Raw genomic sequence first — 56,709 nt, forward strand, 5'->3', positions numbered from 1 at the left:
CAGCCCCAGCCTCGGCCTCGGCCTCGGCCTCAGCAGGCTCCGCCTCGCCCTCGGCCACGAAGGGCTCCGGCAGCGGCGCGCCCGTCTCGCGGGCGGTGCGCTCCGCCTCGCGGCGCTCCCGTCGCGACGGCCAGTCCTCCTCGCCGCGCGGAGCACCGAAGATGTCCGCAGCACTGCGGAGACCGTGGAACGGAGCGTCCGAGCCGGACGCACGCCGAGCCTCCAGGCCGTCGTCCCCGTCTGCCGGGCCGGCGGTGCCGTCGGGTTCGCGTGCGTCGTCCGGACGCTCCTCGGTCACGCGGTCAGCCCCAGATCAGCCAACCCGATGGCCGCGAAGTACGGGTAGCCGGCCGCCTCGATCGTCTCCTTGGCACCGGTGTCCCGGTCGACGACGACCGCGACGGCGGCGACGATCGCGCCCTCGCGCTCGAGCGCCTCGGCCGCCTTGAGCGGCGAGCCGCCGGTGGTGGAGGTGTCCTCGAGCACGACGACGCGCTTGCCCTTGAGGTCCGGCCCCTCGACCTGCTTACCGCGGCCGTGGTCCTTCGGCTCCTTGCGGACGACGAAGGCGTCGTAGGTCAGGCCCTGGGCGGCGGCCTGGTGCAGGACGGCGCTGGCGATGGGGTCGGCGCCCATGGTGAGGCCGCCGACGGCGGAGACGTCCGGCACCTGCTGCACGAGCTCGGTCATGACCTGCCCGATCAGCGGCGCGACGCGGTGGTCCAGGCTGACCTTCCGCAGGTCGATGTAGTACGTCGCCTTCTTCCCGCTGGTCAGGGTGAAGTCGCCGTGGAACACCGCTTCGGAGGAGATGTACTGGATCAACTGTTCGCGCGCGTCGGTCACAGCGCACAAGGGTAGTCGGTCGGACCCGCAACGCGCTCCCCCAGCCTGTGGGCCGCGGGGTGCTGGCACCGAGGCGGCCTCGGTACGCTCCGGGGCATGTCCCGAGCACCGCGCCGCCCCGCCGTGGAGCCGGCTCCGTCCGGCGACCGGCGGCCCGGCGAGGTGGCCGTCACGATCGGACGGGAGGCCCTGGGCGGCCTGGTCGCGCTGGCCCTGGCCGTCATCGCCCTGCGCCACGTCATCGCGACGGAGCGGGTCGCGTTGCTCTGGTACGACGGCGACTCGGTGCTGCTGCCGCTCGTCCAGCGCTCGCTGCAGGCCGGCCAGCCGTTCGAGTGGGCCATGTCGCCCGCGCTGTTCTTCTTCCCCGAGCTGCCCGTGTACCTGTTCTGCTCGCTCGTGACCGCCACGCCGCAGCAGGCCCTGGCGGTGAACGGGGTACTCGTGCTCCTCGCCGTCTACGCCCTGGTGCGGGCCGCCGCGAACGAGCTGATGCCGTCAGCCGGGCGCCCCGCCCGGATCGCGGTGTCGGCCGGGGCGCTCGGTCTGGTCACGCTGCTGGTGCTGACCGAGTCGTCGGCGACGGCAACCTCGCTCGAGCTGGCGTCCCTGCTGCTCACCACGACCTACTACTACGGTGCTGTGCTGGCGATGCTCGGCACCGCGGTGCTCGTGCTGCGGGCGGTGCGCCTCGGCCGGGCGTCGGTGCCCCTGCTCGTGGTGCTCGGACTCGTCGCCGCGTGCACGACCGCGTCGAACCCGCTGTACGTGCCGTGGTCCGCCGCCCCCGTCGTCGTCACCCTCGGGCTCCTCGTGCTGGCGCGGCGGGTGCCGTGGCGTCCGGCCGCGCTGCTCGCCGGTGCCGTCACGGTGGGATCGGTCGTCGGGTACCTGGTGCGGATCCCGCTGCGGCCGTTCGTCTCCCTCGACCCGGCGACGTACGTGCAGCCGTCGCGGGCCGGGGAGACCCTGCGGTTCTTCGCGGCGCTGACCGACGACCGGGCGGGCACGGCACCGGACGATCTCGGGCTCCTGCTGCTGTTCGCCGGGGTGCTCGTCACCGTCGGCGGCACGGTCTGGGCCTGGCGGGTCCGCACCGCACGCACCGTGCTGGTCGCGACCCTGCTGCCCCTGGTGACCGTCGTCGCCGTGTCCGTCGGGGTCGTCGTCGCCGGGTCCGAGACCCCGCGCTACCTGCAGCCGATCGTGACCGCACCGCTGCTCGCGCTCGTCGCCGTGGCCGAGCTCACCCGCACCGCGGTCCGCCGCACCCGCGTGCACCGCCCGCGCCGCGGGGTCCGCGCCGGGGTGGCGGTCGCGATGGCCGCCGTGCTCGCGACCGGGATCGCCGTGGCCCCCGGTACCGCCCACGCCGTGGCGACCGCGCGGTACCCGGCGGCGGCGTGCCTGGACCGCTGGGCCGACGGACGCCAGGTCACCGGCGTCGGGCAGTTCTGGACCGTCCGGCCCCTCGCCACCTACGCGTCGAGGAACGTCGGGCTGCTGCAGGTCCGGGACACCTTCGAGACGTACCCCTGGCTCGTCGACCTCGGGGCCTACCGTGACGCCGACCCGAGCTTCGTGGTGGTCGGTTCGCACGACCTCTGGACCACCGCGGTCGAGGACTCGCTCGGACCCCCGGCGACGATCACCCACTGCACCGGGTTCGACGTCTACGACTACGCCGGCACCGCGGGGCAGGCCATCCTGCGGCGCGACGTCGTCGGGAGCGCCGACGTCATCCGACGCGACCGCGGCTTCTGATGCACTGCTGAAGTTGTCCACAGCGGCGCGTTGCCGTCCGATGCTCGCTGTACGGATGTATAGGCTCGTGCTCGATGTCTCGCCCCACCAGCCCCCGCGCCCACCGTGTCCCCGTGCGCCTGCGCCTCGCCGTCACCGGCCTGGCGCTCGCGGGCCTCGTCGGCACGGTCATCGCCGACGCTCCGGCCGCCCAGGCGGTGACCTACCCCACGTGGGACGAAGTGGAGTCCGCCCGCGGCAAGGAATCCGCGAAGCAGGGGCAGATCACCGAGATCCGGGGCATCATCAGCGAACTGAACGCCAAGGTCGACGCGGCCGAGGCCAAGGCCAAGAAGCTCGGTGACGTGTTCTACAAGGCGCAGCGCAAGGCCCAGACCGCGGCCGAGAAGGAACAGCAGCTCCGCGCCGACGCGAAGGAGCACGCGAAGGTCGCCGACCAGAGCGCCGCGCAGGCCGGGCAGTTCGCCGCGCAGATGTCCCGCTCCGGGGGTGCCGACGTCACCACCTCGGTGATCACCCAGGGCGAAGACGCCAGTGATCTGCTGTACAACCTCGGTGCGCTGAGCAAGCTCTCCGAGCAGGCCGAGCGTGTCCAGGCCGCCGCGAGCGCCGACGCCGCCGTCGCCAGCTCGCTCGAGGCGCAGGCCGACCGTGCCGCCGAAGCGCTGGGCGACCTCGCTGCCGAGGCCGAAGACCGTATGCAGGAAGCCCAGGCGGCATCCGACGCCGTGCAGGCCGCCTACGACGAGCAGCAGTCCAACAAGGCCCGACTCGACGCCCAGCTCGCAACCCTGACCTCCGGCCGCGTCCGGACCGAAGCCGAGTTCGCCAAGGGTGAGCGCATCCGCAAGGCGGCGGAGGAGAAGGCTGCGCGCGAAGCGGCACAGCGCGCGGCCGCAGCGGCGGCGGCAGCCGCGGCAGCCGCGAACTCCGGCGGGGGCTCGTCGTCGGGTGGCGGCTCGACCGGGAGCAGCGGCTCGGGCGGCGGCGGTTCCGTCGGCGCGGGCTCCGGGACCGGCTGGGTCCGCCCGGCCAGCGGCTACGTCATCAGCCCCTACGGGTACCGCGTGCACCCGATCACCGGCGTCGTCACCATGCACGAGGGCACCGACCTGGCGAGCGGCTGCTCCACGCCCATCGTCGCGGCCTCGGCCGGCACCGTCGACTACGTCGGCTGGTACGGCGGGTACGGCAACTACGTCCGGATCAGCCACGGCAACGGCGTGCAGACCGCCTACGGGCACATCGTCAACGGTGGCTTCCGGGTCACCCAGGGCCAGCGAGTCGCGGCGGGACAGCTCATCGCGCTCGTCGGCTCCACCGGGGCGTCGACCGGCTGCCACAGCCACGTCGAGGTGCACATCAACGGCGCCACCACCGACCCGGTGCCCTTCATGGGTGCACGCGGAGTTGCCTTCTAGCCAGCCCACTCACCAGACCGCCGTCCACTCGCAGTGGGCGGCGGTTTGTTGTTTCCCACAAGCGCATCGTTGTCATTTCGTACTGCACCGCTGAAATGCTACGTTTCCCCCATCGACCAGTTCGGATGGTGGGGGGACGATGGGGATCGAGTTCGACGACGCAGCCGCGTCGCGGTTGGCCGACTGCGCAGCCGAGGTGGCGCTCTCGCTGCGTGCCAGCGCCCAACAACGACGGAACAACGCCGAGGCCGCACTGCACGACTTCGACGGCGCCTACTCGCGGCTGTTCGAGGCCGCTCGGGTGACGGAGTCACGAGACCGAACCCGGTTGGCGACGGCGCTCGATTCCCTGGTCGAACAGGTTCGGACCGCGCAGCGGCAGGCGGACACCGAACGCGAGCGGTTGGCGGACGTCGCCGCGTGGCGGCAGCGCGAAGCCGACCGTGACCTGGTGCGCGCCGGTGGCGGGCTCCCGCTGCAACCCGTGCTCGACTGGAGCAGCTCGGTGTTCGACCCTGAACCATCGGGCAGGCCGCAGCGACCTTCTCCGGTGTCCGCGGTGTTCAGCGCGCGCTCCCGGCAGCGCACCGGTGGCCGGTCCGAAGGAAGGAGCGGGGCAGATCCCGCTCGGCTGCGGAAGTTCGCTGCGGTGGCCCGGGTGCAGGACTCCTCGACGGAGCAAGATCTCGTGCGTGTGCGCAACGCGTGGACTGTGTTCCGCAACCGTTGCAGCTGGGTCCCGGTCGACGGGGCGTCATTGTCAGGTGGTTTCGCCGACTACCTTGCCGAGAACGCCGACGACGCGTCGTGGATCGATCGGATCGCGAGCGCGTTCAGCGCCGCTGGCGGCGGTTCCCTCGCGAACGCTGCGCTCGACGTCGCCGGTACCTCCAGACTGCCACCCGGGCTGCAGCGGCTGCTCGATCCGTCCCTGACCCCGGCTGAGGTCGCAGCGGCCTGGGCCGCGCTCGGCTTCACCGACGCCGACGTCCGGGCGTTGCCCCTGGCCACGCAGCTGCAGTTCGCAGGACTCGACGGGGTTCCGGCAGCGCAGCGCGACGTCGCGTCCAGGGCCGTCCTCTCGGCCGCGGTACGAGACCCGGAGCGGCTGTACCGGCTGATGGGGCTGCCGTACACCTACGGTGCGGTGAGCCTGGACGAGTTCCGGAAGCAGGTGATGGCGCTTCGAGACGGCCTCCGTGACGCCGACGACCTCGCGCGCAGAATCCAGAGCCCGTCGAAGGCCGTGGCGCAGCTCGTGGGTTTCGGCGTGTCGGACGGCGCGCTCGTCGCCGCAGTCGTCCTCGGCGACCTGGACACCGCGTCGAACGTGACGGTCAACGTCCCCGGCGCGACAACTGGCGTCGAGAGCATGGACGAAAAGGTCCGGGCCGCCAACAGCCTCCTGACCGCCGCGGGCAGAAAGGGAACCGGCGAAGATTCCTTCGCGATCGTGTCCTGGATCGGGTACCGCGCACCGGGTGCCGTCGAGGTCCCCAGCCAGGCGCGTGCGACCGCTGGCGGGGCGAACCTCGCCTCGTTCCTCGACGGCATCCACGACAGCCGGGGCAGCGCGCCGCGGTCGCTGACCGTCCTCGGGCACTCCTACGGGTCCACCACCGCGGCCGAAGCGCTCGCGCAGACTCGGTACCGGGTCGACTCGCTCGTCACGTACGGCTCCGTCGGGTTCACCGACACCACGACTCCCGAGCACCTCAACGTGGACCATGTGTACGCGACTGAGGGGTCCGCTGACCACACAGCGATCCTCGGCCGGATCGGACGCACCGATCCACGCGACCTTCCGGACGTCGACACGTTCGGCGCTGAGGATTCTGCAGGCGGCAGGGCCGTCACCGGGCACGACATGTTCCCGGACAGCGGCGTCGGATACCTGTCCCGCGATGCCACCGCACAACAGACCATCGCGAGGATCATCGCGACGGGGAAGCCATGATGAAGACCATGCGACCGATACTCCGTGCCATCACGACTGCGGCCCTGACGCTGGGGCTGCTTTCGGGATGCGCGGCAGGAGGAACCCAGATGCCCACCGACGCAGCCGGCCTCACCCAGCACGAGGTCGCCGAGATGTCCCTGCACCAAGAGTTCGACGCCTACCGCTACCACTACGAACACATGCAGCAACTCCTGCGGGACGCACAACTCCAGGTCCACGACGGCGAATGGGAATGGGACAGTGGCGACGACATCCCACAGATCGGCGGCGACGGCGTTGCCCCGTTACCGGGTTCGGACACGAAGAACAGCTACGACATGCGGAGCGGGCGGCTCTGGTCCCCGCCTGGCACCACCGGCCAACAGCGGGACCTCCAACCGATGATCGACTACTTCACCGAGCAGGGCTGGGACATCGAGCAACGCACGGTCACCGGCGACCACGAGGTCTGGGCCACCACCGGCGACGGCTGGCAGATCATCTACTCGGCGCAGACGAACGGCCGGTACACGCTCGAGGTCTACAGCGAACCCTTCTGGACCAACGACGCACACAAGCTCCGGCGAGCGGTGGCAGGACGCTCCCAGGCCGACTTCCCTGATCGGTCTCTCCCCGGCATCTACCCGGACTTCCCTCAATGGGACGACCCCATCATCAACCCGCCGAAAATCTGACCCGATGCTCCGTGCCATCACGACTGCGGCCCTGACCCTGGGACTGCTGACCGGGTGCGCAGCAGGAGGAACCGAGATGCCCACCGACGCAGCTGGCCAGACCCAGGACGAAGTCGCGGAGATGTCTCTCCACCAGGAGTACGACGCGTACCGCGACCACTACGAACACATGCAGCGGCTCCTGGAAGCCGCGCAACTCCAGGTCCACGAAGGCGAATGGGAGTGGAGTGGCGGCGACCGTGTTCCATTGATCGGCGGTGACGGCGTCGCAGCTCTGCCCGGGTCCGACACGAAGAACAGTTACGACATGCGCAGTGGACGGCTCTGGTCCCCGCCCGGCGCGACCGGCCAGGAGCGCGACCTGCAACCGATGATCGACTACTTCACGGACCAGGGGTGGGCCATCGAGCAACGCCGCATCACCGGCGACCACGAGGTCTGGGGGTTCACCGGGGACGGCTGGCAGCTCATCTACACAGCGCAGACGAACGGGAGGTACTCACTCGAGATCTACAGCGAACCTTTCTGGACCAACGATGCAGATGCACTCTCCGAGGCAGTCGGAGGACGAAACGATGCGGCCTACCCCGATCGCTCCCTCCCGGGCGTCTACCCCGCGTTCCCGTCCTGGGAATCTCCGATCGTCAGCCCACCCAAGATCTGATGCTCCGCACCATCACGACGGCAGCTCTGGCCCTTGGACTGCTGGCGGGATGCGCGGTCGGGGGAGACCGGATGCCTTCCGACGCAGCAGGCCTGACCCAGCACGAGGTCGCCGAGATGTCCCTGCACCAAGAGTTCGACGCGTACCGCGACCACTACGACCACATGCAGCGACTCCTGCGGGACGCACAACTCCAGGTCCACGACGGCGAATGGGAATGGGACAGTGGCGACGACATCCCACAGATCGGCGGCGACGGCGTTGCCCCGTTACCGGGTTCGGACACGAAGAACAGCTACGACATGCGGAGCGGGCGGCTCTGGTCCCCGCCTGGCACCACCGGCCAACAGCGGGACCTCCAACCGATGATCGACTACTTCACCGAGCAGGGCTGGGACATCGAGCAACGCACGGTCACCGGCGACCATGAGGTCTGGGCCACCACCGGCGACGGCTGGCAGATCATCTACTCGGCGCAGACGAACGGCCGGTACACGCTCGAGGTCTACAGCGAACCCTTCTGGACCAACGACGCACACAAGCTCCGGCGAGCGGTGGCAGGACGCTCCCAGGCCGACTTCCCTCATCGGTCTCTCCCCGGCATCTACCCGGACTTCCCTCAATGGGACGACCCGATCATCAACCCACCGAAGATCTGATCGGATCGAGCACCACGACGGCTCCGCTTCAGCTCGTCGCAGGTCCCACGTCGTCCACGTCGGTGTTCCACAGCGCCCGGTACCACGCGGTGCGCTCCGGGTCGTCCGGCAGCCCGTACGCCCGGTGGAACAGCGGCTCCCACCCGGGTCCGTAGTTCCAGCCGAGCGCCATCGTCGCCACCGCGATGTCGGCCCAGCGGTCCGCGACGCCCATCGCATCCAGGTCGACGTGCCCGCTCCACCGCCGATCTGCACCGATCAACGTGTTCGGCGTGCACGGGTCACCGTGACAGACGACGATGCGGTCGGCAGGCGGCTCCGAACCGAGACCGCCCGGGCCGCGGCCGGCGTCGGCGTCGACGTCGACGACCGCCGAACGCGCGCGATCGAGCCGGTCCGCGGTCGCCCACGTGAACGGACAGTCGTCGACGGGCAACGAGTCGTGCAGCGCGCGCAGCCCCTCGCCCACCGCGACCACCGCGGTCCGGGGTTCGTCGTGCCAGCGCGGGTCGACGGCGCTCCACCCGGGCACGGCACGGGTGTGCAGCCAGACGCCGTCGCCGTCGGTGCCGTGGTCGAGCACCTCCGGCACCCGGGCGTACCGGGACGCCCACGTCAGCCGCGCGGCCTCGCCGCTGATCCACGAACCGTAGGCGTGCGGCAGGACCTTCACGAACTCCTCGGCCTGCGCATCCGGTCCGATGCGGAACGTCGTCCCGCCGATCTGGTTGTGCCAGACGAGCGCGAACTCACGCCCTCGCGCGACCTCGGTGACGATGCGCGGCACCGGGACCGTCTCGCCCGGCCGGGGCAGTCCACCGATCGAGCGCACCACGGTGATGCTCAGTGCACGCGGTCCGGGCGGGAGGACCCCGACCCACCGCGGGCGATCTCGAGCAGCACGGGCAGGCGTTCGCCGAGCAGGGCGTCGAGGTCGGCGACGACGGCCTCGACCCGTTCGGTGATCTCGCGCGGCGCGGCCCCCCGGCGCGGACGGACCCGCACCCGGATCGCGCGGCCTCCGCGGACCCGGTAGACGTCGACGGCGAGCGAACCGACCTGCGGCATCTCGCCGATGGCCGACGACAGCGCGTGCTGCACGGCCGTGGACTCGATGCGCACCGCCCCGGCGACGCCGTCCGCCGAACCGTCGCTGTCCACGACGGTGCCCTCGCGGCCACCGCCGAGCGTCGTCAGCACCACGAGTGCGAGCACGCCGAGGACGACGCCACCGCCGAGCACGCAGGTCCACGCGAACACCGAGTCGTCACGCGATGCCCCGGTGCCGAGTCCGGCGAGGGCATCGCCGACCGTGCGCCACCACGATGCGACGAGGGGCAGCCCCTGCGCGGTCTGCACCAGGATCGCTCCCACCCCGGCGACGAGCAGGACGAGCCCGAGCACGACGAGAGCCGTCCGGCCGAGCCCACGGTTCGTGGCGTTCATCCGTCCACCCGCCCGGTCGGCTGCACCCGGACCCGCGCGGCCAGCGGCGGCTGCGCGTCGATCGCGGTGAACTCCCGCTCGACGGCCTCGGTCGCGGCGACCGCGGGGACGTCCACCCCCGCTGCGGGCCGGAGCACGACGTCGACCGTGCGGCGGCCGACGGTGCCCACGGCGGCGTCGGCGCCCAGACGGGTCGCGGAACGGGCGGCGCGGGCCGCAGCGGAGGCCAGGACCTCGTCGTCGACGACGACCGCGAGCCGGTCGGACGACATCACGTGCCGCGGACGGCGCTGGGGCAGGATCCCCTGCAGCAGCAGGACGAGCCCGATCAGAGCCACGATGGCGCCGATGCCGATCACGACGGTGGTCTCGAGACCGTCCGGGGCCGCGAGCGCGGCGTCGACCACGGCACGGGGGTCGACACCCAGGACGTTCTGGTCGAGCAGGACGAGCGCACCGGCGAAGACCGCGGCGGCGGCGAGCACCAGGGCGATGAGCATCGCGACGACGACTGGGGCGGAGCGGGAGACGTGGGTCTCGCGGCGCAGCAGGCGACGGTAGGTGGCGCGGTGGTCGTCCTGCGAGGGGCCGGCGGGGACGACCGACTCGGTGTTCCCGACGGCGGGGGCGGCGGTCACCGGACCCTCCGCGGGGTGTCCACGACCGACGAGGCGAAGGTCACGGTCACGCGGGCGACCTGTCGGCCGGTGATGGTGCGGAAGCGCTCGGCGATCGTGCCGCGAGCCCGGTGCGCCGCGGCGACGACCGGTTCGTCGGGGAGTGCGTGCGAGCCCAGCACCGGCAGGGCGAGCGGGGCGGTGATCTCGACCGCCAGGGCGCCGCGACCATCGTCGGCGACCCGGGCACGGACCTCCCGGAAGGCGACGCGCAGTGCTTCGGCGGCGACCGCTTGGGCGGTGTGCACCAGCGCCGACGTGCCGATGCGGTCGGAGCCGCGGAGCCGGACGCCGCTGTCGCCGGTCGTGGCGACGGCGGCGTCGCTCACGACGAGCTCCGGCGTCCGCGCAGCACGTCGAGCAGGCGGCGGAAGTCGACGTCGCCCGTGACGATGCGGGCGACCAGAGCGCCGACCGCCATGCAGACGGCGACGACGACGAAGGCCCAGAACCCGAGCGTCACGGCGACGATCGCGAGCAGGGCGCCCGTGCCCATCCCGACGACGGTGGCGTTCACCGGACTCGACCGTCCCGGGTGTCGAGCTCGTCCGCGACGCCGTTGAGCGCCGGGATGTTCACGTCGTTGATGGCGATGTTGACCTCGGTGACCTCGAGGCCGACGAGTTCGGTGACGGCGTTCGTCACGGCGGCGCGGACCGCGGAGGCGACCTCCATCATCGGCGTCGGGTAGTCGACGACGATGGTCAGGTCGACCGCGACCTGGGTCTCACCGACCTCGACGCGGACGCCCTGGCCGAGCGCGCTCGAGCCGATGGCGTCTCGGATGGCACCGAACGCCCGCGATGCGTTGCCGCCGAGCGCGAAGACACCGGGGACGTCGCGGGCGGCGATGCCCGCGACCTTCGCGACGACCGTGTCGTCGATGATGGTCCTGCCCTTGGCGGTGACCTGCGTCGTGGTGGTGCCGGCGGGCTGGGTGCTCCCGGCCCCGGTGCCGAGCGTGGCCCCGGTCGTGGTCCCGTCGACGCGGTTCGTCGTCGATGCCATTGCTGCCTCCGTGCGATCGATTGCTGGCTTCCAGCGAACACCATCGTGCCGTACGCCGCACAGGCGGCGCACGTGCCGCACGCCTCACACGCGACGCACGCCGTACGCCGTACGCCGACGCGAGTGCCGCACGCCGCACAGGCAGCGCACCCGCCGACCTCGTCGTCAGTCGGCACCGGTAGGTTCTTGTTCCATGCGCGTCGCGACCTGGAACGTGAACTCCGTCCGCACCCGAGTGGGTCGGATCGTCGACTGGCTGGTGCGTGAGGACGTCGACGTCCTCGGCATGCAGGAGATCAAGTGCAAGCCGGAGCAGTTCCCGGTCGAGCAGTTCGAGGCCGCGGGGTACCACGTCGAGGCGCACGGCCTGAACCAGTGGAACGGCGTCGCGTTCGCCAGCCGGCTGCCGATGGAGGACGTCACCCGCGACTTCCCCGGCCAGCCCGGGTTCCTGAAGGGCCACGAGGGGCCGGACCTGCCGGTCGAGGCCCGCGCGATCGGCGTCACGGTCGACGGTGTGCGGCTCTGGAGCCTCTACGTGCCGAACGGCCGCGAGCTCGGCGACCCGCACTACACGTACAAGCTCGACTGGCTCGCCCAGCTGGCCGACCGCACCTCGGAGTGGATCGAGGCGTCGCCGGAGACCCCGCTCGCACTGATGGGCGACTGGAACGTCGCACCGCTCGACCAGGACGTCTGGGACGTGCGGGTCTTCGAGGGGTCGACCCACGTCAGCGACCCCGAGCGGGCCGCGTTCCGCGAGTTCGAGGCGCGGGGTCTGCAGGACGTCGTCCGCCCGATCGTGCCCGACGGCTACACCTACTGGGACTACAAGCAGCTGCGGTTCCCGCGCAACGAGGGCATGCGCATCGACTTCGTCCTCGGCTCGCAGGCCTTCGCGGACGTCGTCACCGACGCCTCGATCCACCGGAACGAGCGCAAGGGCGACGCCCCGAGCGACCACGTGCCCGTGGTGGTCGACCTCGACCTGGACACGTCGCTCGACGACGACCGCCCGATGATCTTCTGATCGGAGTCCGGTCACACGCCCGGAGCGACGACGCACGTCCGGCTCTGTTACGCCCGGCGTCCGCCGTGATTGAGCCGTCCGTCACGCCGACGTAGGTTTCCTGCACCGAACCCCTTCGAGAGCAGGTGAAGCCATGTCCCGCACGACGATCCTTCCCATCCAGCGCCTCATGGCGACCGCGGCCCCCGGTGCGTGGCGCGACGGCATCGTCGTCGAGACCCGCGCAGCCGACGCCGTGGTGCTGTTCCTCGACGGGAGCATCACGCAGCTGCGGGTGGCGGACGCCGACGGCGTCCTGTCGGTCGGCGAGCCGGTCGCCCACCACCCGGTCGCAGAGATCCTCAGCGCCGGCGGTCGACAGACCACCGCACGCGTCGCGTAGCGCAGGCGGAGCGGTTCAGGCCGCCATCGAGTCGAGCATCGCCTGGCACTTCGACACCATCTCGTCGCAGGCCATGGCGCAGTACCGGCACGACTCGTCCATGTCCTGGTGCTGGCGGCACTCGGCGGCACAGGCGGTGCCCATCGCGACGACGGCCATGAGCATCGCCTGCATCGCGGCGGTGTCCATCCCCATCGGACGCATCATCATCCGCATGCCGGTGTCGGCGAGCATCGCGGTGTTCGAGCACATCGCGGCGCAGGTGGCCATCTCGCCGCCCATCCGCATGTCGGCCGCGGAGCACATCGTCGCCGCCATCGACGCGGCGTTCAGCGCCATCATCGTGTCCTGCATCATGTCCATGTCCATCTCCATGGGCATGTCCGTCATCGACATGTTCTTCATCATCGCCATCGTGTCCATCGCCGGTCTCCTCGTCGTGGTCATCGGTCACGGGGCGGTCCGCCCCGCGTGCCCGCCAGGGTACGCGCGTGCCGTCCGCGCTTCGTGAGCAGAACGGGTCGGGTCGGCGGATGCGACCCGACCTCTGCTGCTCACCATCCGCGGTGGTCGCCACCACGGCCGGACGGGAGGCCCGGTGCGGCCCCGCCACGGGCCTCCCGTCCGCCGCGTCGCGCGACCACGGCGCGCTACGGGTGCAGCAGGGCGGCGATCGCGACGAGCACGGGCACCGAGCCGAGCGTCGAGATGAGCACGACGTCGCGCGCCATCGGGACCGCTGCCCCGTACCGCTGCGCGTAGTTGAAGACGTTCTGCGCCGCCGGCAGGGCGCCGAGGGTGGTGAGCACGAAGACCTCCTGGTCGCCGAGCCCGAACACGAAGCGGGCGAACACGAACGCCACGGCGGGCATCACCACGAGCTTGATCGACGACGCGACGATGACGTCGGTGCGGATCGCCGGGTCCCGCAGCGGGGTCGCACCGTGCAGGCTCATCCCGAACGACAGCAGCACGACGGGCACCGCGGCCGCGCCGACGAGCGAGAACGGCTCGAGCACCGGGTCGGGCAGCGTGATCCCCGTCGCCGAGCACACGAGCCCGATGAGCGAGGCGATGATGATCGGGTTCCGGAACGGCCCCGCGATCCGTCGTCCCCAGCCGCCGGCTCCCGCGGTCGCAGCGTCGAGGATCGTCAGCGCGATCGGGGCCATCACGACGAGCTGCAGCAGGATCACGGGCACGACCGCGGTCGCCTGGCCGAGCACGTACACGGCCACCGGCAGTCCGATGTTGTTCGCGTTGACGTAGCTGGAAGCCAGCGCGCCGACGGTGGTCGTGGTGACGGAGCGGCGCAGCACGAGGCGGAACACGGCGGCGGCGCCGAGGGCGACCACGGCGGCACTCAGCAGCGAGACCCAGAGCATCGACGACAGCAGCGACGCGATGTCGGCGGTCGCGATGGTGTGGAACAGCAGGCACGGCATCAGCACGAAGAACGCGAGCCGACTCATCACGAACTGCGCGTGCGGGCCCAGCAGGCCGATGCGTCCGACGACGTACCCACCGGCGATGATCGCGCCGATGATCGCGAAGCCGGTCAACACGCCACCCATCCCGTCCATCCTGGCACCTGCCGGCGGTGATGTGACGTCACTCAGGTCGGAAATGCGTACGCATCGAATACCGTTGAGCGCATCATGACCTCGACGAACGCCGACACCCTCACCCGGTCCACCGACTCCAGCCAGCCGCTCGTGCCGCTGCTCGAGGAGCGCTGGAGCCCCCGCTCCTACGACGAGACCGCGACGATCTCGGACGACCAGCTCGACGCCGTCCTCGAGGCCGCTCGCTGGGCCCCCTCGGCCATGAACTTCCAGCCCCGCCGCTTCATCGCCGGCCGCCGTGGCACCGAGACCTTCCGGAAGATCAACGAGAACCTGCTCGGGTTCAACGCCGCCTGGGCGTTCCGCGCCAGCGCCCTCGTCGTCGGCGTGCTCGAGACCGTGACCGCGGACGGCGAGGAGCGCCCCTTCGCGCAGTACGACCTCGGCCAGTCGCTCGCCGCCCTGACCGTGCAGGCGCACGCCGAGGGGCTGCACGTGCACCAGATGGCGGGCATCGACGCCGCCGGGCTCCGCGCCGCGTTCGACCTGCCCGAGCGGTTCCTGCCGTACACGGTCACGGCCGTCGGTACCGTCGCGCACCCGTCGCAGCTCGACGACAAGGCGGCCGAGCGCGAGGTCGCCCCGCGCACCCGCATCCCCCTCGACGAGGTCGTCCTCGTCAAGGAGTGAGCACCGGCGGCACCGCCGCCCGCGATCGCCACGACGGCCGCGTCCCTGCGGGGGCGCGGCCGTCGGCGTACCATGACGTGACATGGATCAGCACCAGGACGACGCCCCGCCGGAGATGAACTTCTACACCCGGAAGTGGGTGCGACCCGAGGACCTCAACGCCAACGGCACCCTGTTCGGCGGCAGCCTGCTCCGCTGGATCGACGAGGAAGCCGCGGTCTACGCGATCATCCAGCTCGGCAACGGCAAGGTCGTCACGAAGTACATGTCGGAGATCAACTTCCTGTCCTCGGCCAAGGAGGGAGACATCGTCGAGATCGGCCTCGTCGCCACCCGGTTCGGCCGGACGTCGCTGACCATGCGGGCCGAGGCGCGCAACCTCTTCACGCACCGCAGCATCCTGACGATCGACGAGGTCGTCTTCGTGAACCTCGACGAGGACGGCAACCCCGCACCGCACGGCTACACGGACATCACCTACGCCCGCGACCGGGTCCCCGCCACGCACCGCGCGTGACCCCGCAGACATCGCGCAGCACCCGGGCACCCGGGTGGTCGCACCCTGCGGGTGGTCGGCGGGCTCTGGCAGGATCGGTGGCATGACCACGCCCCGCCTCGTCGCCTTCGACCTGGACGACACGCTCGCCCCGTCGAAGTCCTCCCTCGACCCCCGCATGCTCGAGACCTTCGCGTCCCTGCTCGAGGTCGTGCCGGTCGCGGTCATCTCCGGCGGCAACTTCACCCAGTTCGAGCAGCAGCTGGTCACCCCGCTCCGGCAGCGCGACAGCCTGACGCTCGACGCCCTGCACCTCCTGCCGACCTGCGGCACCCGGTACTACCGCTGGGAGGACCAGGACTGGGCACTGCAGTACGCCGAGGACCTCACCGACGAGCAGAAGGACCGCGCCCTCGCCGCGGTCGAGGCCCGTGCGAAGGAAGCCGGGTACTGGGAGTCCGAGACCTGGGGCGCCATCCTCGAGGACCGCGGGTCGCAGATCACGTTCTCCGCCCTCGGCCAGTCGGCCCCGGTGGACGTCAAGAAGCAGTGGGACCCGACCGGCGAGAAGAAGGACCACCTGCGCCGTCTGGTGCAGCAGGACCTGCCCGACCTCGAGGTCCGCTCGGGCGGCTCCACGAGCATCGACATCACCCGCAAGGGCATCGACAAGGCCTACGGCATGCAGCGTCTGGCCGAGATCACCGGCATCGCGCTCGACGACATGCTCTTCGTCGGCGACCGGCTCGACCCCGAGGGCAACGACTACCCGGTCAAGGCGCTCGGCGTCCCCTGCCACGCGGTCGAGGGCTGGGAGGACACCGACGCGTTCCTGACGGAGCTCATCCCCACCCTGCGCTGAGCGTGCGGCGGACGGGAGGCCCGTGGCGGGCCCGCACCGCGCCTCCTGTCCGTCCGCGGTCGCGCACAGAGCCGCGAACGCGACCGATGCAGCCGGGCACTCAGCCCAGGCTGCGGACGGCCTCGACGAACGCACGGATCTTCGCGGGGTCCTTGACGCCGCGCTCGGACTCGACGCCGCTCGACACGTCGACGCCGTCGGGGTCGAGCGCCTCGACCGCGGCGACCACGTTGGCCGGGGTCAGCCCGCCGGCGAGGATCCAGGCCTCGTCCACGCCGTCGATCGTGGCCGGGTCGACGAGCCGACCGCTGCCGGGCACGGCGGCATCGAGCAGCAGCAGGTCGTGGTCGAACGCGGCGCGCTGTTCGGGCGTCTCGCGCAGGTAGTCCTCGGCCGCGATGGCGCGGATGGTGAAGAAGCCGGCATCGCGCGCGCGGGCGAAGTCGGACGCCGACTCACCACCGTGCAGCTGCAGCGTGGTGAGCCCGACCTCGGAGGCGATGCCCACGATCTCGTCGATCTTCTGGTCGCGGAAGACCCCGACGGCGTCGATGCCGTCCGGCACCCGCTCGACCAGTTCCTTCGCCAGGTCGGCAGTGACGGTCCGGGGACTGCCCGCCGCGAAGACGAACCCGACGGCGTCGGCACCCGCGTCGATGGCGGCGTCCACGGTGTCGGGCGTCGACAGGCCACAGATCTTGATCCAGCGCTGGTCGGTCATGCTGTCCATCCTGCCAGGGCGTTCCGGTGCTCGGAGCACGGAGCCGCCGAGCGGGTCAGTGCAGGGCACCCGCGACGTAGGCGGCCACGCAGGCCGCGGTGACGCCGAAGGCCGCGAAGGACCCGACCAGGACGTTCCGCCGACGCCAGCGACGCACCGCGGAGAACGTGCCGCGCTTGGCGTGCCGGTGCGCGGCGCGGTGCATGCGGTGGTCGCGCTGGTGCTTCACGCGTTCCGGGCCGAGCGGCACCGGGCCGGTGATCTGGGTGGACCCGCCGCGCAGCGCGTTGGCGATGGCGACCGCCGTGGGCCGGCGCTCCGGGTCGCGGGCGGTCATCCGGCTGAGCAGCTCGCGCCACTCGTCGGCGACGTCGTCCGGGATCTCGGGATCGCGACGGAGCCGGGCGAGTGCGGCCTCGATCAGGGTGCCCGAGTACTCCTGCTTGCCGGTCAGCGCCTCGAGCAGGACGAGCCCGAGCGAGTACACGTCGGTGGCGAAGCTGATCGGTTCGCCGGCCACCTGCTCCGGGCTGAGGTAGGCGGCGGTGCCGATGACCGTGCCGTCGTTCGTCAGGCGGGAGCCGTCGACGAAGTGGGCGACGCCGAAGTCGGTGAGCTTGACCGTGCGGGCGAACCCGGACGAGCCCTCGTCGCTGATCAGGATGTTGGCGGGCTTCACGTCGCGGTGCACGATGCCGCGGGAGTGCACGTAGGCCAGGGCATCGGCGAGCTGCGCACCGAGGTCGGCCACCTCGTAGTTGTGCAGGGCGCCCTCGGACAGGCGGCGGAGCAGCGTCGTGTCGGCGATGAGCTCCATCACGATGAACCGGTGCGGGCCGTCCTCGAACTCGTGGGTGCCGGCGTCGTACAGCGGGATGAGTCCCGGGTGGGAGAGCATGCTGAGCAGCCGGATCTCGCGCTCCTGGCGGACGCGGTCGGCGGTGGTCATCTTGTCCGGGGTCGCGAAGAGCTTCACGGCCACGGCCCGGTACGTGTGCTCGTCACGGGCTTCGTAGACGGATCCCATGCCGCCGGTGCCGATGAGCTTCACGAGCCGGTACCGCGCAGAGAGGACGGTGTCCGCCCGCGCGCTGTCCAGCAGGGTCATGGTGTCCGTCGTCCCGTCCGGAGCCCGTGGTTCCGCGGCCGCTGCCGACGTGTGGACTCAAGGGAAACGGTACGCGTCCGACTCTCGATCCGCATGGCCGTTACGACATCGTGATCGCCGTACTCCCCCGGGTTTCCGGGGATCGACGGGGTACAGTCCGACCTCCACCAGGACGAGGAATCGCGCAAGGAGGACAGCATGGCGTTGTCGAAGGGTGACGAGGTGCACTGGAACACCTCGCAGGGCAGGACGACCGGCACGCTCGTGCGCAAGCGGACGAGCGACTTCGAGTTCGACGGGCAGCACTTCACGCCGACCGACGACGACCCGTACTGGATCGTCGAGTCGGAGAAGAGCGGCAAGCAGGCCGCCCACAAGGAGTCGGCGCTGACGAAGGCCTGAGGCTCAGTCGCGGGCGGGCTCGGCGCGACGACGACCTCGGGCGCCGCCCACGGCAGGGCTGCCGGCGGCGTCGTCGTGGTCGTCGGAGCCGCCCGTGCGCCGCTCGGCGCGCACACGGCGGATCCGGCGCACGACGAAGGTCACCACGACCGCAGCGATCGCGACGTAGAGCACGCGGTCGATCCACTCGGTGTAGGCCTCGACCTGGTCGTACTGCGACCCGAACGCGGCACCGAGCAGCACGAGCGCGCTGTTCCAGATGCCGCTCGCGATGATCGTGAACACCGAGAACGTGCCGAGGTGCATGCGGTCGGCGCCGGCCGGCAACGAGATGAGGCTGCGGACGATCGGGACGAACCGGCCGAAGAAGACCGCGCTCTTGCCGTGCCGGTGGAACCAGCCGGCTGCCTTGCGGAAGTCGTCCTCGTCGACGAGGGGCAGCTTGCCGAACCACCGCGTGGTGCGTTCGAACCCGATCTTCGCGCCGAGCCAGTACAGCACCAGCGCCCCGAGGTACGAGCCGATCGTCGCCAGCACCAGGACCAGCACGAGGTTCATCTGGCCGGCGCCCGCGAGGAACCCGGCCAGCGGCAGGATGACCTCGGACGGGATGGGCGGGAACACCGTCTCGACGAAGAGCATCAGCCCGACGCCCCACTCCCCCAGGGCGTCGATCAGCTGGAGCACCAGGCCGGAGAGTCCCCCGAGGTCCGACGGAGCGGTGGAGTCGCCACTGGCGACGGTCATGGCACGGGCGGTCACGGCAGTCGTCATGCCCCAAGCATCCCTGAACGCCCTGTCAGGACCCGGCGCGCTCCCTGGGTGTCAGCCGAGTCCCATGTGGACGGATCGGACGTGCGCGAGCGACCGGGCGAGCGCACCCCGCGCCACGGCGTCCCGCCCGACGGTCGACGGGGTGAACGCCACCGGGTGCCGGAGCTGCGGCGTGACGATCTCGTCGAGCGCGGCGCAGAACACCTCCGCCGCCGGCAGGACCTCGCCACCGACGACGACGACCTCGGGGTCGATCGTCGTCACGAGCTGCACGACACCGGGCGCCACGTCGGCCGCGAACGCACGGACGGTCTCGACGGCCGACACCGAGCCCTGGGCGGCCGCGGCGAAGACGGACTCGAGGTCCGTGTCGGACGGGATCCGGGCCTCCAGGCGGGCGGGTGCGGCGGGCCAGCCGGTCGAGGCGATGCCGCCCATCTCACCGGCGGCACCGCGCGCACCGCGCGCCAACGACCCGTCGACCACCAGGGCGGCACCGATCTGCCGCCCCATGACCAGGTACAGGCCGTCCCGGACGCCGTGGAACCACCCCCACCGGGCCTCGGCCGTGGCGGCCAGCTTGGCGTCGTTGTCGAAGAAGGTGGCGACCCCGGGGAAGAGGTCCTGGATCCGGCCGGGCACCCGTCGCTCGACCCACTCCGGCACCGCGACCGTGTAGTCGATCGCCCCGTCGCGGTCGACGACCGCCGGGACGCCGAACGTGGCACCGAGCACCGGCGCACCACCGGCGGGGCCGCCGACCGCGCCGCCGACGGGCGACGTCAGCCGACGGACCACGTCCTGCACGCTCGACCAGGCCTGTTCGGCGTCGGCGAGGTCGGTGTAGCGCTCCTCGACGCGGGCGAGCGTGACGCCGCGCAGGTCCGCCCGCACGCCGACGATGCCGTGCAGGCCGAGGTCCACGCCGAGCACGGAGCCGGCCGACGCGTCCGCGGCGAAGCGCTTGGCGCGACGACCGGCCTTGTTCGGGGTCGCGATCGCCTCCGCCTCGGTCACCCAGCCCTGGTCGACCAGGTCGGCGAGCGCGGCCTCGACCGTGGGGCGGGAGAGTCCGACCGTGCGGCCGAGCTCGGTGACCGTGCGGGAGACGTCGTCGCGCAGGAGCTCGTCGAGGATGGCCCGCGAGTTCATCTGCCGCAGGACGCCGGGGGTCGTCCCCACGACACCGGGGGTCGAGCCCGCGACGCTCGGGGTCGTTGACACGGTCTGCTCCACGGTCATAGCCTTCACATTACGAAAGATCATTGAGGAATGGTGGCTCCGACATGCTCGTCCCACGACCGCGCCGCACCGCTCCCGGTGTCGGGGCCTTCGAGATCACCCCGTCGACCCGGATCGCCGCCGACCCGGCGAGCGAGTCCGTCCGACTGTACCTGCAGCAGACCCTGCGGGGATCGACCGGGCTGCCGGTGCGGGACGCCCTCGACGACACGGCACCGGGGGCCGGCACGATCGCACTGCGCGTCGCCGACGACCCGTCCCTGCCCACGGGCCCGACGACGCCGGAGGGCGACCGGGCGGAGTCGTTCCGCCTCACGGTGACGCCCGACGGCATCGACGTCGTCGGCGGTTCGCCCGCCGGGGTCTTCTACGGCGTGCAGGCCCTGCTGCAGCTGCTGCCCCCGGACGTGTACCGCAGTGGCCGGGTCGCGACCGGCCCGTGGTCCGTCCCCGCCGTGGTCGTCGAGGACGCCCCGGCCTTTGCCTGGCGCGGCGTGATGCTCGACGTCGCCCGCCACTTCCGCACGAAGCACGAGGTCATGCGGGTCGTCGACCAGCTCGCCGCGCACCGGATCAACCGCCTGCACTTCCACCTCACCGAGGACCAGGGGTGGCGCGTCGAGATCCGGAAGTACCCACGCCTGACCGAGGTCGGCTCCTGGCGTCGGGAGTCCCAGGTAGGCGCGCACGTCCCCGGGCCGGACGGCACACTCGTCGTCGCCGGGTTCGACGGCCGCCCGCACGGCGGGTACTACACGCAGGACGACATCCGCGAGATCGTGGCGTACGCGGCCGACCGGTTCGTCACCGTCGTCCCCGAGATCGAGGCCCCCGGGCACGTCCGTGCGGCGCTGGCGGCCTACCCGTCGCTCGGCGTCACGGGTGAGCCGGTCGAGGTGTGGACGGAGTGGGGCATCGCCGACGATGTCCTGAACGCCGAGGACGCCACGATCGACTTCTTCAAGGACGTCCTCGACGAGGTCATCGCGCTCTTCCCCTCCGGCTACATCGGCATCGGCGGCGACGAGTGCCCGAAGGCGCAGTGGGAGACCGACCCGCGCACCCAGGAGCGCATCCGCGAGCTCGGGCTGCAGGACGAGGAACAGCTGCAGGCCTGGATCATCGGGCAGCTCGCCGCGCACGTCGAGTCGCACGGCCGGCGTGCGTTCGGGTGGGACGAGATCCTCGAGGGCGGCACGCTCGACCCCTCGGCGACCGTGGTCTCCTGGCGTGGGCTGACCGGCGCACGCACCGCCGCCCGCCGCGGGCACGACGTCATCTCGTCGCCGGACGACCAGGTGTACCTCGACTACCGCCAGAGCGACCTGCCGACCGAGCCGATCCCGGTCTCGATCGTGCTCACCGTCGACGACGTCTTCGCCTTCGACCCGGTGCCGTCCGGACTCACAGACGCCGAGCGCGCCCACGTCATCGGCGGCCAGGGCAACATGTGGACGGAGCACGTCGACTCCGCCCGTCGGCTCGACTACCAGCTCTTCCCCCGCGTCGCCGCCCTCGCCGAGGCACTGTGGTCGGCGGACGTCACCGGGCCACGCGACCTCGCCGAGTTCCGCGGACGCCTGGCCGAGCACACCGCCCGGCTCGAGGCCATGGGCATCGAGTACCGGCACGAGGCCGGGCCGTTCCCGTGGGAGCAGCGACCGGGTGTGCCGGGTCGCCCGCACTCGCGCGAGGAGCGTGCGGCGTACATCGACGCGGTCACGGCGAACATCGCCGAGTAGCGCGCGTCGAGCGGTCGCGACACGACCACACGACGGACGGGAGGCCCGGTGCCAGCTGGCACCGGGCCTCCCGTCTTCCCCGGGGTCGCGTCGACTACGCGGCGACCGGTGCGCGCTGGCCCACCGTCTCGCCGGCCACGGCAGCTTCACTGGCCGCAGCGGCTTCGTCGACGGGCCGACGACGGACCCACTTCTTCAGGGCGACGAGCACCAGCGCGGACACCACGGTCCCCGCCAGGATCGCGACGACGAACATCAGGACGTCACCGATCGCGAAGAAGACGAAGATCCCGCCGTGCGGCGCTCGCGAGGTCACGCCGGCAGCCATCGAGATCGCACCCGTGATCGCGGCACCGACCATCGACGCCGGGATGACGCGCAGCGGGTCGGCAGCGGCGAACGGGATCGCACCCTCGGAGATGAAGGACGCACCGAGCAGCCACGCGGCCTTGCCGTTCTCGCGCTCCGGCTTCGTGAAGCCCTTGCGGTAGAGCACGGTCGAGGCGAGTGCGAGTGCGAGCGGCGGCACCATGCCGGCCGCCATGACGGCGGCCATGATCTCGAACGGCACCACGTTCGTGGCGGTCCCGGCACCGAGCCCGGCGACGGCGAACGCGTACGCCACCTTGTTGACCGGACCACCGAGGTCGAACGCCATCATCAGGCCGAGGATGATCCCGAGCAGCACGGCCGAGGCACCCGACAGCGAGTTGAGGAACGCGGTGAGCTCGGTCATGACCCAGGCGATCGGGCCACCGAGCACCAGGAGCATCAGGCCCGAGGCGATGATCGACGCGAACAGCGGGATGATCACGACCGGCATCAGGCCGCGCAGCCAGCGCCAGGTCGGGATGCGCCCGATCCAGTACGCGGCGGCACCGGCGATGAGACCGCCGACCAGACCACCGAGGAACCCGGCGTTCATGAACACGGCGATGGACCCGGCCACGAAGCCCGGTGCGATGCCCGGACGATCGGCGATGGCGTAGGCGATGTACCCGGCGAGTGCGGCGACCAGGAACCCGAGCGACACGGACCCGATCTGGAACGCGGCGGCGCCGAGGTAGTAGCCGAGGCCCTCCGGCGGCAGGTTCAGCAGGGTGTAGTTGGTGAGCGTGAAGACGGCGTTGTTCTGGCCCGAGTCACCGTGGGTCAGCGCGATGCCGTACCCGGAGAGCAGGAAGCCGAGCGCGATGAGGAGCCCGCCGCCGGCGACGAACGGGATCATGTAGCTGACGCCCGTGAGCAGCCAGCGCTTGAGCGACTGGCCGAAGTGCTCGTTCTTGGCGGTGGACTCGCCCTCGACGGCGGCACCACCCTGCACACGTGCGGCGTGCGGGTCCTCCGAGGCTCGAATGGCCTCGGCGATCATCTTGTCGGGCTCGTCGACACCGCGCTTCACGGGTCCGGACACCAGCGGCTTGCCGGCGAACCGACCGCGGTCGCGGACGTCGACGTCGACCGCGAACACCACGGCGTCGGCCCGGGCGATGAGCGCCGGGTCGAGGGGTTCGACCTGCGAGGACCCCTGCGTCTCGATGTGCATCTCGGCACCGGCGCGCTGGGCTGCGGCGACGAGGGCGTCGGCCGCCATGTAGGTGTGCGCGATCCCGGTCGGGCAGGCGGTGACGCCGACGAAGACCTTGCGGCCCGCCTCCGGCGCGGTGGCCGGTTCGGAGGCACTGCTCGCCTTCCCGACGCCCGCCTCGGCAACTTCGCCACTCACCTCGTCGTCGACCAACCGGACGATCTCGTCGGCCGTGGTCGCGGCGCGCAGCGCGGCCGTGAAGTCGTCACGGATGAGCGCGCGGGCCAGGGTCGAGAGGACCGTCAGGTGGTCCTTGTCCGCCCCCTCGGGCACGGCGATCATGAAGACGATGTCGGCGTCGCCGTCCGGAGCACCGAAGGGCACCTTCCGGGCCAGGCGCGAGAACGCCAGCGTCGGCTCGGACACCGACGCCGAACGGGCGTGCGGGATGGCGATGCCACCGGGGACGCCCGTGCCGACGCTCGCCTCGCGCTTGATGGCGTCGTCGGCGAGCGTGGTGCCGTCGGCGGCGCGGCCGGTCGCGGCGACGCGGTCGGCGAGCACCCGGATCACGTCGGTCGACGTAGCGCCGAGGTCCTCGTCGAGGCCGACGAGCTGTGCGCTGATGAGGCGCGGACTCGAGTCTGCGGACATGTGCTTGCTCCTTCGCAATGGCGCTGATCGCGCGGTGGTGCAGGTGTTCGTGGGGTGATCGGGTGGGGAGGGGATCAGGCGGGTTCGGGGGCCGGGTGCGTTTCGAGCACCCGGACGGAGACCGCCGTCGGGTCGGTGTGGTCGAGTGCCGGCACGTCGCTGCCGGGCAGGGCTGCGGCCGCGGCACCGGTGGCGACGGCCTGCGCGAGACGCTGCTCGGGCGACGCTCCCGCGACCTCGGCGAGCAGGTAGCCGGCGAGCGAGGAGTCCCCCGCGCCGACCGTCGACCGGGCGACGATCTTCGGTGCGGCGGCGGCGAACGCGCCCTCGTCGGAGACCAGCACGGCACCGGCGCTGCCCAGGGTGAGCAGGACCGTGCCGACGTTCCTCCGCCGCAGCCGCTGGGCCCCGGCCACCGCGGCGTCGAGGTCGCGCTCGTACTCCTCGGGGTCGCCGCCGACGACCTCCGCGAGTTCCTCGGCGTTCGGCTTCACCAGGTCGATCCGTTCCCCCGACTGCAGCAGCGCGGTGAACGGCACCCCGGACGAGTCGACGGCGATCCGGACGTCCGCACCGTGGCGGGCACGGACGGCCCGGACGAGCACGGCGAGCGCGTCGTCGGGCAGGCCGGGCGGCAGCGACCCGGCGACCACGACCCAGCGGGCGGCGGGACCGGTGGCGGTCGCAGCGGCGGTGTCGGCGACCAGGGCGGCGAGGTCGTCGAGGCGTCCGGCGAGCGAGGGGCCGGGTTCGTTGAGCTTCGTCGTGGTGCCGGTCGGCTCGGTCACGGTGACGTTCGACCGGAGCGGCGCCCCGATCGGCAGCGCTGCGGTGGGGATGCCGCGCGTGGCCAGGCCGAGCAGGACCGGGTCGAGCTCGTCGCCGGGCAGGACGGCGACGGTGTCCCCGCCGCTCGCGACGACCACGCGGGAGACGTTGACGCCCTTGCCGCCGGGTTCCGCGGTGGACCGGGTCGCACGCTGGACCGCGCCGCGCTGCAGTTCGCCGGCGAGCTCGATCGTGCGGTCGAGGGACGGGTTCGGGGTGACCGTGACGATGCGCACGTTCATGCGACGACGACCTCGACGTCGGAGCCGGCGAGCGCCTCGGCCAGGTCGGCGGGCGGCTGCTGGTCGGTGACGAGCGTGTCGATCTCGTCCAGGCGGGCGAACCGCATCAGGGCCTCCACGCCGTGCTTGGCGGCGTCGGCGAGCACCACGGCCCGTCGGGCGGCGAGCACGTAGGCGCCCTTCACCGCGGCCTCGTACTCGTCCGGGGTGCTCAGGCCGAAGCCGGCGGACAGGCCGTTCGTGCCGATGAACGCCACGTCGGGCCGCAGGGCACCGATCTGCTCGACGGTGGCCGTGCCGACCGCGGCGCTCGTGACGCCGCGCACGCGGCCGCCGAGCAGGTGCAGTTCGAGGTGCTCGCTGTGCTGCAGGGTGGCGGCGATCGGCACCGAGTTCGTGATGACGGTGATCGTCGAGCCGGCGACCTCGGGCTCCCAGCGGGCGAGTTCGGAGGCGACGGCGGCGCAGGTGGTGCCGGCGTCGAGGGCGATCGAGCCGGTGAACGTCGGCGGGACCAGGCGCATCGCGGCCCGGGCGATCGCGGACTTCGCGGAGCCGTGCTGGCCCTCCCGCTCGGCGACGCTGAGCTCGACGACGCTCGAGCGCCCGACGGGGACCGCTCCCCCGTGCACGCGGCGCAGGACCCCGGCGGTCTCGAGCAGGTCGAGGTCGCGGCGCACGGTCTCGGTGGTGACGTCGAAGTGCTCGGCCAGACCGGCGACCGACACGCGGCCGGCGGACTGCAGCTCGGCGGCGATGGCGGTGTGCCGCTCGGTTGCGTACATGCCCGAACTCCTTCGTTCCGTTGGGTTTCGAGCACTGTACGTCCGAAACCCACAAGAACGCAACCGTTCCGTCACACAACCAACACGTCCACAGGTGCAGCCCGGGCGCTGCAGCGGTCACAACACGTCGCGAGCCGAAGGTCGAGGGGTCACGAAGTGTCGGCTGCAATGGCGCCAGCCGACACTTCTTGACCGCTCGCAGGCATGCACGCGGGGTGTTGTGACCTCGCGACACGACGCAAGGTGTCGGTCGCCCGACGTGCTACCCCTTCACGGCACCCGCCGTCATCCCGCTGACCAGGCGGCGCTGCACGATGAGGAAGAACACCACGACGGGGATCGAGAACAGCACGCTCGCCGCCATCAGCCCGCCGAAGTCCGTGCCCTTGTTCGTCGAAAACCCGGCGAGCCAGACCGGCAGCGTGTACATCCCCTGGTCCTTGAGCATCACGTACGCGATCAGGTAGTCGTTCCACGCCGCGATGAACGCGAACACGCTCGTGGCGATGACCCCGGGCATGACGAGCGGGAACAGCACGCTCCACAGGATCCGGAAGGTGCCGGCGCCGTCCACCTTCGCCGCCTCCTCGATCTCGACGGGGACGGCCACGAAGAAGCCGCGCATCACCCAGATCGAGAACGGCAGCACGCTCGCCACGTACGCCAGGATCAGCCCGACGTAGCTGTTCAGCAGCCCGAGGGTCTGGAACGACAGGAACAGTGGGATGAGCAGTGCACCCGACGGGATCATCTGCACGAACAGGATCGCGACCAGGATCGCCCGCCGTCCCCGGAACCGGAACCGCGACAGTGCCGCCGATGCCAGGAACCCGACGACGATCGACAGCAGTACTGCCGCCACCACGACGATCGTGGAGTTCCGCAGGTAGACCAGGAAGCCCTCCTGCGTGAGCGCCCGCGTGAAGTTGTCGAGCGTCGGGTGCAGCGGCGCCCAGATCGGGGTCATCGTGGTGACCTCGTCGGCGGGCTTGAAGGCGGTGTTCACCATCCAGTAGATCGGGAACACCCACACCAGGCAGAACAGCACGGCGATGGTGTTCGCGAGGACGCGCGGCTTGCGCTTGCGCACCCGCACGGGGCCCGGCGCGGACGCCCCGCTCGTACGGGGCGCCGTTCTCGAGACGGTCACAGGTCCTCCTCGCCGCTGCGGACGAGCCGGCGGATGTAGTAGCTGGTGAGCACCCCGAGGATCAGGGTCGAGATCACGGCGATCGCCGCGCCCTGCCCGTAGGCGTTGGACACGAACGACTGCACGAAGGTCCAGATGCCGAGCGTCAGCGTGGCCTCCTCCGGTCCGCCGCGGGTGAGCAGCCAGATCTGGTTGAAGACGTTGAAGTCCCAGATCACCGACAGGATCGACACGAGCAGCAGCGTCGGCGCGAGTGCCGGCAGCGTGATCGCGCGGTACATCGTCCACACCGAGGCCCCGTCGAGCGCACCGGCCTCGTAGTACTCCGGCGCGATCTGGGACTGCGCGGCGTACAGCGTCAGCGCCACGAACGACACCGCCTGCCAGATGACGAGCGTCAGCACGATCGTGTACGCCTGGCCCGGGTGCGACGCCCAGTTGTCCTGCGTGTGGTCCCCGAACACCCGCAGCTGCGTGATGAGCCAGTTGAGCACGCCGTAGAACGGCTGGAAGAGCCACTGCCAGACCAGGCTCGAGGCCACGTTCGGCATCGCCCAGGCCAGCACGAGCACGACGCTGACGATCGTGCGCATCGCGACCCCGAGGCGGGTGAGCAGCTGCGCCACCCCCATGCCGATGACGATCGTGCCCAGGACCATCGCGCCCGTCACGAGCACGGTGCGCAGGATGACCGGCCAGAACGAGGCGTCGGTCAGGACGTCCGTGTAGTTCGTCAGCCCGGTGAACCCGGCCTGCCCGGTGAAGATCGCCCGCAGCCCGTAGTCCTGGAACGAGATGACGACGAGCCGGACAAGCGGGTAGACGACGAGGGCCAGGAGCAGCAGTGCCGCCGGGGCCAGCAGGACGAGCGGCGCCCGCGACCCGACCGGCGACCGACGACCCGCGCCGCGCCCACTCCGACGGGATCCCCGCGACGACCCCTGAACCGGACCGCCGGCACCCCGGCCGCCGGCGCCCCGCCCGCCGGTGACCGGCGCGGACTGCTCCGCGTCGGTCACCGGCTCCGCAGTGGACGTCATCGCCTACGGCTGCGCGTTCAGCGCGGTCGTGAGGTGCTTCGAGAAGCCCTCGGCTGCCTGTTCCGGCGACTTCCGGCCGGTGGCGACGTCGGCGAACATCGACTGGAACGAGGCGTCGCCCTCGATGGTGGCCCAGCCCGGGGTGGCCGGGGTCGGTCGGCTCGTGCCGGCCGCCTCGAAGTAGGGCTTGTGCAGCTCGTCGACGTCGCCGGCGACCGCGTCGAGCAGCTCGGTGGAGTTCGGCTCCCAGCCGTCGACCCCGAACACCTGGTCCTGCTGGAACTCCTTCGAGGTCAGGATCTTCAGGTAGTACAGCGCGAGCGCCTGGTTCTTCGCCTTGGCCGGGATCCCCAGGTCGGAGCCGCCGAGGAACACCGGCTGCGTCTTCCCCGCCGTGGACGACGGCATCGGGAACGTGCCGATGCGGTCGGCGAGCTCCGGCTTCGCCGTGGTGATCGAGCCGATCTCCCAGGCGGACCCGAGGAACGCCGAGGTGTTCCCCTGTGCGAAGACGTCGCTCTGCGAGGGCTTGTCGGTGTTGATGTCCTGGGTGGACTTCGCCGAGTACGCGTTCTGGAAGTCCTTCCAGGCGGTCAGCCCCTCGACCGCGTCCGCGGAGTCGAGCGTGCCGGTCCACTTGCCGTCCTTGTCCGTCGCGATCTCGCCGCCGGCGTCCCAGACCCACTGCAGCCCGCTGTACCAGTACTGCCCGGGCATGTAGAAGGCGGAGAAGTCGCTGGCCGGGTTGGCGGCCTTGACCTTGTCGAGGTCGGCGGTGAGCTCGTCGTAGGTGGTCGGCACGTCGGTCACGCCGGCGTCCTTCCAGACCTTCTTGTCGTAGACCACGGCCCGGTTGCCGGCGAACAGCGGTGCCCCGTAGAGCTTGCCGTCGACGGTGGCGGGGCCCTCGAGCCCGGTGAGCCAGGTCTGGCCGTCCTTGAGCTCGTCGCGGTACGGCGTCAGGTCGGTCAACCCGCCGGCGGCCGCGTAGACCGGCACCTGCGTGTTGCCGAGGTCGACGACGTCGGGGGCGTCGCTCTGCGCGAGCGCCGTGGTGAGCTTGGTGGTGATGCCGTCCCACTGCTGGGTCTGGATCTTCACCTTCGCCCCGGTGTCGGCGGTGAACTGCTTGCCGGCGGCGTCGAGCACCTTGTCGCTCAGGTCGCCGTTCATCATCCAGACGGTGATGGTCTTGCCCTTGCCATCGGGTGTGCCGATGGACTTCGTGCCGCCGTCGGAAGCGGCGTTGCTCCCGGCGGAGCACCCGGTGAGGGCGAGCGCGCCTGCGAGGGCGAGCGCACCGAGTGCGGCGAAACGCGTTCGTGTCACGATGACTCCCTTGGTCCGACCTTTATGAAAGGACGTTGCGTATTCGCAATAGAAGACCCTGCACGGCCCCTTGTCAACCGTTGGATCGGTCCCTGTGACCGCTTTCGATCCGCGTGTTTCCGGGGCGTCACGGATGTCGAACAGATCGACGCAGATGCTTGACCAGGTGGTCATGACCAGGCATGATCTGCGACTCGCGTCCGGTGTGGGGAAGCGACCGCCTGGAGGCCCGGTGCCGGTCCGCCGGACCGGCACCGGGCCTCCAGAGCGCGCGTCCACCGCACGCGTCAGACGGCCGCCAGGGCGGACGTCGGCGGGATCCTCGCCGCGCGTGCCGCCGGGTAGAGCCCGGAGACCCCGCCGATGACGACCGTGGCACCGAGTCCCCCGACGACGGCCCAGACCGGCAGTGCGACCGGCCAGCCCTGCGTGACGGCGAAGACGACCGTCACCGCGACACCGAGCACGACGCCGGCCAGCCCACCGAGGAACGACAGCAGCAACGACTCGACCAGGAACTGGTCGCGGATGTTCCGACGACGGGCCCCCAGCGCGCGACGGACGCCCACCTCGGCGCGGCGTTCCAGGACGGTGATCACCATCGTGTTCGCCACCCCGATGCCACCGACGAGCAGCGCCACCCCGCCGATGCCGACCAGCAGCCCGGTGAAGGAGTCGTCCGTGGCGTCCTTCGCGGCCAACGCGTCCGACGGCCGTGTCACGCCGACGTCCTGCGGTGCCCCGGGTCGGACCGCACCGGCGAGCAGGTCCCTCGACCGTTCGACGTGCGCCGGGTCGACGCGCGTGTAGACCGCGGTCGGAGCCCCGTCGAAGCCCAGCTGCCCGGCGAACCCGCGGGGCACGAACACCCGCGAGTCGAGGTCCTCGGCGAGCGCGACGGGCTGGAGCACCCCGACCACCTGCACCCACTGTCCACCGATCCAGACCCGGCTGTCCGGCCGCAGGTCCTCCGTGCCGAGTACCGCGGCCGCCCGTGCCCCCAGCACGACCTGCGGCGGCGCCCCGGCGGCGTCGTCGATCCACCGCCCGGCTGCGAGCTGGCCGCCGAGGATCCGTGGCACGTCGCCCCACGCGGCGAGCACCCCGAGGCCCTTCGTCTCGGGCGCCGGGACGTGGTCGTTCCGGTACACACCGGTGTCGGGCACGGTGCCGACGGCCGCGGCCGACTCGACGTCGTCCTGCCGCAGCACCGACTCGAGTGCGGTGGACGGCAACGGGACCGGTTCGCCGAGGCCCTGCGCCTGGGTGAGGGTGAGCACGTTCGTACCGAGCGTGTCGAGCACCTGGTCGACCTTCGCCTTGCTCGACGACGAGATCCCGACGACCGCGAGCATCGCCGCGATGCCGATCGCGATGCCGAGCGCCGACAGCACGACGCGACCCGGACGGGTCCGCAACCCGAAGACGCCGAGGCGGAGCAGGTCGACCGCCCCCACGGACCGACGCCGGCTCATCGGGCGACCTCGTCGACGACCGGCGTGACCTCGTGCTCGATCCGGCCGTCGCGCATCCGGACCTGCCGGGGCAGCGACGCCGCCAGGTCGAGGTCGTGCGTGATGACCACGACCGTCGTGCCCGCCGCGTTGAGCTCGCGCAGGAGCTCGACCACCGCGGCACCGGATGCCGTGTCGAGCGCACCCGTCGGTTCGTCGGCGAGCAGGATCGTCGGGTCACCCACGACGGCCCGCGCGATGGCGACGCGTTGGCGCTCCCCACCGGAGAGCTGGTGCGGTCGGTGGTCCACCCGGTGCGCCAGGCCCACCCGGCCCAGGGCCTCGGCTGCCAGTCGGTGCCGCTCGCGCCGGGGCACGCCCTGGTAGAGCAGGCCGTCGGCGACGTTCTCGGTGGCGGTCGCGCCGGCCTGCAGGTGGAAGTGCTGGAAGACGAACCCGATGTGGTCGGCACGGAGTCCGGACAGGGCGTCGTCGGACATCGTCGCGACGTCGTTGCCGGCGATCGTCACCGTGCCGGACGTGGGACGGTCGAGGGTCCCGACGACGTTGAGCATCGTCGACTTACCCGACCCCGACGGGCCGACGACCACGACGAGTTCGCCCGCGGTGACCTCGAGCGACACCCCGCGCAGAGCTCCGACGTCGCCGTAGGTCTTCGTGACGTCACGGAGCGACAGCACGGCGGCACTCATCCGGGCACCACCACGCGGTCGCCTGCGGCCAGGTCACCCGTGACCGCGATCCGTCCGTCCGCGCTGAAGCCGGGCTCGACCCGGACCCGCTCCGTCGTGCCGTCCCGCTGCACGACGTCGACGGCGTACCGGCCACCGGCACCCGCGACGAGTGCGGCCACCGGCACGGACAGGACGTCGTGCTCGGTGGTGCCCTTCGCGTCGACCTGCGCGGACGCCGCGTCGGGCAGCGTGCGCTTCCCCGGGTCGAACGACACGGAGACGTCGACGGACGTCCCGCCGTCCTCGCTCGTCGTCGGCTGCACGTCGACGACGGAACCGGGCATGGCTGCCCCGGCGCCGTTCACCCGGACCTCGACGTCGGTGCCGACCGCGAGCCGCTCGGCGTCGCGCTGGGGCACGGTCGCCGCGACGACGCGCCGGGTGCTCGTGACCTGCAGGACGTCGGCCACCGCACCCGCGCCGGCCGCTGCACCTGCGCCACCCGCACCCGCCCCCGCTCCGCCGGCGATCCACTCCCCGAGCCGACCGTCGACCGAGGCGACCCGGACCGCACCGTCGACGAAGGCGACGTCGTCCGCCGTCAGCACCGCGGTCACCTCGTGTCCGCGGTCCTGCTGCCACTGCCTGACGGCTCGCTCGGTGCGTGGACCGAACCGGTCGTCCACGGACACGTCGTACCCGAGCGCGGCCAGGTTCTCGTTGAGCTGCCGCACGTCGGCGCCCTGCAGCCCCCGTTCCAGGTCACGCCAGAGCGGCACGGTGCCGTACATCGACCGGACGTCCCGCTCGTCGACGGCGTACAGGGCCCCGTCGCGTTCGATGACGTCGCCGGCGCGGGGCAGCCAGGTGATCGTGCCGGCGGCGGCACCGGGAACCCCCGTGGCCGCGCCGTACCCGAGCGTCCCGGCGAACACCTTCGAGTCGGTCAGGTCGCCGCGCGTGACCTTGGCGGTGGCTCCGGTCGGCGTGGTGTCGCCGCGCGACCCGCTGCTCGCCGAGGCTCCCGGACCGTTCGGCACCGTGGCGAGGACCCACGTCCCGGCCCCCGCGGCCACCGCCGCGACGAGGCACACCGACACGATCGTCCGGCGGCGGGCGCGCCGTTGGCTCACGACCCGGCTCCGCCCTGGACGGCCTCGAACGCCGCATCGGTGCACGGCCCGGCGGCATCGTCGAACGCCTGTTGGTCGTCCGGCTGGAACCGCATCTGCGCGTCCTGGCCGTCCGGATAGTCCGGGAACCCCTGCTCCCGCAGGCACTCCGCGGTCTTCCGGGCGATCTCCTCGCTGCCCGGCATCGGCTGCGCGGCCTGCGCGTCGCCGGCCGCTGCGGAGTCGTCGAGGCAGCCCTTGAGGTCCTCCTGGTACTGCTCGGGATCGACACCGTCGGGTGCACTGAGCTGCATCGACCCGCCCCCCGTGCCGGGGTCGGGCATGTCGTAGCCGCGGTCGCGCATGCACTCGGCCAGGGCGACGCCGGGCGCCGCACCCCCGGCTGCTGTCGTCGTGTCGTCGTCCGATGCCGTGTCCGAGCAGCCGACCAGCAGCAGGGGCAGCAGGACGGCGGCCGCGGCCGCGCTCATCAGGGACCGGGTGCGACGGGTGGTCGTCATCGTGGTGTGGTTCATACCCCCAGCACAGCGGACGGGCTGTTTCGCCCCGCGTGCACGTCGGGTTGCACCGGCGAAACACGGACCCGGACGAGCAGCCCACCCGTCGGCCGTGCGGTGATCGACAGCTGCCACCCGTGGGCGTGCACGATAGCGGCCACGATCGACAGACCCAGGCCGCTGTGCTGCCGGCGTCCGGCGTCCGCCCCGCCGCGACGGAACGGCTCGACGAGCAACGCCGCCTCGTCCGCCGGGACCACCGGCCCATCGTTCTCGACGACGAACCCGTCCGGCTCCGTGGTCACCAGGACGGCGCCGCCGGGTTCGTTGTACTCGACGGCGTTGCCGACCAGGTTGCCGAGCAGCTGCCGAAGCAGCGTCGGCTCCCCCGGTGCGACCAGGCCGGGAGGCCCGGTGCGGCGCTCATGGGTCAGCGTCACCTCCGCCTCGGCCGCGTCCCGGGCCGCCCCCGCGACGACCTCGGCGGTCACCTCGTCGAGGTCGACCGCGCGCGTCGCACCCGCCAGGCCGCGATCGGCCTCGGCGAGCACGAGCAACGACTCGACCAACCGTTCGGTCCGGCGGTTCTGCTCCAGCAGCTCCGCCCGGACCGCTCGGACGTCCGCGGGGGCGGCGTCGTCGTGCAGACCGATCTGCACCGCCGCGCGCTGCACCGCGAGGGGCGTCCGGAGTTCGTGTGACGCCTGGGCGACGAACCGACGCTGGCTCTCGAACGCGGTCTCCAGGCGGGCCAACAGATCGTCGACGGTGCGCGAGAGGCGCCGGAGCTCGTCGTCCGGACCGTCCAGCGCGATGCGCTCGTGCAGGTTCGACGCCGAGATGCGGTTCGTGGTCGCGGTGATCCGGTCGATGGGCCGGAGGACCCGGCGGCTGACGAGCCAGCCGATGCCCCCGGCCGCGAGCCCGGCGCCCGCGATCCCGATCGCGGACCACTGCCACTGCTGCACGGCCACGAGCCGGATCACCGCCACCGCACCGCCATCGTCTCCGTCCACCTCGATCGGTTCTGGAGCGGTCGTGGCACCCGGCGATCCGGACGGCGGCCGTTGGACGGCCGCGGTGTCGAGGCCGGCACCGACACCGGCCAGCGACATCGTGTTCGTGAAGAGGACGACCCCGGTCGCCAGTGCCATGGCCGCGAGCGCGAACGTCAAGGCCGTCCGGGTCCGGATGCTCCAGCCCCGGGCCCCCCGACTCACAGCGAGTAACCCTGACCGGGCACGGTCCGGATCGGGTCCGGGTCCCCGAGCTTCCGGCGGAGCTTCGACATCGTCACGCGGACCGCGGCGGTGAAGGGGTCGGTGTTCACGTCCCAGACCTTCTCGAGCAGGTGCTCGGCGGAGACGATCCGACCGCCCGCACGGAGCAGGGTCTCGAGCACCCCGAGTTCCTTCGAGGTCAGGTCGAGCGGCCGTCCGTCGCGCGTGGCCATCCGCCGGTTCGTGTCGACGACGAAACCCGCGCGCTCGAGCACCGGGGCGACGGGTGCGACGCTCCGTCGACCGAGCGCGCGCACCCGGGCGACGAGTTCCGGGTACTCGAACGGCTTGGTCAGGTAGTCGTCGGCACCGAGCTCGAGCCCGTGCACACGGTCGCTCAACGTCGTCGCGGCGGTGAGCAGGAGGATCCGCGTGAGTGCGCCGCGCGCGGTGAGCCGCCGTGCGACCTCGTCGCCGTGCAGCCCGGGGACGTCACGGTCGAGCACGACGACGTCGTAGTCGTGCACCGCCAGCAGCTCGTCGGCGTCGTCGCCGCGGTAGGCGACGTCCACCGCCATGTCCTGTCGGGTCAGGCCCGTCGCGACCAGGTCGGCGAGGGCCCGTTCGTCGTCCACCACGAGTACGCGCATCGATACATCACACGTGACGTACCTTTGCCAAACCTGTGAAGTGGATCAGGCGTCGAACGGCACCTCGCCGTGTTCGCTGACGCCGGCACGCTGTCGGTAGGACAGGTGCCCACCGAGGTACCCGCCGACACTGACGACGGCGAGACCCGCGAAGCCGAGCAGCTTGCCGGCGCCGTGGTTGCCGCGCTTCCGCTGCAGCCACGACAGCCCGTACAACGACAGGCCGGTCCAGTTCACGGCCTGGTGCACCCATCCGGTGCGGAGCTGCTCGCGGTTCAGCTCGGACCAGTCGACGTAGCCGGCGACCGAGGCGCTGCTCGCCGAGACGACCCCGACGCCGACCAGGGTCTTGGCGGCCTTCGCGTTGCCCTTCCCGCCGAGCAGGTCGAGCACCGCGGCGGAGATCCAGGCGCCGAGGGGCACCTGGACCATGAGCGGGTGGATCGGGTGACCGAACGGCACGCCGTGCAGCAGCTGGCGCAGGGCCTTCGGCTTGGCGAGGGCGTTCACGACGGCACGGTCGATGTCGACGGCCTTGTCGAGCACGCTCGCGTGCTCGACGGCGTCGGTGAGGCGACGGATCGCGCGGATCTCAGGCATGCCGTGGACGGTAGACGAGCGGCCCGTCACCGGTCCCAGGAACCGGTGACGGGCCTCCCGTCCGTCTTGGTGGACTACTCCTCGACGATCTCGGCCAGCTCGAAGGGCTCGACCGTCAGGCCGTCGCCGTCCGCCGCGACGTCCACCCGCACCGTGTCGCCGTCGCGGACGTCACCGGAAAGGATGGCGCGTGCCAACCGGTCGTCGATCTGTCGCTGCATCAGGCGACGCAGCGGCCGCGCGCCGTACAGCGGGTCGTACCCGCGCTCCGCGAGCCAGCCGCGCGCCTCGGGGGTGACGGCGAGCTCGAGCCGGCGGTCGGTCAGACGGCGGGCCAGCCGGTCGACGTAGAGCGACACGATCTGCCCGAGGTCGTCGGCCGTCAGGGCCTGGAACACCACGATGTCGTCGAGACGGTTGATGAACTCCGGTCGGAACGCCTGCTGCACGAGCTCACGGACCGCCTCTTCCCGCTGCACGTCGCTCAGGGACAGGTCGGTCATGAACTGCGACCCCAGGTTCGACGTCAGCACCAGGATCGTGTTCCGGAAGTCGACCGTGCGCCCCTGGCCGTCGGTCAGTCGCCCGTCGTCGAGCACCTGCAGCAGCACGTCGAACACCTCGGGGTGGGCCTTCTCGATCTCGTCGAGCAGGATCACCGAGTACGGACGGCGGCGGACCGCCTCGGTGAGCTGTCCACCGGCCTCGTACCCGACGTACCCGGGCGGGGCACCGATCAGGCGGGCCACGGAGTGCTTCTCGCCGTACTCGCTCATGTCGATGCGGACGAGTGCCTTCTCGTCGTCGAACAGGAACTCGGCGAGCGCCTTGGCCAGCTCGGTCTTGCCGACGCCGGTCGGGCCGAGGAACAGGAACGAACCGGTCGGGCGGTCCGGGTCGGAGATGCCGGCGCGGGTGCGACGGACGGCCTCGGACACGGTGGTCACGGCGGTGCGCTGCCCGATGATGCGGCGGCCGAGCTCGCTCTCGAGGTGCAGGAGCTTCTCGGTCTCACCCTGCAGCAGTCGGCCGAGCGGGATGCCCGTCCACTGCGCGATGACCGCGGCGATGTCCTCGTCGGTGACACTGTCGTTCACCATCCGGTCGGAACTCTCGGCCTGTTCGGCAGCAGCGAGCTCGGCCTCGATGCGGGGCTTCTCGCCGTACTCCAGTCGGGAGACGAGTTCGTAGTCGGCCTCGCGCTGGGCTCGCTGCGACCGCATGTTCAGGTCGTCGAGCTGCTGCTTGAGCTCACCGATGCGGTTCAGGCTCGCGCGCTCGGCCTGCCAGCGCTGCTCGAGCTCGGCCAGCCGTTCCTCGCGCGTGTGCAGCTCGTTGCGCAGGGTCTCGAGGCGGGCCTTGGAGGCGTCGTCCTTCTCCTGCTTGAGCGCGAACTCCTCGACCCGCAGACGGTCGACGTTCCGCTTCAGCTCGTCGATCTCCACCGGGCTGGAGTCGATCTCCATGCGGAGTCGGCTGGCGGCCTCGTCGATCAGGTCGATGGCCTTGTCGGGCAACTGGCGGCCGGAGATGTACCGGTTCGACAGGCTCGCGGCAGCAACCAGTGCGGAGTCGTTGATCGTCACCTTGTGGTGTGCCTCGTAGCGCTCCTTGAGCCCGCGGAGGATCGCCACGGCGTCCTCGACGCTGGGCTCACCCACGTAGACCTGCTGGAAGCGACGCTCGAGCGCGGCGTCCTTCTCGATGTACTCGCGGTACTCGTCGAGGGTCGTCGCGCCGATGAGCCGGAGCTCACCACGGGCGAGCATCGGCTTGAGCATGTTCGACGCCGCGACGGAGCCCTCGCCGCCCCCGGCACCCATCAGGGTGTGCAGCTCGTCGATGAACGTGATGACCTGCCCGTCGGAGTCGTTGATCTCCTTGAGCACGGCCTTGAGCCGCTCCTCGAACTCGCCGCGGTACTTGGCGCCGGCGATCAGGGCGGAGATGTCGAGCGAGATGAGTCGCTTGTCCTTGAGGGAGTCGGCGACGTCACCGGCGACGATGCGCTGCGCGAGCCCCTCGACGACGGCGGTCTTGCCGACGCCGGGCTCGCCGATGAGCACGGGGTTGTTCTTGGTGCGGCGCGTGAGCACCTGGGAGACGCGCCGGATCTCGGAGTCGCGGCCGATCACGGGGTCGAGCTTGCCGCTGCGGGCGATCGCCGTGAGGTCGATGCCGTACTGCTCGAGGGCGGTCTTCTGTCGTTCTTGCGAGTCAGGAGCGCCCTGGAGGTTCGCCATGCGTTCCGTCCTTTCGTTGCGGTGGTCCTGGAGTTGAGTCTACTCCACTCAACTTACGTGCGCTCGGGGACATTCCGGATCCCGACCGCGCTCACGACGGCACCGGCCGCCAGCAGGAGCGCCATCACCACCATGGCCCGGTGCAGCCCGTCGACGCTCACCTCGCCGCCGAGCACCACACCGGCCAGTGCCACCGTGATGAGTCCGGCGATCCGCGCGACCGCGTTGTTCACGGCCGAACCGGACCCGGCCTCGGACTCCGGCACCGACCCGAGCACCGCGCTCGTCAGGGGCGTGACCATGAGGGCGATGCCCACGCCGATCAGCACCAGCCCGGGGAACACCGACCACCAGTAGCCGGCCGGGTCGTCGCCGGCGAGCAACAGCAGGAGCGCCCCGACCGCCCCCACCGCCGGCCCGGCGGCCATGAACCACCGCGGGCCGAACCGACCCGCCGCGGAGCCCACGGCAGTGGAGAGCGCGAGCAGCATGATCGTCGGCGGCAGCGTCGCGAGTCCGGCGAGCCAGGCCGGGAACCGCCAGACCTGCTGCAGGAACAGGGTGACGACGAAGAACACCATGCCGAGCGCGCCGTAGATGGACAGGGTCGCAAGGTTGCCGACCGTGAAGTTCCGCGCCCGGAACAACTCGAGCGGGACGAGCGGCGACCCCGTCGTCCGGGTCACCCGCAGTTCCCACGGCACGAAGGCCACGAGTGCGGCCGCACCGAGCACGAGGGCGCCCACCACCACGGGCGCACCCCACCCCAGCCGCTCCTGTTCGATGAGGCCCAGCACGACACCGCCGACCCCGACCACGGCGAGCACGGCCCCGACGACGTCGATGCGTGGGCGCACCGCAGGGTGCACGTCGCCGGTGATGCGCAGGACCAGCGGGATCGTCACGGCGATCGGTACCGCGGTGAGCACGAAGACCCACCGCCACCCGATGCCGTCGACCACCAACCCGCCGACCACGGGGCCGAGGATCGTGGCCGCGCTCGACCACGCCGTCCACGTGCCGATCGCCTTCGCCTGCGCCGCCCCGCGGAACGCCGCGACGATGAGGGCGAGTGCGCTCGGCATGACGAGTGCCCCGCCGACGCCCTGCAGCGCCCGCGCGACGATGAGCACCTCGCCGGTCGGGGCGATGGCGCACACCACGGACGCGATCCCGAAGACCACGAGCCCCCACGTGATGATCCGGACCCGGCCGAACAGGTCGGACAGGCTGCCGGCGACCAGGATGAGCGAGCCGAGGGTGACCAGGTACGCGTCGACGACCCACTGCTGCACGACGAGTCCGCCGCCGAGCTCCTGCCGGATCGCGGGGAGCGCGACGTTCACGACGCTCGAGTCGAGCCCGACGACGAACGACGCCAGGATCGCCACCACCAGCACGATCCGCCGGTCGTCCCGGAGCGGCGCGACTCCGTGCGGCACGGGGGCCGGAACGGGAACGGGAGCGGTCATGTGCTCATCCTGCGGCACGGGGTGCCCGGCGGTCGATCCCGCACGACGAAGCCCCCGCGACCGATGTGGTCGCGGGGGCTTCCGACAGGACGGGGCTGGGTGTCCTAACGCCGGGAGTCGGTGTTCGGCTGCGCGCTCGGCCCCGGGTTCAGGACCGGACCGGCGGCGGGCTCGGCGGGAGCGTTCTGGACGGTGCTGTTGTGCGCCGTGCCGTCCGGCGCCGTGCCGTTGGCCTGGGCCTTCTTCTCGTCGTCGGACATCTCCTTCTTGAAGATGTTGATCGACTGGCCGAGGCCCTTCGCCAGCGCCGGGAGCTTGGTCGCGCCGAACAGCAGGATGACGATCCCGAGGATGATCAGCAGGTGAATGCCGCCGAGGTTTCCGAGCATCATGACTCCTTGTTGTGGAACTGGTCGCCGTCCGGTGATCGTCGTCGACCCACGCGGCGGAAGTCCGTGTGCGTCCATCGTAACTCCCCCGCCGCTGGATGCCCAGGCCGGGCCCCGGAACGGACACCGTTCGTACAGGGAAGCGCAGCGCTCAGTACGCGCCGCGGGACCGCAGCACCGACGGGACGGTGCGGGCGAGGATCACGAGGTCGTGCAGGAACGACCAGTTCTCGACGTAGTGCAGGTCGAGCCGGACCCCTTCGGCCCAGTCGAGGTCCGATCGGCCGCTGACCTGCCACAGGCCCGTGATCCCCGGGGTCACGAGGAGTCGGCGGTCCGCGAAGTCCTCGTACAGCGCGACCTCGCGCGGCAGGGCAGGCCGAGGGCCGACCAGGCTCATCGAACCGGTGAGCACGTTCCACAGCTGCGGCAGTTCGTCGAGCGAGGTCCGTCGCAGGAACGCACCGACCCGGGTCACCCGCGGGTCGTCCTTCATCTTGAACAGCGGACCGGCGCCCTCGTTCTCGGACCGCAGGCCAGCCATGCGCGCCTCGGCGTCGATGCCCATCGTCCGGAACTTCAGGATCGGGAACTCCGCACCACCGCGACCGACGCGGACCTGCCGGAAGAAGACCGGCCCGCCGTCGTCGGCGCGGATCGCCAGCGCGACCACGGCGAGGACCGGGGAGAGCAGCACCAGGCCGAACGCGGCGCCGACGACGTCGAGTGCCCGCTTGCCCGCGCGGCGGCGGTAGTCGGGCGTCTCGACGTGCATGAGCGGCAACCCGTCCACGGGGCGCTCGTGCACCCGCCCGGCGGCGATGTCGGCCAGGGGAGAGGACACGACGAGCTCGACGCCGTGCTCCTCGAGCTGCCACCCGAGCCGACGGAGGCGCGCGTGCCCACCGCGGACGGCACCCGCGACGACGACGGCCGAGACACCCTCGGCCCGGGCGTGCACGAGCACGTCCTCGATGCCGCCGACGACCGGAGCGGTGGCCACCCCCAGGTCGACCTCGGCCCCGACCGGAGCACAGTCCGTCACGACGGCACGCACTCGGTAGCCGGCGCTCGGTGCGGCGGCGATCCGTGCGCCCACGTAACGGACGTCCTCGGCGTCGCCGACGATCAGGACGTCCTGCAGGTACTCACCCCTGGCGCGGCTGCGGGCGAGCACGGTCCGGACCCCCTTGCGGCCGAGCGCCAGGAACGCGAGCCCCAACGGGAACGCGATCGCGACGTACCCGCGAGCCAGGTCGAGCTGGGCTGCGTACGCCACGACCGCGACACCGGCGACCGCGACGAGGCTCGCGGTGACCAGGCGGCGGTACTCGTCGCCGCCGATGCCGGCGATCCGGGGATCGCGGGTGCGGAACGCCGAGAGCAGGAGCATCCAGACCACGACGATGGCGGGGGCCACGACGAACTCGAACCACCCGGAGCGCGGCCGGACGGACGCGAGCTCCCAGGGGAACCGCACGACGTGGGCGATGACGAACGCGGCGAGCAGCAGCACGAGGTCGATCAGCGCCACCGCGGGGACGAACCCTCGGCGAGCCCCCGCCGGAGCGACCGTGCGGTGCGACGCGGTGACCCCAGCAGGGGAGCACACGGGGCCGCTCGGGTGCAGCACGGTCGGGTGCAGCACGGTCGGCGCCGCTCCGGTAGGTGGGCGCCTGGCGAGCGACATGTGAGACCTCCTGTCGACCGGTCGACGAGGCGGTCGATCGGACGCCGGAGTCGCTTAGATCACGACAACGAGCGGCGCAACGTCAAATATATCACCGTGCTGTTCTGCATTTCAACAAGCCAGGGCGCGGTCCAGACTCCAGAGGACCGGCTCCGCACGCAGCGCCGGCACGTCCGCTTCGGTCACACCACCGAGCCGGAACACCACCCGCTCTCCGGGCAGCAGCGTCATGAACCCACGGTCGACCGTGCCGCCGGCCGCGACCCGGTCCGGCTGCACCAGCAGGTCGCGCACGAGCGAGTCGGCCTCGACCGTCAGGTCCAGACCGCCGTCGACCACCGCGAACGAGGTCCGGTAGCGGGCGGGCTCCCAACGGATGGCAGCGTCGGGGCCGGGGGTCCAGACCGCACGGCGCCAGTCCATGTCCGCGACGATGAGCTCGTTCGCCGGGTCGTCGACGACACCGACCGACTCGGGCAGCGACACCACCGCGACGCCGGCACCGGACAACCGGACCGGCAGTGACACCTCGGCCAGGATCGTGCCGGCCGTGGTGATCCGGCGCACCCTCACCACACTGTCGTGCCCGGTGCGGGTCGACCGGACGGCCACCTCGACCGGTGAGGACCCGAACGCGCCGGGCGAGACACCCAGCGAGAGCGTGTCCGCGAGCTCGCCCAGGTCGGCCGTCTCGCCGACCGCAGGCGACCCACCCGGGTGATCCGTGCCTCCAGTCCGCTCCGCACCCGACGCACCCGCGGTACCTGCCGCGCCCGGCGTCACCGACACCGTCGACACCGGACGGATCGTCAGCAGCACGTCGTCGTACAGGCGGCGCAGCTCGTGCGCCAGCGGCTTCAGCCGCCCTGCCGAGTCGATCGCCGACCACGACGACACCGGCCACAGGTCGTTCAGCTGCCACACCACGACACCGGTGTTGCGCGGCCAGTGCGTGCGCCAGTGCTCGATGCCGGTCGCGATCGCCCGGGCCTGCTGGAGCTGCGTCAGGTAGTGCCACGCGTCGAACGCGGCCGGGTCGACGGCGCCGAAGCGCGGCTCGAGTCCGCGTGCCAGCTTGGCCATCCCGTCGGCGGCCTTCTGGTGGTGGACCACACCGGGCGAGTCGACCCGGAGCGGCGAGTCCGTGACCGCCTCGCGCAGCGTGCGCCAGGCGGGCGGCGCCTGCCAGCCGAACTCGGACACGAACCGGGGCACCGACTCGCGGTAGGCGGTGTCGGGCAGCCGATTCCAGACGTCCCACGAATGGTGCGTCTCGTGGTCGACCTCGTTCGCGGGCAGCGACTCGGAGCCGGACCACGGCGACGCGACCGTGTAGAAGCGCGACGGGTCGACGGCGTCGACGATGGTCGGCAGCAGGTCGAGGTAGTAGTCGAGTCCCCAGCCCCGTTCGCCCAGCTCCGCACCCCAGCCGTCGGCGTCGTGCAGCCAGATGTTCTCGTTGTTGCCGTTCCAGACCACCAGCGAGGGGTGGCGGGCGAGTCGGGCGACGTTGTCGCGTGCCTCGGCGATGACCTCGCTGCGGATCGGCTCGACCTCGGGGTAGGCCGAACACGCGAACGGGAAGTCCTGCCAGACCAGCAGACCGAGTTCGTCGCAGACCTCGTAGAAGTCGCGCGATTCGTACACTCCGCCGCCCCAGACGCGCACGAGGTTCGTGCCGAGCGAGGCCGCGGCACCCAGCCGGGACTCGAGCCGGGCACGGTCGACGCGCGAGACGATGACGTCGTCGGGGATCCAGTTGACGCCCCGGACGTCGATGAGCGTGCCGTTGACGTGCACCGCGAAGGGGCGGCCGATGCCGTCGACCTGGGTCTCGATGCGGGTCGACCGGAACCCGGTGCGGAACGTGTCGCGGTCGAGCACCTCGCCGTCGACGGTCTGCAGCTCGACCACGACGTCGTACTGCGGCTGCGCGCCGTAGCCGCGCGGCCACCAGCGCCGCGCCTCGGGGACGCGCACGGTGACGACCGTCTCGTCGTCCTTCGGGGTCAGCTGCGCGCGGGACCGCTGGCGTGTGGTGCCGCCGTCCTCGGTCTCGCCGCTGACGGTGACGACGAGCACGAGGTCGTCGTCCTCGCCGTCCTGGTCCAGGTCGTTCATGCCCGAGCGCTCGACGGTGATGTGCGCATCGAGCACGCCCTCGCCGGCCTCGACGTCGACGAGCGGGCGGACCTCGCGCAGGCGCGCGGTCGACCAGCGCTCGATCGCGACCGGCCGCCAGGGGCCGCTCGTGACCGCCGTCAGCCCCCAGTCCCAGCCGAAGTTCGACGCCATCTTGCGGATGTACGGGAACGGCTCGTCGTACGGACCGGGCATGCTGCCGGCCTTCGCGGCGATCCGGCCGGCCTCGCGGTAGGGCGACTCGAACAGGATCTCGAGGTCCTTCGTGGTGCCACCGGATCCCGTCTGCACCCGGGCGTCGAACCGGTAGCGACGGTGCATGTTGCGGGTCGTGCCCACGACGACGCCGTCCAGGCTGAGCTCCGCGACGGTGTCCAGGCCGTCGCAGACCAGGTCGACGCGCTCGTGGCCCCGCGGGTCGACGTCGACCGTGCGGCGGTAGGCCCAGTCGGCGCGGCCGACCCACTTGGCGGGCTGCTCGTTCAGGTGGAACGTCGGGTCCGGCAGCAGGCCCTCCCGTTCCAGGTCGGTGTGCACCTGACCCGGCACCGTCGCCGGGATGGTGCGGTCCGCGACACCGTCCGGCGCGCCGGTTCCCCCGGCCAGGGTCACTGTCCAGTCGTCGCGGAGTTCCTCGCGTTCGAGGGTCATGCGGGTCCTTCTCTTCGGCGGCAGGGTGTCCGTCAGCCTCGGTCGGGGACGCCGACCGGCGGTCCGGCCCACGGCCGGTTCCCACGGCCTGGAGGCTCGGCACCGGTTGCCCGGGCGTCGTCACGTCGCGCGCACGAACGGGTTGCGCTCGCGCGAGGGGTGCTCGGCGATGCTAGTACGGGATGCTTTCGGCAACCTAGGTGGTGACAGGGGCGGGTCGCGCGGGCAAGGTGGGAACGTGATCACCGTCGAACTCGCCAGGTCCCTCCGTGACGCCGGCCTCCGCTGGCACCCCGAGACCGGGGACCGGTTCGTGATCGACAAGCCCGGCATCGACGACGACGTCTACACGGTGTCGGAGATGACCGTCGAGCGGCACGACTCCCCCACCGGCACGATCCTCGGCTTCAACGGCACCACCGAGTGGGCGCTCGACTCGGTCACCGCCACCGAGTCGCTCTGGCTGCCCCGCGAGGACCAGCTCCGCGAACTCCTCGGGCCCTCGTTCATCGGACTGACCCGGGTGCAGGTCGGCGGTCGCGTGGTCTTCACCGTGACGGCGACGATCGGCGGGGCCGACCGCAGCTTCGCGTCCGAGGTGCCGGCCATCGCCTACGGGCAGGCCCTGCAGGCGTACATCACGGCCGCGCTCGCGTGAACGGCACGCCCGGGGTCGCCGTTCCTGGGCGTTGGCGGAATGGGCGCTGAGGGGCGTTTGGTTGCATGACACCATGACCGTTCCGAACATCACCCTGAACGACGGCAAGACCATCCCGCAGCTCGGCTTCGGTGTCTTCCAGATCGACCCCTCCGAGACGAAGGCCGCCACACTGGCCGCGCTCGAGGTCGGCTACCGCCACATCGACACCGCCGAGATGTACGGCAACGAGATGGAGGTCGGCGAGGCGATCGCCGAGTCCGGCATCGACCGTTCCGAGATCTTCGTCACCTCGAAGCTCAACAACGGCTTCCACGACCCGGCCGCGGCGCTGGAGAACGGCAAGAAGTCGGCCGACCTGCTCGGCGGCTACACCGACCTGTTCCTCATCCACTGGCCGCTGCCCACCGTCTCGGACTTCGTCCCGACGTGGAAGGCCCTCGAGGAGCTGTACCACGCCGGCACCGCCCGCTCGATCGGTGTCTCGAACTTCCAGGCGCACCACCTGCACCGCCTGCGCGCCGAGACCGACGTCCCGCCGTCGGTCAACCAGATCGAGGTGCACCCCTACCTCGTGCAGGACGACCTCCGCGCCGTGAACCGCGAGCTCGGCATCGCGACCGAGGCGTGGTCCCCGATCGCGCAGGGACTCGTCCTCGACGACGAGACCATCACCCGCGTCGCCGGGTCGGTCGGCAAGTCCCCGGCCCAGGTCGTCCTCCGCTGGCACATCCAGCGCGGCGACATCGTGTTCCCGAAGTCGGTCACCCGCGCCCGCGTCGAGGAGAACTTCGCGATCTTCGACTTCGAGCTCTCGGACGAGGACATGACGGACATCACCGCCCTCGACAAGGGGCACCGCACGGGCCCCGACCCCGACACGTTCGACTACGTGCCGGCCTGATCAGTCCCAGCACCGTCGCGAGAGCCGTCCGGGTCAGCCCGGGCGGCTCTCGCCGTCAGCGGTTGGTCGCGACCGAGGCCGTCACCGTGAACTTCGGGGTCCGGACGACCTCGCGGGTCGGCCCGACCAGGCGCGAGAGCACCGGCCGGTAGCGCAGGTGCGTGTTCCAGACACACCACAGTTCACCGCCGGCCTGGAGGATCGTGGCCGCGTTCCGGAACATCGCCTCGGCCGTGTCGGTGGTCACCGTGGTGTCCGCGTGGAACGGCGGGTTGCAGAGCACGAGCTGCGCGGACCCCTCCGCGAGCTCGTCGCCCGCGTCGGTCCGCAGCACCGTCACCCGGTCGGCCACACCGTTGGCCTCCGCCGTCGCACGCGTCGACTCGACCGCGATCCGGGACACGTCGGTGGCGATCACCCGCACCGACGGTCGCCGACGGGCGACCGCAGCCGCGATCACGCCGTTGCCGCTCCCCAGGTCGACGATCGTGCGCGCGGTCGGGACCGCCTGGTCCATCGCGTCGAGCAGCACCCGCGTGCCCTGGTCGAGCGACGTCCCGGCGAACACTCCGCCGTGCGCGACCAGGGTCATGCCGAGGTCGTCGACGTGCACCGACCGGGGCCAGGGGTTCGTCGTGGCGGCGCGGTTCGCCTGTGCACGCAGGGGGTCCTGCGCGATGAGCAGCCGCGACTTGCCACGACCTCGTGATGCCGTGACCTCGCCGAACGAGCGCCGGAGCACGTCGTTCTGCGTCACGTGCATGTACTTCACGTTGCCGCCGCAGAGCAGCACCACGTCGGGCGCCGCGAACCGGGCGACGGCACGGGCGATCTCGTCGAGGCGATCGTGCGACTTCGAGAGCCGCAGCACCACGAGCCGCACGTCGCGGAAGGCGTCCTCGAGCGAGTCGGGGTGGTGGAAGCCGCGCAGCCCGAACGTGCCAGCGTTGGCCTCGAGCGCCCGCTCTCCGACCAAGGAGTCCTGGACGACCCGGATGTCGCTCGCGCCGTACTGCGTGATGAGGCCGAGCGTCAGCACCCCGTACCGGTCGTCGACGACCGCGACCTCGCCGGGCTGCCGGAGTGCGTCGCCGTGCACGTGCGGCGCTTCGTCGAGCAGGAAGCGGTCGGTGCCGTCGATCGCGATGAGGTCGGGCGCGTCGTCGTCGCGTCGGCGGAAGAGGTCGGCGAAGTCTGGCACCGCGTCAGCGTACCCGGCGGCGGCCCGCAGCGAAGCGCTCGGTGATCGCACTCGCGATATCAACAGCTTGTATATTTCACATGTCAATACACTGGTGGTTCCCCCACCAGAAGGAGCCCTCAATGGCATCCACCTCGTTCAGGAGCGCCGCAGTCGTCTGCGGCGTCCTCACCGCCTCCCTCGGCTTCGGTCTGCTGACGCCGGGCGTCGCGACCGCTGCCCCGGCGTCCACCGCGACTTCCACCTCGGAATCCGAGGTGCGCGCCGACACCCCCGACTTCGACGCGCTGCCCGTCGACCCCGCACTGCCGGCGCCGAAGTTCTACCAGGACTGGAGCACACCGTACGCATCTCGGATCCTCGCAGGCGATGCCGGGGGCGACGACCTCTGGCTGGTCCTCGGTGACACGGTGTACGACCGCGCGACCGGCGGTGGCGCGTTCTTCATCACCGTGCAGAACCAGCTGCAGGACCTCGGTCTCGAGGTGATCCGGGTCCACACCGCCGCTGACGGCACCCAGACCCGCGGTGAGCGCATCCCGATCCCCCGCACCATCAAGGTCGACGGACTGCAGCAGCAGCAGAACACGTTCACGCCCGGCACCACCCACTTCGCCGGCAGCGCGACCGCCGGCGCGACCATCGTGGCGAAGGACACCACGTCGGGCGCCACGCTGTTCACGACCGACGTCAGCGGAGCCCGCAACGGGACCGGCACCTGGAGCGCCGACGCCGACCTCACCGACTCCGACCACGTGATCACCCTCACGCAGACGACGACCGACGGCCGCACGAACGAGCTCCGCGACGTCCGGTTCTCGCCGGCGGCATCGGACGCGCCGCAGGCACCGACGGTCGTGCAGAAGGGGCGCGTCCTCGACGGGTCGTTCGTCGTGGCGGGTTCCGTCGCTCAGGACGTGGCCTCGGTCGTCGTGCAGGACGAGGCCGGCTCCACCATCGCCGACGCCAGCCTCGGTGAGACCGGCTACTCTGCTCGGCTCCCGCAGGACCGCGTCGGCTCCACGGTCTACGTCGTCGGACGCACCGCCGACGGCACCTCGTCGGCCCGCGTGCCCGTCGCACTCGAGCAGCTCCCGATCGACCCGACTGCCGCCGCACCGTCCCTCCGGTCCGTGTTCGTCTACCCGAACGGGCGCGTCCAGGTGGTCGGGGAGCACGATGACGCTCCTGGGCTCTGGATCCTCGACGGCGACCGCGTCGTCGGGCACGCCACCAGCGCCGATGCGGTGTGGAGTTACACGATCGCCGCCGCCGCGACCGGCAAGCAGCTCGACATGGTCAACCTGGTCTTCGACGGCCGCGACTTCGTCGGGACGTCCGAGCGTGTGGCGCTCCCCCGCCTCCTGCGGGTCGAGGGCATCGCGGACGACAACGACTACACCCCGGGCAAGCGCGCGTTTGCCGGCACCGCAGAGGCCGGCGCGACGATCACCGCGACCGACCAGCGCGGTCAGCGACTCTTCGAGACGAAGGCGGGCGGCGCCCGGTCGGGCGTGGGCACCTGGGACGCCACCGCGGACCTGACCAGCAAGGACGGGTACGAGGTCACGTTCACCCAGACCACGACCGACGGACGCACCTCGGTGATGCGCAACATCGCCTTCACCACTGAAGACGACTCCGTCGCACCGGTCGTGGTCGAGACTCCCGAGATGAACGGCACCGCGACCGGGCCCCGCCCCACCTTCACCGGTACCGGCCAGGCCGGAGCCACGATCGAGATCCGCGGCACCACCCGCGTCGTCACGACCGCGAAGGTCAACGCTGACGGCAAGTGGAGCGCCGAGTCGAACATCGACCTCGCCCGCGGCAGCTACGCCCTCACCGCGAAGCAGACCGCCCCCGGCAACACCACCAGCGAAGTGCCCGTCCACTTCACCATCGCCGCCGCCGCGGCAGCGCCGATCGCGGTCGCGTCTCCCGAGATGAACGGAACCGTCAGCGGACCGCGCCCCACCTTCACCGGTACCGGCCAGGCCGGGGCCACGATCGAGATCCGCGGCACCACCCGCGTCGTCACGACCGCGAAGGTCAACGCTGACGGCAAGTGGAGCGCCGAGTCGAACATCGACCTCGCCCGCGGTAGCTACGTCCTCACCGCGAAGCAGACCGCCCCCGGCAACGCCACGACGGAAGCACCCGTCCGCTTCACCATCAACTGAGCCGACGGCTCGCAGAACGCCCCCGGGGACCAGATGGTCGCCGGGGGCGTTCGCCGTCCTCCGACACTCATGCCCTCCAACGACGCTTCCTCCGAGCCGAGGCGCGATCTCGTGCAGATGCACAACATCGCCATCGAGTAGCGACACATAAGGCGCAGATTCGTTTTGGTGACTCGATATGGTAAATTTCACGTATGAATACCCTTCGAATGACACGCCCACTCGCCGCCATCGCTGCGGCTGCTGCCCTTGCCGCCCTCATGTCTGCAGCACCGACTGCGGCGCACGCCGCCACCTCTGACGATTCCGGACCGTCCGAGCAGATCAAGCTCGTCGTGGAACGACAGGCCGACACCTACATGTCTTTCAATCTCCGCACAGACGGTGCCGTCGTCATGACCCCCGGCCTCTCACCCTCGTTCGACGCCGCCGCCGAGTCCGCCGCCACGGTCTCCGCTCCGACCATCGGCGAGACGGGCAAGGTCGTCTTCGAGAACGGCAAGTGCCTGCAGGCTTTCGGTCCTGCATCGAACGGATGGACGATCGTCTCGAACTCCTGCGATGAACGAGGCACCCTCTGGCAACGGACTCCTTCCGGAGCGTTGAAGGTCATCGGGGAACAGCCGCGCCGGATGGAGTACTTCGGCAACGCGAACGTCGTCACGAAGCGCGCCGTCACCGGCTTCGAGTACCCGGTCGGAGTCGCGTCGACACGCTGACGAACAACGACGGGCCCGACGCTTCTAGAGCGTCGGGCCCGTCGTCGTTCTCCGACACTCAGCGCGGCCCGCGGTACAACACGATCTGCGTGTTCCGCTGCGGCCGCGACCCCGCCTTGAGCGAGATCGCCGCACCACTCGCGGTGGCGGCGAAGACCCGTGCGCCGGGCCGGTTGATGAGCTGGTCGGCCAACGCCGACTCGAGTTCCCGCACACGATCGCGGAGCGCCTTGTTCTCGTTCTCCAGGTCGAGCACCCGCCGGATGCCCTCGAGCGACACCCCCTCGGAGCCGAGGCGCGCGATCTCGCGAAGCTGCACCACGTCGCGCATCGAGTAGCGCCGCGACCCACCCCGGGTGCGACCCGGCACGACCAGGCCGAGCCGGTCGTACTGCCGCAGCGTCTGGGGGTGCATCTCGGCGAGCTCCGCCGCGACCGCGATCGCGAAGACGGGCGAGTTCTCGTCCATGTCGGTCATGGCGCGTTCCTTTCCGTCGTCCGCGTGGGGTGAAAACCAGCCTGGAGGCTCGGGGCGGCTTCCTGACGGAGCCGCGCCGGGCCTCCAAGCCGGGTCTACTGCTGTGGTTGCGCCCGCTAGTCGCGCGCCTTGGCGAGGAGGTCCTCGCGGGGGTTCTCGTCGGGCAGCGCGGCCGCGAGTGCCTCGACTGCCTCGCGCTGCTTGTCCGACAGGTGCGACGGCACCGCGACCTGGACGGTCGCGAGCAGGTCGCCCGTGCCGTTCTTCGTCGTGACGCCGCGGCCCTTGACGCGCAGGACGCGACCCGACGGCGTGCCGGGGGCGACCCTGAGCTTCACGGGCGAACCGCCGAGCGTCGGGACCTCGATCGTCGCGCCGAGCGCTGCCTCGGTGAACGTCACGGGGACGTCCACACGCAGGTTGAGCCCGTCGCGCTCGAACACCGGGTGCTTCCGCACCGACACGGCGACCACGAGGTCACCGGCCTCACCACCGTCGGGCGAGGGCTCGCCGCGGCCGCGCAGACGGATCTTCTGGCCGTCGGCGACACCCGCGGGGATGCGGACGTTCACCGGTCGGCCGTTGCCCTGCGACAGCTTGACGGTGTCACCGGCGATCGCCGTCGTGAAGTCGAGGGTCGTCGACGCCGTGACGTCGCGGCCCTTCGTCGGCCCACCGAAGCCGCGGTAGCCGCCGGAGGTCTGGCCGAAGCCACCACCCCCGCCGAACATCCCGCCGAGGATGTCCTCGAAACCGCCGGCACCGCCGGGGCCGCTCTGGCCGAAGCGGACGCGCTGTCCGCCACCGCCCTGCTGCCCGAACATCCCGCCGAAGACGTCCTCGAACCCGCCCTGGCCTCCGCCGCCCGCCGTGAAGCGAGCGCCGGAACCCATGGCGCGGACCTGGTCGTACTCCTGGCGCTGCTCCTTGTCGGAGAGCACCGAGTAGGCCTCGCTGATCTCCTTGAAGCGGTTCTCGGCGGCGGCGTCACCCGGGTTGGAGTCCGGGTGGAACTGCCGCGCGAGCTTCCGGTACGTCTTCTTCAGCTCGGCGTCGGAGGCGTCCTTGGACACGCCGAGGACCTTGTAGAAGTCCTTGTCGAACCAATCCTGACTGGCCATGGATCACCTGCCTTCTTCTGTCGTCACCGTGGGGACCCGGCTCAGGCCGGGACCGCCACCGCGACCTTGGCCGCGCGGAGGACGCGCTCGCCGAGCTTGTAGCCCGGCTCGACGACGTCCGCGACGGTCTGTCCGGTGGCACCCGGGGTGGGGAGCTGGACGATCGCCTCGTGGATGTTCGGGTCGAACGCCTCGCCCTTCTCGCCGATCTGCACGAGCTTGAACTTCTCGAAGCCCCCGCGGATCTTCTGGCCGATGACCTGCATCGGACCCTCGGCGAGGTCACCGTGGGCCTCGGCCCGGGTGAGGTCGTCGAGCGCCGGCAGCAGTGCCCGCACCACTTCGGCGATGGCGACCTCGCGGTTGGCCTCACGGTCACGCTCGACGCGCTTGCGGAAGTTGACCAGCTCGGCCTGCGCCCGGAGCATGTCCGCACGCATCTCGGCGACGAGGTCGCGGTCCTCGGTGCTCAGCTTGTCCTCTGCGATGCCGCGGGCGGCGTCGGCGAGCAGCGCTTCGTCCTCCGGGGAGAGGTCGTTCGCTGCATCCGCCGCCGGGCCCCCGGCGGCGGGGCCGTCCGTCGGTACTTCGACGTCGGGCCCCTCCGCCTCGATGAGGTCCTCGGGCTCGGCAGCGTTTGTGGCGTCGCCCTCGACCTGGGGCTCGTCCTCGTGGGGCGCGTTGTCCTTGGGATCCGTCATCGTTACTTCTTGTCCTTGTCGTCCTCGTCGTCCACGACCTCGGCGTCGACGATGTCCTCGTCGTCGGCCGGCTGCTCACCCGCGGGCTGCTCGCCACCTGCAGTGCCGGCTGCTGCGTCCTGCTGGCTGTAGATGGCCTGGCCGAGCTTGCCCTGCGACTCGTTGAGCTTGTCGAAGGCGGTCTTCACCGCGTCGTCGTCCTCGCCCGCGAGTGCGGACTTGAGCGCGTCGACGTCGGCCTGCACCTCGGACTTGACGTCCGCGGGGAGCTTCTCGTCGTTCTCCTTGATGAGCTTCTCGATCGAGTAGACGAGCTGCTCGGCCTGGTTGCGACGCTCGTTGGCCTCGCGACGGGCCTTGTCCTCGGCTGCGTGCTCCTCGGCCTCGCGGACCATGCGCTCGATGTCCTCCTTCGGCAGCGACGAGCCGCCGGAGATGACCATCGACTGCTCCTTGCCGGTGCCCTTGTCCTTGGCGGACACGTGCACGATGCCGTTGGCGTCGATGTCGAAGGTGACCTCGACCTGCGGGACGCCACGGGGAGCCGGCGCGATGCCGGTGAGCTCGAAGGTGCCGAGCGGCTTGTTGTCGCGGGTGAACTCGCGCTCGCCCTGGAAGACCTGGATGGCGACCGACGGCTGGTTGTCGTCAGCGGTCGTGAAGGTCTCGCTCCGCTTGGTCGGGATCGCGGTGTTGCGGTCGATGAGCTTCGTCATCAGGCCACCCTTGGTCTCGATGCCGAGCGACAGCGGCGTGACGTCGATGAGCAGGACGTCCTTGCGCTCGCCCTTCAGCACACCGGCCTGGAGCGCGGCACCGACGGCGACGACCTCGTCCGGGTTGACGCCCTGGTTCGGGGACTTGCCACCGGTCAGCGACTTGACGACCTCCGCCACGGCGGGCATGCGGGTCGAGCCACCGACGAGCACCACGTGGGCGATGTCGTTGACCGAGACACCGGCTTCCTTGATGACGTCGTTGAACGGCTTCTTGGTGCGGTCGAGCAGGTCGGAGGTCATCTGCTCGAACTGCGCGCGCGAGATGGTCTCGTCCAGGTTCAGCGGGCCCTCGGCGGTGAGCGTCAGGTACGGGAGCTGGATGTTCGCCGACATCTGCGACGACAGTTCCTTCTTGGCCTGCTCAGCCGCTTCCTTCAGGCGCTGCTTGGCGATCTTGTCCGTGGACAGGTCGACGCCGTGCTCGTCCTTGAACTTCTTGACCAGGTAGTCGACGATGCGCTGGTCCCAGTCGTCGCCACCGAGGCGGTTGTCACCGGAGGTCGCGCGGACCTGGATCGTCGAGAAGTCGTCGTCCTTGCCCACCTCGAGCAGGGACACGTCGAACGTGCCGCCACCGAGGTCGAAGACCAGGATGAGCTCGTCTTCCTTGCCCTTGTCGAGGCCGTAGGCCAGAGCGGCCGCGGTCGGCTCGTTGATGATGCGGAGGACGTTGAGGCCGGCGATCTCACCGGCGTCCTTCGTGGCCTGGCGCTCGGCGTCGTTGAAGTACGCGGGCACGGTGATGACCGCGTCGGTGACGTCTTCGCCGAGGTACTGCTCGGCGTCGCGCTTGAGCTTGCCGAGGGTGCGGGCCGAGATCTCCTGCGGCGTGTACTTCTTGCCGTCGATCTCGGTGGTCCAGTCGGTGCCGACGTGACGCTTGACCGACGCGATGGTGCGGTCGACGTTCGTCACGGCCTGGCGCTTGGCGGTTTCGCCGACCAGGACCTCGCCGTCCTTGGTGAACGCCACGATCGAGGGCGTCGTGCGCATGCCCTCGGCGTTGGCGATGACGGTGGGCTCGCCACCTTCGAGAACTGCGACGACGGAGTTGGTGGTTCCGAGGTCGATGCCTACTGCACGTCCCATGTGTTGCTCCTCTTGCTTGGGGGGGGGTAAGTCGTTGGACTTGCGTCCGATGGACTCAACTCTACTCCTGAGTCGCCTGGAGTCAACTTCGGGACCACTAACTTGCGCCGATCCCACTCAACTCACAGGCAATCCCTTTGCCACGGGTAGCACGCGCGTATGTTGGTATTTCACGTGATATTCTGAATACACATGCGCCGTCGGACTCTGCCGACGGGCGTGCCCCTTCCCGCACAGCCGCTGTCTGCGGCCTGTCCTGAAAGATGCACATGTCTCACAAGAAGAGGGCATCGACTGCCCTCAAGTCCATGGGTGCGGCCGGGCTGGCCGCTGCCACCATCGTGTCCGGCCTGTCCTTCGGCATGGCTCCCGCTGCGGCTGCCGAAACTTCTGCGGAATCTCGCTTGGTCGGTCCGTTCCAGACAAAAACACTCCCTGGGTACACCAACCGGACCAATTGGGTCGCATCCGGAAGTAGAATCACCACTGGGACAGGCGGTACCTGGACCTTCCCGTCAGTGGGTTCTAAAGGTCCGATCATTTCGGCCGATTTTGGCCGATGCGCGACGCTCGGTTCGAAAACTCCCGATCTCGTCACCCTCACAACCTGCGATGGCCGAGCGTCACAGCAGTTCTCGATCCAAAGTAACGGGGCGATTCGTGGAACCGGGGCGTACGCCTCCCTCGGTGTGTCCGACAATCCGTCGATCGGAAGCGGGCCGTTGATCACGACCTCTTCTGCCCCCACTAGCGGAGATGCGCTGTGGTTCAACGGGCTCAAGGACGTTGCACCGATCACGGCGACTGTCGATCGAACCAACCACATCGCAAAGAGCGCGATGGTCGCGGGTACGGCGACTCCGGGCGCGAAGGTGTCGATCGGTGGCCAGCAGACGGACGTAAATTCGTCCGGCAAGTGGTCGATGACCGTGACTGGTATTGACAAGGGCGTGAACGTGCTCACCGCTATCCAGAAGATCGGCGTCACGGAGCAAGACCGCACATCGGTCGAAGTCACGATCATCGAGGGCGGCACGCTCGTCGGCGTCGACCAGGGGCCGATCGAGCTCGAGCGCGGCGAGACCACCCAGGTGCCGTTCGTCGTCGAGAACCGCGAAACGCGTACCGACACCAAGGGCACCGTGGTGCTGACCGCTCCGGACGGTGCGACCTTCTCCGAGCAGGACGCCGTCCAGGGTTCGTGGCGGCGCGTCGGCAACACCGCGTGGAACGCCTCCACGTCGATCCCGCTCACCAACGGACGCCTGTCGAACGACAACACGACCCTGACGTTCGATGCGGACTGGGCCAGCGAGCGTCCGGCCGACCAGCAGTACCGCTTCATGATCGACGTCGCTGCCAGCGCAGACGCCCCTGAGGGCTCCAGCGCGATGGACTTCGACTTCAGCGGGACGAGCAGCACGAACGACTTCCGTGCGCAGGGTTCGACCACCACCACGGTCGGCACCTCGGTCGTCGACCTGGTCGCGAACGTCGGTTCGATCGACCACGCGGGCAAGACCGCGGTCATTTCGGGTACCGCAACCCCGGGTGCAAAGATCACGATCGGCGACAAGAGCGTCGAAGCCGACGCCGAGACCGGTGCGTGGAGCATCACGGTCGACGATCTCGACCGCGGGACGAACCCGCTGCACATCGTGCAGGAGATCGACGGCGAGGAGCACGACTCGAAGGACCTCGACGTCGTCATCAACGATGCCGCGATCTCGGGCCAGGACGGCACCGCTGTCACGCTCGAGCGTGGCGAGGTCACCTCGGTGGAGTCCCTGTTCAAGACCAATGGTTCGATCAGCCGCCCGCAGGGCAAGGTCGAGTTCACCGCGCCCGAGGGTACGACCTTCGCCGCGGACCAGGGCACGATCGAAGGTTCGTTCAAGAAGCCGGGTGAGGACACCTGGACGAACGCCTCCATGACCCTGACCAACGGGGTCCGCTCCGAGGACGGCACGAAGTACACCTACGACTTCGCGACCACCACCACGACCTGGAACCTCCCCGACGCGTCGCTGATGCGCTGGAACATCAACGTGAGCACGCCCGAGGACGCCGACGCCGGCACCTTCCCGATGCGCACCGTCCTGAGCGGCACCGCCGTCGAGGGCGCGTTCAACACTACGAGCACCACGCAGGCCACGATCGATGAGGCCGTGAACCCGGTCGCTCCGATCGTCGTGGAGACTCCGGCGAACGGGTCGACCGCGACCGACAAGCGTCCGGTGTTCTCCGGTACGGGCGACGAAGGCGCCACGATCGAGATCACGGGCTCGACCGGCAGAGTCGTCGCCACCACCACCGTCAAGGACGGCAAGTGGAGTGTCCCGGCTGGCTTC

The 56,709-nt window shown here is 70.9% G+C and carries 56 protein-coding genes (2 of these 56 running past the window's edge); 19 read left to right on the plus strand and 37 right to left on the minus strand.

All coding sequences use genetic code 11. The features are described 5' to 3' along the window. Positions 1-298 carry the start of a septum formation family protein gene (locus tag HQQ79_RS19065; protein ID WP_173032199.1) on the minus strand. The gene continues 2,012 nt to the left of window position 1, outside the view, so only the first 298 of its 2,310 coding nucleotides appear in the window; its start codon is at positions 296-298; the stop codon falls past the left edge of the window. Continuing rightward, on the minus strand, positions 295-846 hold the full coding sequence (pyrE, locus tag HQQ79_RS00925; protein ID WP_027464850.1) for an orotate phosphoribosyltransferase: 552 nt from the start codon (positions 844-846) through the stop codon (positions 295-297). The genes HQQ79_RS19065 and pyrE overlap by 4 nt, the downstream gene beginning before the upstream one ends. 96 nt (positions 847-942) lie before the next feature. Between pyrE and HQQ79_RS00930 the strand changes: the two genes are divergently transcribed. From HQQ79_RS00930 to HQQ79_RS00955, 6 genes are all read left to right on the plus strand, one after another. After that, positions 943-2,610 (plus strand): hypothetical protein, encoded by a 1,668-nt coding sequence (locus HQQ79_RS00930; RefSeq protein ID WP_173032200.1) that lies wholly within the window; start codon positions 943-945, stop codon positions 2,608-2,610. 74 nt (positions 2,611-2,684) lie between these two features. Then, positions 2,685-4,031, plus strand: a complete 1,347-nt coding sequence (locus HQQ79_RS00935) for a M23 family metallopeptidase (RefSeq protein ID WP_173032201.1) — start codon at positions 2,685-2,687, stop codon at positions 4,029-4,031. Between the two features lie 139 nt (positions 4,032-4,170). After that, entirely contained in the window at positions 4,171-5,988 is a 1,818-nt protein-coding gene (locus tag HQQ79_RS00940; protein ID WP_173032202.1) for an alpha/beta hydrolase, read from the plus strand. Between the two features lie 89 nt (positions 5,989-6,077). Then, on the plus strand, positions 6,078-6,665 hold the full coding sequence (locus HQQ79_RS00945; protein ID WP_173032203.1) for a hypothetical protein: 588 nt from the start codon (positions 6,078-6,080) through the stop codon (positions 6,663-6,665). A gap of 76 nt (positions 6,666-6,741) precedes the next feature. Beyond that, positions 6,742-7,329 carry a hypothetical protein gene (locus HQQ79_RS00950; RefSeq protein ID WP_173032204.1) on the plus strand — a complete coding sequence of 196 codons (588 nt, stop codon included), beginning with the start codon at positions 6,742-6,744 and terminating at the stop codon, positions 7,327-7,329. 71 nt (positions 7,330-7,400) lie between these two features. Then, positions 7,401-7,988 carry a hypothetical protein gene (locus HQQ79_RS00955; RefSeq protein WP_173032205.1) on the plus strand — a complete coding sequence of 196 codons (588 nt, stop codon included), beginning with the start codon at positions 7,401-7,403 and terminating at the stop codon, positions 7,986-7,988. 28 nt (positions 7,989-8,016) lie between these two features. Here HQQ79_RS00955 and HQQ79_RS00960 read toward each other — a convergent pair whose 3' ends face one another. Genes HQQ79_RS00960 through HQQ79_RS00985 form a run of 6 tightly spaced genes read right to left on the minus strand, consistent with a single transcriptional unit; the run spans position 8,017 to position 11,119 of the window. Then, a complete protein-coding gene (locus HQQ79_RS00960; protein WP_367948031.1) occupies positions 8,017-8,820 on the minus strand; it encodes a phosphotransferase in 804 nt (267 codons plus the stop codon). Positions 8,821-8,831: 11 nt separating this feature from the next. Further along, the gene (locus tag HQQ79_RS00965) at positions 8,832-9,434 is read right to left on the minus strand and encodes a hypothetical protein (protein ID WP_173032206.1); all 603 of its coding nucleotides are present in this window, start codon (positions 9,432-9,434) and stop codon (positions 8,832-8,834) included. Next, a complete protein-coding gene (locus HQQ79_RS00970) occupies positions 9,431-10,072 on the minus strand; it encodes a hypothetical protein (RefSeq protein WP_173032207.1) in 642 nt (213 codons plus the stop codon). Before HQQ79_RS00970 ends, HQQ79_RS00965 begins: the two co-directional genes overlap by 4 nt. Further along, a complete protein-coding gene (locus HQQ79_RS00975) occupies positions 10,069-10,440 on the minus strand; it encodes a hypothetical protein (RefSeq protein ID WP_027464858.1) in 372 nt (123 codons plus the stop codon). Before HQQ79_RS00975 ends, HQQ79_RS00970 begins: the two co-directional genes overlap by 4 nt. Beyond that, on the minus strand, positions 10,437-10,628 hold the full coding sequence (locus tag HQQ79_RS00980; RefSeq protein WP_027464859.1) for a DUF2273 domain-containing protein: 192 nt from the start codon (positions 10,626-10,628) through the stop codon (positions 10,437-10,439). The genes HQQ79_RS00975 and HQQ79_RS00980 overlap by 4 nt, the downstream gene beginning before the upstream one ends. Beyond that, entirely contained in the window at positions 10,625-11,119 is a 495-nt protein-coding gene (locus tag HQQ79_RS00985; protein WP_110858766.1) for an Asp23/Gls24 family envelope stress response protein, read from the minus strand. The genes HQQ79_RS00980 and HQQ79_RS00985 overlap by 4 nt, the downstream gene beginning before the upstream one ends. Positions 11,120-11,312: 193 nt before the next feature. Here HQQ79_RS00985 and HQQ79_RS00990 point away from each other — a divergent pair, with 193 nt between their 5' ends. Together HQQ79_RS00990 and HQQ79_RS00995 are read left to right on the plus strand one after the other, a co-directional pair. Next, on the plus strand, positions 11,313-12,149 hold the full coding sequence (locus tag HQQ79_RS00990) for an exodeoxyribonuclease III (RefSeq protein ID WP_173032208.1): 837 nt from the start codon (positions 11,313-11,315) through the stop codon (positions 12,147-12,149). 133 nt (positions 12,150-12,282) lie between these two features. Beyond that, complete coding sequence (locus HQQ79_RS00995; protein WP_027464862.1) at positions 12,283-12,531, plus strand: hypothetical protein; 249 nt, start codon at positions 12,283-12,285, stop codon at positions 12,529-12,531. Positions 12,532-12,546: 15 nt separating this feature from the next. Here HQQ79_RS00995 and HQQ79_RS01000 read toward each other — a convergent pair whose 3' ends face one another. After that, positions 12,547-12,894, minus strand: coding sequence for an aldehyde dehydrogenase (locus HQQ79_RS01000; RefSeq protein ID WP_254066045.1), 348 nt, complete (start codon positions 12,892-12,894; stop codon positions 12,547-12,549). Between HQQ79_RS01000 and HQQ79_RS01005 the strand changes: the two genes are divergently transcribed. Then, positions 12,893-13,042 carry a hypothetical protein gene (locus HQQ79_RS01005; RefSeq protein ID WP_173032071.1) on the plus strand — a complete coding sequence of 50 codons (150 nt, stop codon included), beginning with the start codon at positions 12,893-12,895 and terminating at the stop codon, positions 13,040-13,042. The genes HQQ79_RS01000 and HQQ79_RS01005 overlap by 2 nt on opposite strands. 139 nt (positions 13,043-13,181) lie before the next feature. Here the strand turns inward: HQQ79_RS01005 and HQQ79_RS01010 are convergent, their stop codons facing one another. Then, the gene (locus HQQ79_RS01010) at positions 13,182-14,105 is read right to left on the minus strand and encodes an AEC family transporter (protein ID WP_173032210.1); all 924 of its coding nucleotides are present in this window, start codon (positions 14,103-14,105) and stop codon (positions 13,182-13,184) included. An 84-nt stretch (positions 14,106-14,189) separates the two neighbouring features. Between HQQ79_RS01010 and HQQ79_RS01015 the strand changes: the two genes are divergently transcribed. From HQQ79_RS01015 to HQQ79_RS01025, 3 genes are all read left to right on the plus strand, one after another. Then, positions 14,190-14,786 carry a nitroreductase family protein gene (locus HQQ79_RS01015; protein ID WP_027464865.1) on the plus strand — a complete coding sequence of 199 codons (597 nt, stop codon included), beginning with the start codon at positions 14,190-14,192 and terminating at the stop codon, positions 14,784-14,786. A gap of 82 nt (positions 14,787-14,868) precedes the next feature. Beyond that, a complete protein-coding gene (locus HQQ79_RS01020) occupies positions 14,869-15,303 on the plus strand; it encodes an acyl-CoA thioesterase (RefSeq protein WP_017886352.1) in 435 nt (144 codons plus the stop codon). A gap of 82 nt (positions 15,304-15,385) precedes the next feature. Then, positions 15,386-16,144, plus strand: coding sequence for an HAD-IIB family hydrolase (locus tag HQQ79_RS01025; protein WP_173032211.1), 759 nt, complete (start codon positions 15,386-15,388; stop codon positions 16,142-16,144). 100 nt (positions 16,145-16,244) lie between these two features. Here HQQ79_RS01025 and HQQ79_RS01030 read toward each other — a convergent pair whose 3' ends face one another. Together HQQ79_RS01030 and HQQ79_RS01035 are read right to left on the minus strand one after the other, a co-directional pair. Continuing rightward, positions 16,245-16,865, minus strand: coding sequence for a phosphoribosylanthranilate isomerase (locus HQQ79_RS01030; RefSeq protein ID WP_027464868.1), 621 nt, complete (start codon positions 16,863-16,865; stop codon positions 16,245-16,247). 55 nt (positions 16,866-16,920) lie between these two features. After that, a complete protein-coding gene (locus HQQ79_RS01035; RefSeq protein ID WP_071246475.1) occupies positions 16,921-17,973 on the minus strand; it encodes a serine/threonine-protein kinase in 1,053 nt (350 codons plus the stop codon). Between the two features lie 198 nt (positions 17,974-18,171). Between HQQ79_RS01035 and HQQ79_RS01040 the strand changes: the two genes are divergently transcribed. Beyond that, a complete protein-coding gene (locus HQQ79_RS01040; RefSeq protein ID WP_071404335.1) occupies positions 18,172-18,375 on the plus strand; it encodes a DUF2945 domain-containing protein in 204 nt (67 codons plus the stop codon). 3 nt (positions 18,376-18,378) lie between these two features. On the opposite strand, the gene HQQ79_RS01045 is transcribed toward HQQ79_RS01040, so the two are convergent. Both HQQ79_RS01045 and HQQ79_RS01050 read right to left on the minus strand, forming a co-directional pair. Further along, the gene (locus HQQ79_RS01045; RefSeq protein ID WP_250895959.1) at positions 18,379-19,149 is read right to left on the minus strand and encodes a DedA family protein; all 771 of its coding nucleotides are present in this window, start codon (positions 19,147-19,149) and stop codon (positions 18,379-18,381) included. 51 nt (positions 19,150-19,200) lie between these two features. Then, positions 19,201-20,385: an ROK family transcriptional regulator gene (locus HQQ79_RS01050; protein ID WP_173032212.1), complete on the minus strand. Its 1,185-nt coding sequence runs from the start codon at positions 20,383-20,385 to the stop codon at positions 19,201-19,203. A gap of 50 nt (positions 20,386-20,435) precedes the next feature. Here HQQ79_RS01050 and HQQ79_RS01055 point away from each other — a divergent pair, with 50 nt between their 5' ends. Then, positions 20,436-22,133: a beta-N-acetylhexosaminidase gene (locus HQQ79_RS01055; RefSeq protein ID WP_173032213.1), complete on the plus strand. Its 1,698-nt coding sequence runs from the start codon at positions 20,436-20,438 to the stop codon at positions 22,131-22,133. A gap of 94 nt (positions 22,134-22,227) precedes the next feature. On the opposite strand, the gene HQQ79_RS01060 is transcribed toward HQQ79_RS01055, so the two are convergent. The 18 genes from HQQ79_RS01060 to HQQ79_RS01140 all read right to left on the minus strand — a co-directional run bounded on the left by HQQ79_RS01060 (position 22,228) and on the right by HQQ79_RS01140 (position 44,525). Beyond that, positions 22,228-24,315 carry a fructose-specific PTS transporter subunit EIIC gene (locus HQQ79_RS01060; RefSeq protein ID WP_173032214.1) on the minus strand — a complete coding sequence of 696 codons (2,088 nt, stop codon included), beginning with the start codon at positions 24,313-24,315 and terminating at the stop codon, positions 22,228-22,230. Between the two features lie 74 nt (positions 24,316-24,389). Beyond that, on the minus strand, positions 24,390-25,385 hold the full coding sequence (locus tag HQQ79_RS01065; protein WP_027464874.1) for a 1-phosphofructokinase family hexose kinase: 996 nt from the start codon (positions 25,383-25,385) through the stop codon (positions 24,390-24,392). Next, positions 25,382-26,170 (minus strand): DeoR/GlpR family DNA-binding transcription regulator, encoded by a 789-nt coding sequence (locus HQQ79_RS01070; protein WP_027464875.1) that lies wholly within the window; start codon positions 26,168-26,170, stop codon positions 25,382-25,384. Before HQQ79_RS01070 ends, HQQ79_RS01065 begins: the two co-directional genes overlap by 4 nt. Before the next feature lie 262 nt (positions 26,171-26,432). Next, positions 26,433-27,320 carry a carbohydrate ABC transporter permease gene (locus HQQ79_RS01075; RefSeq protein WP_254791572.1) on the minus strand — a complete coding sequence of 296 codons (888 nt, stop codon included), beginning with the start codon at positions 27,318-27,320 and terminating at the stop codon, positions 26,433-26,435. Continuing rightward, positions 27,317-28,360: a carbohydrate ABC transporter permease gene (locus HQQ79_RS18355; RefSeq protein WP_216852140.1), complete on the minus strand. Its 1,044-nt coding sequence runs from the start codon at positions 28,358-28,360 to the stop codon at positions 27,317-27,319. Before HQQ79_RS18355 ends, HQQ79_RS01075 begins: the two co-directional genes overlap by 4 nt. Before the next feature lie 3 nt (positions 28,361-28,363). After that, entirely contained in the window at positions 28,364-29,689 is a 1,326-nt protein-coding gene (locus HQQ79_RS01080; protein ID WP_216852141.1) for a sugar ABC transporter substrate-binding protein, read from the minus strand. A gap of 287 nt (positions 29,690-29,976) precedes the next feature. Next, a complete protein-coding gene (locus HQQ79_RS01085) occupies positions 29,977-31,164 on the minus strand; it encodes an ABC transporter permease (RefSeq protein ID WP_173032216.1) in 1,188 nt (395 codons plus the stop codon). Next, positions 31,161-31,856 (minus strand): ABC transporter ATP-binding protein, encoded by a 696-nt coding sequence (locus HQQ79_RS01090; protein WP_173032217.1) that lies wholly within the window; start codon positions 31,854-31,856, stop codon positions 31,161-31,163. The genes HQQ79_RS01085 and HQQ79_RS01090 overlap by 4 nt, the downstream gene beginning before the upstream one ends. Then, complete coding sequence (locus tag HQQ79_RS01095) at positions 31,853-32,971, minus strand: peptidoglycan-binding protein (protein ID WP_173032218.1); 1,119 nt, start codon at positions 32,969-32,971, stop codon at positions 31,853-31,855. Before HQQ79_RS01095 ends, HQQ79_RS01090 begins: the two co-directional genes overlap by 4 nt. Continuing rightward, positions 32,968-33,486 carry a hypothetical protein gene (locus HQQ79_RS01100; protein ID WP_173032219.1) on the minus strand — a complete coding sequence of 173 codons (519 nt, stop codon included), beginning with the start codon at positions 33,484-33,486 and terminating at the stop codon, positions 32,968-32,970. The genes HQQ79_RS01095 and HQQ79_RS01100 overlap by 4 nt, the downstream gene beginning before the upstream one ends. After that, positions 33,483-34,643 carry a HAMP domain-containing sensor histidine kinase gene (locus tag HQQ79_RS01105; RefSeq protein ID WP_173032220.1) on the minus strand — a complete coding sequence of 387 codons (1,161 nt, stop codon included), beginning with the start codon at positions 34,641-34,643 and terminating at the stop codon, positions 33,483-33,485. The genes HQQ79_RS01100 and HQQ79_RS01105 overlap by 4 nt, the downstream gene beginning before the upstream one ends. Positions 34,644-34,684: 41 nt before the next feature. After that, complete coding sequence (locus HQQ79_RS01110) at positions 34,685-35,338, minus strand: response regulator transcription factor (protein WP_173032221.1); 654 nt, start codon at positions 35,336-35,338, stop codon at positions 34,685-34,687. Between the two features lie 45 nt (positions 35,339-35,383). After that, entirely contained in the window at positions 35,384-35,938 is a 555-nt protein-coding gene (locus tag HQQ79_RS01115; protein ID WP_051596580.1) for a DUF2231 domain-containing protein, read from the minus strand. Between the two features lie 74 nt (positions 35,939-36,012). Further along, positions 36,013-38,181, minus strand: coding sequence for an ATP-dependent Clp protease ATP-binding subunit (locus HQQ79_RS01120; protein WP_173032222.1), 2,169 nt, complete (start codon positions 38,179-38,181; stop codon positions 36,013-36,015). 53 nt (positions 38,182-38,234) lie between these two features. Next, complete coding sequence (locus tag HQQ79_RS01125) at positions 38,235-39,653, minus strand: MFS transporter (protein WP_173032223.1); 1,419 nt, start codon at positions 39,651-39,653, stop codon at positions 38,235-38,237. A gap of 104 nt (positions 39,654-39,757) precedes the next feature. Beyond that, positions 39,758-40,042: a twin-arginine translocase TatA/TatE family subunit gene (tatA, locus tag HQQ79_RS01130; RefSeq protein WP_173032224.1), complete on the minus strand. Its 285-nt coding sequence runs from the start codon at positions 40,040-40,042 to the stop codon at positions 39,758-39,760. A gap of 151 nt (positions 40,043-40,193) precedes the next feature. Beyond that, positions 40,194-41,690 carry a sugar transferase gene (locus tag HQQ79_RS01135; protein ID WP_173032225.1) on the minus strand — a complete coding sequence of 499 codons (1,497 nt, stop codon included), beginning with the start codon at positions 41,688-41,690 and terminating at the stop codon, positions 40,194-40,196. A gap of 153 nt (positions 41,691-41,843) precedes the next feature. Beyond that, positions 41,844-44,525, minus strand: coding sequence for a glycoside hydrolase family 2 protein (locus HQQ79_RS01140; protein WP_173032226.1), 2,682 nt, complete (start codon positions 44,523-44,525; stop codon positions 41,844-41,846). A 238-nt stretch (positions 44,526-44,763) separates the two neighbouring features. Between HQQ79_RS01140 and HQQ79_RS01145 the strand changes: the two genes are divergently transcribed. After that, positions 44,764-45,183, plus strand: coding sequence for a hypothetical protein (locus tag HQQ79_RS01145; protein WP_027464885.1), 420 nt, complete (start codon positions 44,764-44,766; stop codon positions 45,181-45,183). Positions 45,184-45,256: 73 nt separating this feature from the next. Then, positions 45,257-46,087, plus strand: coding sequence for an aldo/keto reductase (locus HQQ79_RS01150; protein ID WP_173032227.1), 831 nt, complete (start codon positions 45,257-45,259; stop codon positions 46,085-46,087). Between the two features lie 55 nt (positions 46,088-46,142). Here the strand turns inward: HQQ79_RS01150 and HQQ79_RS01155 are convergent, their stop codons facing one another. Beyond that, positions 46,143-47,288 carry a class I SAM-dependent methyltransferase gene (locus HQQ79_RS01155; protein ID WP_071404391.1) on the minus strand — a complete coding sequence of 382 codons (1,146 nt, stop codon included), beginning with the start codon at positions 47,286-47,288 and terminating at the stop codon, positions 46,143-46,145. Between the two features lie 122 nt (positions 47,289-47,410). Here HQQ79_RS01155 and HQQ79_RS01160 point away from each other — a divergent pair, with 122 nt between their 5' ends. Together HQQ79_RS01160 and HQQ79_RS01165 are read left to right on the plus strand one after the other, a co-directional pair. Further along, positions 47,411-49,471: an Ig-like domain-containing protein gene (locus HQQ79_RS01160; RefSeq protein ID WP_173032229.1), complete on the plus strand. Its 2,061-nt coding sequence runs from the start codon at positions 47,411-47,413 to the stop codon at positions 49,469-49,471. Positions 49,472-49,680: 209 nt separating this feature from the next. After that, positions 49,681-50,190 carry a hypothetical protein gene (locus HQQ79_RS01165; protein WP_173032230.1) on the plus strand — a complete coding sequence of 170 codons (510 nt, stop codon included), beginning with the start codon at positions 49,681-49,683 and terminating at the stop codon, positions 50,188-50,190. Positions 50,191-50,248: 58 nt separating this feature from the next. On the opposite strand, the gene HQQ79_RS01170 is transcribed toward HQQ79_RS01165, so the two are convergent. The 4 genes from HQQ79_RS01170 to dnaK form a co-directional block, all read right to left on the minus strand. Further along, positions 50,249-50,659 (minus strand): MerR family transcriptional regulator, encoded by a 411-nt coding sequence (locus HQQ79_RS01170; RefSeq protein WP_027464889.1) that lies wholly within the window; start codon positions 50,657-50,659, stop codon positions 50,249-50,251. A gap of 125 nt (positions 50,660-50,784) precedes the next feature. Continuing rightward, positions 50,785-51,789, minus strand: a complete 1,005-nt coding sequence (locus tag HQQ79_RS01175) for a DnaJ C-terminal domain-containing protein (RefSeq protein ID WP_173032231.1) — start codon at positions 51,787-51,789, stop codon at positions 50,785-50,787. Positions 51,790-51,830: 41 nt separating this feature from the next. Further along, positions 51,831-52,490, minus strand: a complete 660-nt coding sequence (locus tag HQQ79_RS01180; protein ID WP_082046895.1) for a nucleotide exchange factor GrpE — start codon at positions 52,488-52,490, stop codon at positions 51,831-51,833. A 2-nt stretch (positions 52,491-52,492) separates the two neighbouring features. Continuing rightward, a complete protein-coding gene (gene dnaK, locus HQQ79_RS01185; protein ID WP_111234830.1) occupies positions 52,493-54,358 on the minus strand; it encodes a molecular chaperone DnaK in 1,866 nt (621 codons plus the stop codon). Between the two features lie 929 nt (positions 54,359-55,287). On the opposite strand from dnaK, the gene HQQ79_RS19070 reads away from it, so the two are divergent. After that, on the plus strand, positions 55,288-56,709 hold part of the coding region annotated (locus tag HQQ79_RS19070; RefSeq protein ID WP_216852142.1) for an Ig-like domain-containing protein (this coding region is incomplete at its 3' end). The annotated region continues 441 nt past the right edge of the window; 1,422 of 1,863 annotated nt are visible.

The sequence above is a fragment of the Curtobacterium sp. VKM Ac-2852 genome (assembly GCF_013205045.1).
Classification (GTDB): Bacteria; Actinomycetota; Actinomycetes; order Actinomycetales; family Microbacteriaceae; genus Curtobacterium; species Curtobacterium flaccumfaciens.

Coding starts and splice junctions, on each gene's coding strand:
- HQQ79_RS01040 (WP_071404335.1), top strand. CDS start 18,172: ATGGCGTTGTCGAAGGGTGACGAGGTGCACTGGAACACCTCGCAGGGC.
- HQQ79_RS01060 (WP_173032214.1), bottom strand. CDS start 24,315: ATGTCCGCAGACTCGAGTCCGCGCCTCATCAGCGCACAGCTCGTCGGC.
- HQQ79_RS00955 (WP_173032205.1), top strand. CDS start 7,401: ATGCCTTCCGACGCAGCAGGCCTGACCCAGCACGAGGTCGCCGAGATG.
- HQQ79_RS01115 (WP_051596580.1), bottom strand. CDS start 35,938: ATGCCTGAGATCCGCGCGATCCGTCGCCTCACCGACGCCGTCGAGCAC.
- HQQ79_RS01110 (WP_173032221.1), bottom strand. CDS start 35,338: ATGCGCGTACTCGTGGTGGACGACGAACGGGCCCTCGCCGACCTGGTC.
- HQQ79_RS01025 (WP_173032211.1), top strand. CDS start 15,386: ATGACCACGCCCCGCCTCGTCGCCTTCGACCTGGACGACACGCTCGCC.
- HQQ79_RS18355 (WP_216852140.1), bottom strand. CDS start 28,360: ATGACGTCCACTGCGGAGCCGGTGACCGACGCGGAGCAGTCCGCGCCG.
- HQQ79_RS01045 (WP_250895959.1), bottom strand. CDS start 19,149: ATGACGACTGCCGTGACCGCCCGTGCCATGACCGTCGCCAGTGGCGAC.
- HQQ79_RS01085 (WP_173032216.1), bottom strand. CDS start 31,164: ATGAGCCGGCGTCGGTCCGTGGGGGCGGTCGACCTGCTCCGCCTCGGC.
- HQQ79_RS01100 (WP_173032219.1), bottom strand. CDS start 33,486: ATGAACCACACCACGATGACGACCACCCGTCGCACCCGGTCCCTGATG.
- HQQ79_RS01035 (WP_071246475.1), bottom strand. CDS start 17,973: ATGACCCTGCTGGACAGCGCGCGGGCGGACACCGTCCTCTCTGCGCGG.
- HQQ79_RS01140 (WP_173032226.1), bottom strand. CDS start 44,525: ATGACCCTCGAACGCGAGGAACTCCGCGACGACTGGACAGTGACCCTG.
- HQQ79_RS01015 (WP_027464865.1), top strand. CDS start 14,190: ATGACCTCGACGAACGCCGACACCCTCACCCGGTCCACCGACTCCAGC.
- HQQ79_RS01120 (WP_173032222.1), bottom strand. CDS start 38,181: ATGGCGAACCTCCAGGGCGCTCCTGACTCGCAAGAACGACAGAAGACC.
- HQQ79_RS01090 (WP_173032217.1), bottom strand. CDS start 31,856: ATGAGTGCCGCCGTGCTGTCGCTCCGTGACGTCACGAAGACCTACGGC.
- HQQ79_RS00965 (WP_173032206.1), bottom strand. CDS start 9,434: ATGAACGCCACGAACCGTGGGCTCGGCCGGACGGCTCTCGTCGTGCTC.
- HQQ79_RS01175 (WP_173032231.1), bottom strand. CDS start 51,789: ATGGCCAGTCAGGATTGGTTCGACAAGGACTTCTACAAGGTCCTCGGC.
- HQQ79_RS00945 (WP_173032203.1), top strand. CDS start 6,078: ATGCCCACCGACGCAGCCGGCCTCACCCAGCACGAGGTCGCCGAGATG.
- HQQ79_RS00940 (WP_173032202.1), top strand. CDS start 4,171: ATGGGGATCGAGTTCGACGACGCAGCCGCGTCGCGGTTGGCCGACTGC.
- HQQ79_RS00985 (WP_110858766.1), bottom strand. CDS start 11,119: ATGGCATCGACGACGAACCGCGTCGACGGGACCACGACCGGGGCCACG.
- HQQ79_RS01180 (WP_082046895.1), bottom strand. CDS start 52,490: ATGACGGATCCCAAGGACAACGCGCCCCACGAGGACGAGCCCCAGGTC.
- dnaK (WP_111234830.1), bottom strand. CDS start 54,358: ATGGGACGTGCAGTAGGCATCGACCTCGGAACCACCAACTCCGTCGTC.
- HQQ79_RS01170 (WP_027464889.1), bottom strand. CDS start 50,659: ATGGACGAGAACTCGCCCGTCTTCGCGATCGCGGTCGCGGCGGAGCTC.
- HQQ79_RS00990 (WP_173032208.1), top strand. CDS start 11,313: ATGCGCGTCGCGACCTGGAACGTGAACTCCGTCCGCACCCGAGTGGGT.
- HQQ79_RS01000 (WP_254066045.1), bottom strand. CDS start 12,894: ATGGACATGATGCAGGACACGATGATGGCGCTGAACGCCGCGTCGATG.
- HQQ79_RS01010 (WP_173032210.1), bottom strand. CDS start 14,105: ATGGGTGGCGTGTTGACCGGCTTCGCGATCATCGGCGCGATCATCGCC.
- HQQ79_RS01065 (WP_027464874.1), bottom strand. CDS start 25,385: ATGAACGTGCGCATCGTCACGGTCACCCCGAACCCGTCCCTCGACCGC.
- HQQ79_RS00995 (WP_027464862.1), top strand. CDS start 12,283: ATGTCCCGCACGACGATCCTTCCCATCCAGCGCCTCATGGCGACCGCG.
- HQQ79_RS01030 (WP_027464868.1), bottom strand. CDS start 16,865: ATGACCGACCAGCGCTGGATCAAGATCTGTGGCCTGTCGACGCCCGAC.
- HQQ79_RS00930 (WP_173032200.1), top strand. CDS start 943: ATGTCCCGAGCACCGCGCCGCCCCGCCGTGGAGCCGGCTCCGTCCGGC.
- HQQ79_RS01020 (WP_017886352.1), top strand. CDS start 14,869: ATGGATCAGCACCAGGACGACGCCCCGCCGGAGATGAACTTCTACACC.
- HQQ79_RS01055 (WP_173032213.1), top strand. CDS start 20,436: ATGCTCGTCCCACGACCGCGCCGCACCGCTCCCGGTGTCGGGGCCTTC.
- HQQ79_RS00935 (WP_173032201.1), top strand. CDS start 2,685: ATGTCTCGCCCCACCAGCCCCCGCGCCCACCGTGTCCCCGTGCGCCTG.
- HQQ79_RS01160 (WP_173032229.1), top strand. CDS start 47,411: ATGGCATCCACCTCGTTCAGGAGCGCCGCAGTCGTCTGCGGCGTCCTC.
- HQQ79_RS01165 (WP_173032230.1), top strand. CDS start 49,681: ATGACACGCCCACTCGCCGCCATCGCTGCGGCTGCTGCCCTTGCCGCC.
- HQQ79_RS00950 (WP_173032204.1), top strand. CDS start 6,742: ATGCCCACCGACGCAGCTGGCCAGACCCAGGACGAAGTCGCGGAGATG.
- HQQ79_RS01150 (WP_173032227.1), top strand. CDS start 45,257: ATGACCGTTCCGAACATCACCCTGAACGACGGCAAGACCATCCCGCAG.
- tatA (WP_173032224.1), bottom strand. CDS start 40,042: ATGCTCGGAAACCTCGGCGGCATTCACCTGCTGATCATCCTCGGGATC.
- HQQ79_RS01125 (WP_173032223.1), bottom strand. CDS start 39,653: ATGACCGCTCCCGTTCCCGTTCCGGCCCCCGTGCCGCACGGAGTCGCG.
- HQQ79_RS01070 (WP_027464875.1), bottom strand. CDS start 26,170: ATGTACGCAACCGAGCGGCACACCGCCATCGCCGCCGAGCTGCAGTCC.
- HQQ79_RS01005 (WP_173032071.1), top strand. CDS start 12,893: ATGTCCATCTCCATGGGCATGTCCGTCATCGACATGTTCTTCATCATC.